This is a genomic window from Salinispirillum marinum, from assembly GCF_042650105.1.
In the GTDB taxonomy this organism is placed as follows: Bacteria; Pseudomonadota; Gammaproteobacteria; order Pseudomonadales; family Natronospirillaceae; genus Salinispirillum; species Salinispirillum marinum.
The window spans coordinates 576,502-634,172 of record NZ_JBHSAL010000002.1 but is presented as its reverse complement, the minus strand read 5'-3'; the positions used below and the strand labels follow the sequence as shown (position 1 = coordinate 634,172).

Genomic DNA, 57,671 nt, shown 5'->3' with positions numbered 1-57,671 from the left:
GCCAAACCCTGGGTGTGCCAGTCGCCACCACCAAATACCTGATACTGCACCAGAACAGAGGGTAATCAGTGCATAGCGCACCATGTAAGCGGCGCTGAGTTCTTCACTGACATGGAGATTACTTTCCTTGGAATCCTTTACCTGATACGCCCCGGCAACCGGTGAATACAATCCCGTGTTCTTTAGTGGCCAGTTTACCTCGGTGACGTAAAAGTCATGTTTTCCTGCTTGGTCAGCAAGAGCTTTGGCTAACAGCCCCTTTTCCAAGCTGCTGAAACCGTTTTGTGCTGTTTCAGGTGCGCCACGCCGGTCAACATACAAATGGCCTGACAACGCATCGAATTGCTGACCCGCTCGCGCAAGCAACGGTGGGTAGTATTGAAATTCGAAATCATTAACCGCCGGGCCAATAAAGGTGAGGTGAGGGTAGCGTGCTTTCCAGCGGCCATCGGTTGGCCAGAGGCGGGTTATTTCTTCAAGGTTCCAAAACCCCCACTTAACCCGATTGACCGCATGACCCACTTCAACGCAGTCTAAATAATCATGCAGGCGCTCAAGTGCTTGATCAACGAAGTCGAACCAACGCTCGGGATGAATGACCGCATCACGGGATTGAATTAAGGCCAAAGACACCTTGTGGCCGTCTGCTTTCAGGGCGCGAATGGCACCATGACAGGCGGTAATGTGTGATGTACCCAGATGGTAATAGCAGCGCATGAGAATATTACTGGCGGGTAATTCGACAAGTGCTTTCTGTTGCCGCGCAAAACTATCATCTACTTCCACACTGATGCCCAATCTTTGGCGCATATCGATCGGCTTTTGATACATACTGGCTTTACGTTCCCGGTAGTACTTGTAGATACCGGGTGCTGCCTGCAGCGTTGCGACAATGGTTGTCCAAAGGTCTGATAATTTGCGCTCTCTGGCGCGTTCTTTTTTGCGGTGCATGACCGATGGTTGGGCAGAAAACTCATCCCACAACCATACATCCCTTGGGACGGGCTGCCCGGTTGATGTGTGTTTACGGTTATCCACATTCGGCGACCAAATATTCTTTAGCGTACGTATGGGGTGACGATATTTACGGGAGCGCTGATGCAAGCGAAACCGGGCGCGATAGTGTTCGTCCCAGCGTAAAAACTCAGCGGGAACGGCCCCATCATTAAAGTATATGTGATGAAATATACGCAAAAAATGCGTCGGAATTTTCATTCGCTCAAGATCACGTGCGCGTTGTCTTAGGGTAGGGTTTGAGCAGAGCTGTCCGCGATTTAAATCAATAAAAACAGGAGAAGTCCACGAGGCATCACCGGTTCGGGTCAACAGGATGTTTTGTGGGCCTAAGTCACCGTGAAGAAAGCCGCTATCGTGCATTTTTCTTACCGCTTGCGCGGTTACACGAATTAAGTTTACAAATGCACCCGCATAAGGATGGTCGCGCAACAAGTACGTCATTTCGGAATAAAGATCAGTAGCATTGGGGTAAAATCGGCTGATCAATGCGCTTTCCACCAATTGTGAGCCTTGCCACTGCTCGATGAATCCTACCGGCTCTGTTACCGCTGCATGCTGAGCGAACAGGTGTTTGGCGAATTGGTGAGCGCGTTGTGCTTTGCTACCTTGTTGGCGATAGAACGTACTGCGCAAACGATCAGGCTTTTTGAAAACCTTGACGCACAGTTCACCAGGACCTGTTGGATCAGCAATCCGGTACACCCGGTTCCGTTGTTTGTAGAGCAGGTGCTGATCATCTAGTTTTGCCAGGGTACGGGTGAGCGTTGCTAGCCATTCCTTGCCATGCAGGTTATCGAACGCAGACAAAACTTCTCCGGAATAAGATGAGATGCCGAGCTCAGCGAGGGTGAGGAATTGCTGACGTGTCTTCATAAAACAGTGTTGACGGATTCCGGGAACCTAATAAACAAGGCGGCTATAGTAGCCTAGTGCGGCGCTAGGGCCAATGGGTGGGCGGTGGCGGTAGGCAGCGTCAGTGTGTTTCGTTATTATACGCAGACCACTCATCGTACTGCGGGTCATCGCGTTTGATAAAGTCTCCTGATCAGTCCAAGGCTTCGCGTTCAACCGCGCCGGAAGCCTTAACCCACAGAATGCGACGCCTTTTAACTGTCTGCCACCTACTTTTTATTGACTTGGGTCTAATTCGGTTGTTTTTCAATCGCCCTGCTGAGGTGGTGCCTGGTGTATGGCGTTCAAATCAACCTACGCCATGGAGAATCAATTCACTGGCACAGCGTGGTTTTAAAACGGTGTTAAATTTGCGTGGGGAAGGCAAGAGCAGTGCGTTCCGATTGGAAGTCGAGGCTTGTCAGCGAACTCAAGTCACTTTGCATAATTTAAAAATGAGTTCACGACGACCACCCACCAAAGATCAGTTGCAGGCTTTGCGACAACTCTTTCACGAGGCGCCTCGGCCATTGCTGCTGCATTGCAAGTCTGGGGCGGATCGTGCCGGTTTGGTCTCGGCGCTTTTTCTGCTCTGGTCTGGTCGACCCTTGGATGAAGCGAAACAAGCGCTTTCGTGGCGGTATTTGCATATTCGCCATGCCGCTACCGGTATGATGGATTGGTTTTTGTTGGCCTATGAAAATGCGTATCGACAAACCAGCGTTGGGTTTGATGAGTGGTTGGATAATCATTATGACCGTGAGCAAGTTACTCGATCATTTAATCCTAAAGGTCCATTGGTTTGGTTAGTTGACGTCGTGTTGCGGCGGGAGTGATATGTCAGTTCTAAGCCCAGTAGAGCTTGCTCATGTAACGCCTTTGTTGCACAGCAAGACACGCATGGTGTTCGAGCATCCGCTAGATCCTAATTTGTTGATAAAGGTCCATAAATCCAGAAAGAACTTGGCAGAGGCGCGAGGTGTAAGGGTATGGATGGCCAATGTGGAGGATCACTTCCAGTACAGCACGGGCATCCTTCGAGATTTAACACAGTTCGTAGAGTCTCGCTACCGCGATTATGGTCGGGTTACCGAGTATATCGCGCCTATTTACGGTGTTATTGATACTGATTTGGGGCTTGGCTTGTTGGTGGCTGCGGCGCGCGATAGCGCCGGTCTGATTGCACCTACCGTACGCACGTTACTAGACGATGGCCGAATGACAGCAGATCGAGCAAAGGCCCTTAAGTTGATGTTGGATGCAATCGTAGAAACTGAATTGGTGATAGGCGACTTGAATCTGGAGAATATCGTCCTTGAAAAAGCCGATTCGCCCGATGAGCGTTTTTTGATCATTGACGGGTTGGGTGAGCGTACGTTCTTTCCGGTGCAACGCTGGTTCAAGTTCTTGAGTGCTCGACAAAAACGTATTTTTGCCGAAAAAGTTAACCGTTGGTCGGCAGAAGCGGTCAAGGCAAGATCATGATGGATTACCGACAATGGCGTTCAACGTGGGCCGGTCGTATGCACCTTCGCCGGATACGCATTGTGGTTTGGCTGGATGCTATGATTTATGATCATGGTTTACTCCGGTTCTTTTGGAACCGGCCAACACAATTCACACCAGATGCTTGGCGTTCAAACCAACCAACGCCGCAGCAACTTGTCAAACTAGCGCGGGAAGGTTTGAGGACGGTGATCAGCTTACGCGGCTTAACCACTGGTGGCGCGTCTATTCTTGAAGTGGCAGCCTGTAAACAAGCGAATCTGGAACTTATTGCGTTTAAAATGTCTTCTCGTGGCGCGCCTGATTCTGATGTGGTGCTGGAGTTGCTCTCGTTATTTGAGCGTGTTGAAACACCCGTGTTGTTTCACTGTAAATCGGGTGCCGATCGTTCAGGCTTCGCGGCTGCGTTGTATTTATTGTTTACTGGACAAGGCACAATAGACGACGCCAAAAGCCATCTGTCATGGCGGTATTTACATTTCCGTGGTGCTAAAACAGGAATGTTGTTTGCGTTTCTGGAAGCTTATGAGCGATACAATGAAAAAACACCTATCCGTCTGAAAGATTGGGTGCGTGACCATTATGACCCGCGAGCTTTACGTGCGTCATTTCAACCTAGAGGGTTTTCTGCTTGGTTTGTCGACAAGGTATTACGCCGTGAATGATTACAGTTTGGAAACGCATCACGATACCCCCAGACGCGAATTATTAAAGCGCCTTTGGCAGGATTACCTACGGCATCATGTAGGCTTGATTTCAATAGCCGCCGTATTGGTGGTTATCGAGGGTAGCGCACTTGGGTTACTGAGTTACCTTGTAAAGCCCATGTTTGATTTGGTTTTTGTCGAGGGCAGTCAGTCGGATGTGGTGTGGATCGCCATGGCGATTTTTATTGTCTTTACGGCCCGGGCCGTCGGTGGTTTTGGGCAGCGTGTGATCACCGTTACGGTCGGTTTGCGGGTTGTCACTGGGCTCCAAAAAGCCATGCTCAGTCACCTTATCAGGCAAGACAGTGCGTTTTATGGCAAGTACTCTCCGGGCGCGTTGATTGACCGTGTACGTGGTGATACTGAAGCACTAAAAGGCTTCGCCAGTACTGCGTTACTCAATTTGGGTCGAGACAGCATTTCACTCATTGCCTTGCTGACCGTTGCCTTTATGGTGGACTGGAAGTGGGCGTTATTTGCGTTGTTTGGCTTGCCGTTGTTGGCGTTTCCTATTTCGTTGTTGCGGCGACTGATCCTTCGCACAACGCGCCGTTCCCGGCAAATTTCCTCGATTCTTTCCATGCGTCTCGATGAAATTTTCCATGGCGTCAATGCCATTAAGCAGAATAATCTCGAAGCTTACGAAGATCAGCGTTTCCAGAAAGAAGTTGGGCAGTTCTTTCGGTTTCAACGCCGTTCCGAAATCGGTAAAGCCGGTATGCCAGCGATGATCGACCTAGTGGCTGGATTCGGTTTTGTGGCCGTGGTGATTTATGGTGGACAAGAAATTATCGCAGGTGAAAAGTCGGTAGGCGATTTCATGAGCTTTTTTACGGCCATGGCCCTGATCTTTGATCCGTTACGCCGATTAAGCAATATCAGTGGTGCTTTTCAAGCCGCGAGTGCGAGCTTAGAGCGCATTTATGCCGTGCTTGATCTTGCCCCGACGATAAAGAATGTAACGGCGATACAACCCATTCCCAAAGATATCCAGCATTGTGATGTGGTGTTTGACAACATTAATTTTAGTTATGGTGAACTGTCCGTGCTACGCGGACTGACGTTGCGTGCGCCGGCGGGAAAAATGACCGCCATTGTCGGTGCTTCCGGTGCTGGCAAGTCCACGTTGTTTAACTTACTCACCCGTTTGATAGAACCCGATTCAGGGCAGGTGCTCTTGGGTGACGTTTCCACAGATCAACTCAATTTGATAGAGCTACGATCACTGTTTGCCGTCGTCAGTCAGGATTCCGCGTTGTTTGACGAAACGATTAAGCAAAATATTTTATTGGGTAAATTGGAAGCGGGTGAAGCGGAAGTAAATCAAGCGGCAACCGAAGCGAGGGTAATGGATTTTACCAACACGTTGCCGGGTGGTTTGGAAACATTGGCAGGGCCTCGTGGTTCTAATTTGTCGGGCGGGCAGCGCCAGCGCGTTGCCATTGCCCGGGCGTTGTTGCGGGATGCTCCTATACTGTTGCTGGACGAAGCGACGTCGGCACTGGATACACGTACCGAGAAGTTGATTCAGGAAACACTCGATGCATTGGCTCGGCGAAAGACAACCTTGGTGATTGCGCACCGCTTGTCCACAGTAATGAACGCCGATGTGATTTACGTGCTGGATCAAGGCGTGGTGGTGGAATCTGGGACACATCGGGAATTACTAGAGCAACGTGGACATTACTACCAACTGCACTCGACCTTTAGCTGATATAACGGGCATGGAACGGCAATGATCATTCAACGCTATATCCTCAAGCAGATCGCCCTGCCGTTCGTGTTGATCTGCATTCTCTTGGCTATCTTGCTGCTGGCGGAAGCGTTTGGTGAGGTTTTAACGAGGGCATTAAGCGGTACGCTGCCGAGTCAGGCAGTCGCTTTGTTGATGCTGTATCAACTACCGCCTGTCTTGCAAGAGCTTATTCCAGGCGGATTTTTTCTGGCGCTAGTCATTGCTCTGGGTCAAATGACGGGAGCCAATGAACGCGTGGTATTGCAAGCGACCGGTTATTCCGATGCCAAAATCTTACGCCTGATACTGAGTGTCGGCGTTTTAGCTACTGTTGTGTTGTACGTATTCACGCTATTTCTTGCCCCAGCCGCTAATCGGGCGACTGCAGACCTTAATCAACAGCTTGCATCACGACCCGCGGCAGAGCTGGTGCAGCCCGGTCAATTCACGCCCATCGATCGTAATGGCAGTATTCTTTACGCGCAAAGCAGCGATGCACGCTCCGGCCTACTGCTGGATGTATTTATGGCTTATCAAGACGATGGGCAGGAACGTATGGTAACCGCCCGTTCTGCCCAAGTCGTGTCTGACGGTGAAGGTCGCTTTATGCGTTTTACTGAAGGTCATTTGTATTCGGACATGATGGGTGACGAGCTAGAGCGGGTCTCTTTTGCTGTTCTGGATTTGTTGTTGGAACGCCAACAAGTATCCGGTGGTTACAATCGGTATGCGTTGGAAAATCATGCGCTCTATGAGAGCACTGTCTTGCGCAATCAGGTGATGTTGCAGTGGCGTGTTTTGTACCCACTGAGTTTATTGGTGTTCTGTATTTGGGCCGTGAATCTGACCCGCTATACGCCCCGCAGCGGCAAAAATGCTGCGGTTTTGCCCGCTGTCATTTTCTATCTCCTCTATCAGTACTTGTGTCGAACGGTCAATAGCAGTGTTGGCGGCGGCAATTTGCCCATTTGGGCGAATTTCTGGTGGATACACCTGGTTGCGGTGGGGCTAGGCTTGGCCCTTCGACTGGAGGTCAGGCAGTGGCTAAGCACGCGGCGGTTGGCCAGCACTAAGGCGATGTCCTAATGATTCTGAATCGATACGTAATGGGGCGCAGTTTAAAAAGCATCTTAATGGTGCTACTGGTTTTCGGTAGCTTAATGTTTTTATTGAGCTATGCCGATGAGTTGGCCCGCCGAGGCGATGAAAACTTCAATGCCTATCATGTGTTGGTCTATACCTTGATGGCTATCCCAAGTGAACTTTATCAGTTCGCTCCCTTTGTGGTCATGATTGGAACCTTGGTCAGCATAGGTGGCTTGGCCGCCAGCAGTGAGCTTACGGCGATTCGCGCCACGGGTGTATCGATGGCGCGGTTGCTGAGTACCATTTTGATGCCCGCTTTTTTTGCAACCATTGCATTTTTCATCGGCGGAGAGGTGTTTGCACCTGGCCTTGAACAGCGTGCCAATTTCTATCGGGCGGATATCCGCCAACAAAATGTACAACTGCAATTGGGTTCTTGGTATCAGAGTGAGCAGCAGTTGATTCATGTCGGTGATTTTGTCAGCGTGGATGAAGCCCGAAATCTGGTTTTGGTGGAGCTCAACGAACAACAACATATACGGCGTATTATTCGTGCAGCCTCAGGTACCCTGTTAAATGACCGGTGGGAGTTGGAGGGCGTGGAGGTGATCGATTGGGCGGACGAGGGCGGACAGATGATGCGTCAGTCTTTTTCTGAGCGCGTGCAAGAGCCGCCGCTATCGACCGACATCATCGTCAACCTGTCACAATCGTTGCGTGTCATATCGCTTCCCGCGCTGTGGTCGCGGGTTAACTTTCAGAATACGCAGGCGGTGGTTGATCCTGTGGTAGCGCTGCGTTTATGGGAGCGCTTAAGTGCGCCTTTGCTGACCATGACACTGAGTTTCATTGGTATTGCTTTTGTCTTTGGTTCAACGCGTTCAATCGCCATGGGTACCCGTATTTTCATGGGTATCGCCTTGGGTCTGGTGTTACAAATTACCCAACAATTCTTTGGTCCCATTGGTTTGTTCATTGGCATGACACCCGCTGTCGCTGCGACACTGCCGGTGTTTTTGGCTTTTGGGCTCGGCGTGTACTTGTTTCGTCGTAATACCTAAAGTGGGTGTTAAGACGTCCTAGAGCACGCTATTATGCTTACGAAGAGAGTGTTTACTCCGCAACAACAGAGAGAAGGATTATGACCGAACTAACTTGTTTTCAAGCCTATGACATTCGCGGCAAGCTCGGTGTTGAGTTAAACGACGAGATTGTCTACCGAATCGGTCGCGCTTATGCCGAATTTCTGAAGCCCAAGAAAGTGTGTGTGGGTGGCGACGTGCGATTGACGTCGGAAACTCTGAAGCTGGAGCTTGCGCGTGGCTTGATGGACTCGGGTGTGGATGTGATTGATCTCGGTCTGATTGGTACGGAAGAAGTCTACTACGCGACGAAGGCATTGGGTCTTGATGGTGGGATTATGGTAACGGCTAGCCACAATCCGATTGATTACAATGGTTTGAAAATGGTGCGTGAAGGCTCGCGGCCGCTAAGCAACGACTCTGGGCTCCTGGATATCAAGAAGCTTGCCGAAGCGAACCAATTCACGGCCTCGAATGTAAAAGGAACACTGTCTAAGCTCGACCACTCCGGCCCTTATGTTGATCATTTGTTAAGCTATTTGGATCTGGGTGATGTCAAACCTATGAAGCTGGTGGTTAACGCAGGCAATGGCGCAGCCTGCCATACAGTAGATCGTATTGAAGCGGCGTTTAAGAGCCGTGGAGTGCCCATTGAATTGGTAAAGTTGCACAACACCCCTGACGGCACCTTTCCCAATGGTATTCCTAATCCCATTTTGAAGGAGCAACAGCCCGTCACCGGTGATGCAGTGCACGCACATAATGCCGATATGGGGATTGCATGGGACGGTGATTTTGACCGCTGTTTCCTTTGGGATGCCGATGGCCGCTTTATTGAGGGCTATTACGTGGTCGGCCTTTTGGCTGAAGCTTTCTTGGTAAAGAATCCGGGAGCCACCATCATCCATGATCCTCGATTGGTGTGGAATACCAAAGACATTTGCGAGAAAAATGGCGGTAAGGCGGTGCAGTCCAAAACGGGCCATGCCTTCATAAAAGAGATGATGCGCAAAGAAGATGCCGTGTATGGCGGTGAAATGAGTGCGCACCATTATTTCCGTGACTTCGCATATTGTGATAGCGGCATGATCCCCTGGTTGCTGGTAGTAGATTTGTTGTGTAAAAAGGGCCAGTCACTCTCTGAACTGGTGAGTGAGCGGATGTCGACCTGTCCGTCGCCTGGCGAAATCAACAGTAAAGTCGACAACGCGGATGCAGCGATTGCGCGGGTATATGAAGCTTTTAAAGCAGAGGCCATTGGCGAAGAGTCGGTCGATGGCGTGTCACTGGAGTTTCCAAATTGGCGCTTTAATCTGCGTAAATCGAATACTGAGCCGGTGGTACGGTTGAATTTGGAAACACGTGCGGATGAGAAGCTCATGCACGAAAAAACCAATGAAATTCTGGCCATTTTGCGCGGTTAGTCTTGGTGTCAAAGCCTATGCCAGAAGTGGTGGTGTCAGATATGCATCATCGCATTACAGGGGTGAGCGCGACCATTCGCGCTTTGCTCCCGTTCATGCAAGAACGCTATGAGCTGGTTCTGCTGTCAAATTTTCCCGCCGAAGGCATTCGTCGAATAACACTTGTTGAACTGTGGAAGTTACTTCGGCAGGCACCTTCGGAACGACCTTTTTATATTTGGCATGCTAGGCGCAATAACGAATTATTCTGGGCATTGTTCACGCGTGATGTTTTGCGATTGCCGGTGCGCGTAGTTTTTACCAGCGCGGCCATTCGTCGTCACTCTTGGTATCCGCGCCAACTCATAAAGGCGGTAGACGCCGTCATTGCTACCAGTCATGCCGCGGCAGCGCTTGTGCCCCATGTGCGCGCTGTTGTTCCTCACGGAGTGGATGTCACTCGCTTTTCCAGCGCAAAACCCCTTGTGAATTCACCGTGGCGAGATTTTCGATGCGTGGTCGGCATCGTGGGTCGTGTTCGACCTGAAAAAGGCACGGATTTATTCGTGCAGGCACTGTGCGAGCTATTGCCAGCGCACAAGGATGTATGTGCACTGGTGGTTGGAAAAACGACCTCTAAATTCCAGCGATTTGCCGATGAGCTGAAAGCCAAGTTGGCGGCAAAGGGCGTGATGGATCAGGTCTTTTTCTTGGATGAAGTCGCCTATACCGATATGCCGAGTATCTATCAAGCTATGGATATCGTCTGCGCCCCGGCGCGTTACGAAGGTTTCGGCTTAGTGCCCATTGAAGCTATGTGTTCTGGAACGGCGGTGGTTGGCGCACGTACAGGCGCTTATCCGGATATGATTCAACAGGGTGAGAACGGGTTTCTATTCGATGTTGGTGATCAGGCCATGTTGACTCACTATCTGGCGCAGTTATTGGATGATGATCAATTGCTTGCACGGCAAAAATCGAAAGGACAGGCCATGGTCGATGCCCAATTCAGTATTGCCCGTGAATGGGAGGGTATAGCCAATGTTTATGAGACGCTGTGGGCTGAAAATCCGCATGAATAAGTCAGGTCTTGGCGGCTGGGCATTTAGTATGTTCCTAGGTGTTTTGTTTTATTTTCTGGCTGTTCCCATGAGTGCTGCGCAAATTCCGTTTCAACAAACATTCAGTGCGGAAATCCCCGTCATGACACGCCTTTCTGTTGGTATCGAACGCATGCAGGGTAGGAATATGGGTGACCTAGAGCAAGAGGGCACATTATGGACACTGCCGCGTGTTCAAGTGAACGTGCCGCTCGGCTCTCGTGGCGAATTTATTGCCAGTCAGGATGTCGTCCGTTCATTGACTGAGAGGGAAAAAGCTTATACTTCAGGTGGTGATCCTTACTTTTTTACCAAATTACGCCTGTTCGATCAGCAACGTTACATTCCGGCCACGGCATTTATGTATGGCGTTTTGGAGCCAGCGGCAAATCCGCCACTGGGCGCTGATACACTGGGCTTTTATGCATACTTGGTGTTAACCCAACAGCAAGAGCCATGGCGAGTCGACTTAAATTTTGGTACGGGCATCTTTGAAGACCATGCGCGGTCACGCCAAACCGATGTCGTGATTATGAATGCCGCTTTATGGTATCGACCCAACGGTCGCTGGCAGTTGGGGGGAGAATATCACTACCAAGAGCGTGTAGAAGGTAGATGGTTCGATTTTACTCAGGGTGTAAACTCGCCATTGCGACGGAGAAATTTGGCGGCTATGGCGCTATATGGTGATAAATGGAAAGGTTTCTTTCGAGTCAGTCGTGGCTTGGTGGCACAAAGTGAAGACTGGTCGGTGGCTACTGGTGTCCAATTTCAATGGCCGGAGAAATAAATGAAAATGTATCAACTGCCCCTTAAGAAGTGGATTCTTTCCGGATTGCTGTGTTTACTCACAAGTATGGCCCTCGCTAAAGAGTCGGCGGATGCCCAAGTCTTCATTGGGGTTGTAGACTATGCGCAGGACAGTCAGGCATCGCAGTATGGCGTGCAGTACTTAACCGCTGAACGTTGGACACCTTTCGATTTTCGGCCGGTTATTGGGCTAATGCGTACGCGCTATGCATCGCATTATGTGTTTGCTGGACTGACGAGGGAGTCGAAATTCAGCACCAAGGATACAGGTTTTCTGCTCTCGGTTGATTTCGCGCCAGGCTTGTACCTGCATGGTGGTAACGAGGATGTGAATCTGGGCTTTTGGTTGCAGTTTCGTTCCGGCGTGAATCTGGTGTATGAGTTCGCCGATCACACGCGCATTGGCTTAGGGTACCACCATTTGTCGAACGCAAGTTTGGCCGAGGAGAACCCCGGCACCGAGACTTTGACTATTACATACAGCGTGCGGTTGTGATAGCGGTAACAACAAGTGCTATGCCTACAGCGCTCCACGGCAGGCCGGGAGTTACCGAGAAAAATGATTGTGCATTTTTCTCGCCCTACGGGCGCCTTGAGACAGTGTCAATTGTCTTCACAATTGATCGCGCTTTAAGGCATACCACCTGTTGTCACCTCAGGTGATTGAGAGGATGATTTACTCAGTCATATCCCCGTACGGGTGCTTGCCCGCCAGTGATATGCTGCGAGCAAACTCGCTTAACTTCATGTCTTCTTGCCCCAGGGTAACGTCGTTTTCATCCATAACCGACTCACCGAATTTATAGATGATGGGCACGCCATTCTGAGTGGCATGCTCATCATTTGAACGTGCGGTCTCGGCCACCTGCTCATTGCGTTTCTGCCACGCGGCAATGCTCGCCGCGCCATGGCGTTTGCCCAGCATTTTCAGCGTTTCGTCAGGCGACAAAATGAACGCTGAAGCGTTGTTCCCACCAAAACCTTTGGAGTTGATCACGGAACCACGCATGGCAGTCAGGCTGCCAGTGTTGAGGTGGTCCATGAGAATATTCAAATGGCTGTTGTGCACGTCGTCGGCAATGTGGTCGATGGTTTTAATACCAGGAATAATGCCATGCGCCCAAACACCCAAGCTGGCGATGATTTGGTCACCAGCGGCCGGGCCAAGCGCGTGTCCAACATAGGATTTAACCGCCGAAACGGCCCAGTCAGAAACGCCATGCAATTTCGCCACTTCGTTCAATATATGCGATTCGGTCACCCGGTTTTGCGGCGTGCCCGTACCATGTGCCTGCACAAAGGTGTGTGCCAAACCACCTTTACCCAACAGACTTTCCGCCAGTGCCGCCGCCTTGGCAATGGTAATGTAGTTGCCCACACCGGGTGCCGAAATGGACTTCTTGTTGGCGTCCGCATTAATGAACACGTCTGGCACGGCGCCGTAAATGGTTGCACCCAAGGTTAGGGCGAGTTCGTCGTCCATCAGAATAATGAATTGTGCGGCTTCCGCCATAGTAAAGCCCGCATTGGTAGAAAAGGGACGGCACGCACGTCGGTTATCCGGCCTCTCTCCATCAGGTAACCCATCGATCTTGCGCAAATTATCATCGTTTGCCAGCGCGCCCATTACATCAAAGCCACCCATGATGGCCGGATTGACAGGTGCTTCCGTATTGCCCACGATCACGGCGCGCGCTTTACCCGATTGAATATCCATCATGCCTTGACGCAGGTTGTATAAAAAGGTCGCGCAGGCACCGACATTACTGCCTGTAGAACCGACGGAATTGATCATATAGCTGTTGATAAAGTCTGCGGCCATTTCGCCGAGGCTCAGCGCCATCATCTTTGAGCTGGTGCGTCCACCCATGAGTTCGGCTTGGTACAGGCCTCCGTAACCTTTGTCGTCGACCTGGCCTAGAGCACTGCCTGCGTACACGGACACTTCATCCGGCGCAACATGCTTCAATACTTCAGACCAATCCATGCCTAGTGAGTTTAAGGCATCCGAGGCGCCGTAGACGGCATGCGTTAGCGCGCGCGGATGGTGCATGGAGCGATACAGTGCGCTGGCGTCGAAACCGGACGGCACTTGACCTGCGCTCGAAACAGGGTAGGGCTTATACTCCGGGAACAGGGTGGGGGTAGAGCCGGTGACTTTGATGGTAACTTCGCGGCCTGTTACGGCCGTTACTTCCCAATTGTCCGGCAGTTTGCGCGGTAGCTGGTTGCGTCGAGCGGTGAATTCCATGTCGCCATGTAAAGCATGAATGTCTGCTTTATGTTGGAACAATACGGCATCGACGTCGAAAAGACGTGGTTCGATACGACGCACCAAGGTGCCTGCACGAAGGGTTTTAATCAGGTCAGGCGTCAGTCCGCCGGAGGTATCCACATTCATCATGGTGGCTAGGTTCTGCCACGTTGGGGCCATCACATCTGCCGGTAGGGCGCTCTCGATCATGCGTTTGTAGCCGTGGTGAAAGGCACTGCGACCAGCGGCGTTCACACCACCAAATCCTACGATGACGGGTAGACGTGTCATGACGGCTCCTCTTTGAAAATTGGTTAGTGCGGCGCAGTCTAGTGGAGAAGGTGTTGCTTGATGTATGATGAAAGCGCCATTAGATATGAATAAACAGACATGAAGATTGGCTTTATCGTGTTGCCTAAAACCCTTGCTACCGGGATTACGCTGCCCAGCGAAATGCTGTCAGCGGCCGCGCAATTGGCGCGCCTACAAGGGGTTGTTGGTCCGAAACTCACCTTGTCGGTGTTTAGCGCTGGCGGTTTGCCCGAAACCTGCAGTGGCGGAGTCACACTGCACGCCCAGGGTGACTGGGACGGATTATTGGCGTGCGATATGGTTTTCGTGCCGCCTATGTGGGGTAATCCTTTGCCCATGTTGCTGCGCTATCCTAGTCTTGTCGCCATATTGCAGCGCTATGCCGGTGAGCACAAACCCATCGTTGCCACAGGAACAGGAGTATGTTTCTTGGCTGAAGGCGGGTTGTTGGATCATAAAGTGGCCACCACGCATTGGTATTTCTTTCAACAATTTACACAGCGGTATCCGCAGGTGTTGCTCAAGCCGAAACAGAGTGTCACCTACGCTGAACAACTCTACTGTGCAGGCAGTGTGAATTCCCTAACAGATTTGGTGCTTTATTTTGTGCGTGAATGGTACAGCGATGCCATCATGAGTGAAATTGAACAGCATTTCTCACATGAAGTGAGCCGTACACTCAATCAACCGTTTTATCGCTTGGGTGGACTGCAGCACGACGATGAGGACATCGTCGCGGCGCAAGCCTGGTTGGGCGAGCACTTGGATAAACCGTTTCACTTGCAGGCGTTAGCTGAAGCTGTTGGCTTAACGGAGCGTACGTTGGCGCGACGCTTTGCTCGGGCAACTGGCGAGTCACCGAAGCAGTACTGGCTGCAGTTGCGTTTGCAACGGGCCGAAGAATTGTTGCGCGAATCTAACCTGTCGGTGCAAGAAATTGCCGACTTGTTGGGCTTTGGGGATGCTTCCTATTTCATCAAACGCTTTCGGACCAAGGTGGGTGTTACGCCGGCCGATTATCGTCAGGTGGTGCGGGCGAAGCAGTTCAGCGTTTGATAATAGAGGGTGGCGTTTGACATGCGTCATTGCATGTCAAACTTGCGCGCAGTAGTGTCGTCTCCTATTGCTTCGATCCAGATTTGAGGAATCCTATGACCGTTTTGCAATTTCTCACGGCAGCCATGCCGGTGCTCAGCGTGTTCTTGTTATTGGTTGTATTGCGCATGCCAGCCACGCGAGCAATGCCGCTCAGTCTATTGGCTACCGCCGCACTAGCCTATGGCGTTTGGCAGGTGCCGATGCTGCAGTTGTCGGCAGCGATTTTAGAAGGCTGGGTAATTGCGGCATCCATTTTATGGATCGTATTCGGCGCTATTCTGCTATTGAATGTGTTACGAGAAACAAAGGCCATTGAGGTGATTCGCACGGGTTTTTCCCATGTGTCGTCCGATCGGCGGGTGCAGGTGATTATCATTGCTTGGCTTTTCGGGAGCTTTCTCGAAGGCGCGTCCGGTTTCGGTACGCCCGCAGCGATTGCTGCGCCACTGTTAGTAGCCCTGGGCTTTCCGCCTCTTGCGGCCGTAGTATTGGCCTTGATAGCAGATTCCAGCGCGGTCTCTTTCGGCGCCGTTGGAACGCCCGTGATTGTAGGCATGGGGCAGGGCTTAGTGGGCAGTAGCGGTGAGCAATTGCAAGCCATTGCAATCACGGCTATTGGTATTGATATTGTCGTGGCTTCGTTTTTACCCTTCTTAATGGTGTTGTTGTTAACGCGGTTCTTTGGTGCCGAAAAATCGTGGCTACCGGGTCTTGCAATTGCCCCCTTTGCCATTCTGGCTGGGCTATCGTTTACGGTTCCGGCTTATGCAGTAGCTTGGTTTTTGGGTCCTGAATTTCCATCCATTATTGGGGCATTGGTTGGCTTGGTCATCATGAGTGTGTGCGCTAAAAAAGGAATTTTGGTGCCTAAGACACCTTGGTACTTTTCCGCCGAAGACCGAGTCAGCATGAATGCCATGGTCGCTAAGCACCAGTTGGATCAGTCCTTGAGCACTACTCAGCAAATGTCGTTATTGCGTGCCTGGTTTCCCTATCTGCTCGTCGCCGGTTTGTTGGTGTTGACGCGGTTAGATGTCTTGCCGTTCAAAGCGCTCTTGAACTCGGTGATTTTCGCTTGGCAAAATATACTCGGTTCCACCATATCAACATCCCTAGCGCCATTATATTTGCCGGGGACGGTGTTTGTGGTAACCGCTGTGATAGCTATTTTTGTGCAACGCAGTGGATATATGCAGCTTGGCCGCGCCACGGCACAGAGCTTGCGTACCTTGGTGCCTACGGTTATTGCGTTGGCCGCAGCCGTGCCGATGGTACGCATTTTTTTACAATCAGCGGTAAATGCGTCAGGGCTTATGGCCATGCCGCTTGAACTGGCAGCGCTGGCAGCGACGCATTTGGCCGATCAGTGGTTGTTCGTTGCTCCTATGATTGGTGCATTGGGCTCTTTTATTGCCGGTTCCGCGACCTTCTCCAATATGATGTTTGCCTCCTTTCAAGCCTCGGTGGCTGGGCAGGTGGGGCTGCCGGAAACAACGGTGTTGGCGTTGCAGTTATTGGGGGCTAATGCCGGTAATATGATTTGTGTGGTGAATGTTGTGGCGGCTGCCAGTGTCGTGAATTTGTCTGGCCGGGAAGGCGAGATTATTCGGTATACTTTGTTTCCGATGCTCTATTATGCGTTGGCCGCGAGTACCGTGGCTTGGGTTTTGTTGCAGTAAACATCGAAGAAACCAATCATTCAAAGCCTCCCTGGCGCTGTTGATCAACTCCGCGCTCGTGTATCCTTGTCACCCATTAAAACACCCTGTTGAAGACAAGTTATTAAGGAGGTGTACATCATGTCAGTGACCATTTGGCACAACCCGCGTTGCAGTAAGTCGCGGGAAACTCTTAAGCTGCTGGAGGAGCAGGGCATTAAGCCGGTCATACGGTTATATCTGGACGATGTCCCCACACCTATCGAATTACGTTCCGTGTTGGGCAAGTTAAATCTTACCGCTCAGGAATTGATTCGCCGCAAAGAAGATGAATATAAAGCACTGGGTCTTAACAATGCGGGTGCTGACGAGGATATGTTGATTGCCGCCATGGTCGAGCATCCGCGCCTGATTGAGCGCCCTGTGGTTATTACAGCGAAAGGCGCTGCCTTAGGGCGTCCACCAGAAGCAGTATTGGAGATTCTCTGAGTTGGCTGATCCCTATATTCTTGTCTTGTTCTATAGTCGTGGCGGAAAGACGGCGGAATTAGCACAATTCATCGCAGAAGGCGTGGAGTCGGTGGCAGGTATTGACGCCCGCTTGCGCACGGTGCCGTCGCTACACCAAAACGATGTACCCAGCGACTATGTAGCCGCCAGTACGAATGACTTACGCGACTGTGCCGGGCTTGCGTTAGGCAGTCCAACGCGCTTCGGAACCATGGCCGCGCCAATGAAACATTGGTGGGAACAAACGACACCCGAATGGTTGAATGGTGACTTGGTCAATAAGCCTGCTTGTGTTTTTACCTCTACGACCACATTGCACGGTGGTCAGGAGGCTACGCTGCTCTCCATGATGGTGCCGTTGTTACATCATGGCTTCATTTTGTTGGGCACACCCTATACACAAGCAGAACTGCACACCACCCGTTCAGGGGGTACGCCCTACGGTGTTTCACATTGGGATCAAGACCAGCAAGCAATATCGCGTGATGAAATCGTACTGGCGCGGGCGCAAGGTAAACGGTTAGCCTTGACCGCTCAGCGGTTACTGTGATCCTTGGACTGTCGCGAAGACCGATGACGTCAGCATTGCTTGAAAAACCGTAATTTTGAACTACCTTGTAAGAGTGTATCTATGGCTATGAATAATCCACGTCAAACGTGGGAGCGGGTGACTTGGTTTGGATATGTCGCCGTGATGGTGCTTTATGGTTTGCAGACGGCGCTCACCGCCCCCAGTAATGCGGGTACTGTTTTTGAAGTGATTGGTGCGGGCATGGTGTTATGGTTGCTCAAAACTTTGCCACTCTGGCTATTTTTCATACCCATGTTGCGAGCGCGTGTACGAGCGCTAAGCTGGTTTGGCTTTTTGATTTTATTGTACTTGCCCTTTGTCGTTATGAGCGCTTTTCGTGAACCCCAGTGGTTGGGTGTTTTATTAACGAGCGCCATCATTGTGCTGTTTTTTGGCAACGCTTATTGGGTACGTGCAATCAAACGCGCCTCTTAATGAGCTTTGCAGGTGGGTCCACTATGAATCTAACACTGATCCGACTGCTCCGGTGTATCTTTTTGTGTCTCTGCACCGGATTTGGTGCAACCTATGTTCATGCAGAAACATCAATGCAAGCGCAGCGTTTTGTCACCATTGGTACGGGTGGCGTTACCGGCGTTTACTATCCCGTTGGAGGGGCCATTTGTCGGCTGCTCAATGCGGGTCGAGCAGAGCATCAAACGCGATGTGTGATTGACAGCACCGGTGGTTCTGTATTTAACGTCAACGCCTTGCGGCAGAACTATATCGACTTTGGTTTGGTTCAAAGTGATGTGCACTATCATGCTTGGCGCGGTGAACGCGAGTTTGCCAGCGATCCGCATCGTAATTTGCGGTCAGTGATGGCGTTGCATGTTGAGGCGTTCACGGTGCTCGCGCGTGCCGATGCCAATATTGTCGATTTCATCGATTTAACGGGAAAGCGCGTTAATATTGGCAACCCTGATTCGGGTCAACGTGCCACCTTGGTCAATTGGCTAACAGCGCAAGGAAAAACCACAGAGGTTTTTGCTCGGACCTCTCACCTTACGGCGACCGAAATGACCACTGCCATGTGTGATGATCAAGTGGATGCGATTATCTACGTTGTTGGACATCCCAGCGGCGCCATTCATGAAGCAACCGGTGTCTGTGAAAGTCGTTTGGTGCAAATAAGAGGGCAGGCATTAGACGAGTTAGTGAGACAATTTCCCTATTATGCACCCACACAAATTGGCGGTGGCATCTATCCAAATAACCCGCAGACCACCCAAACCTTTGGCGTTACGGCGACCTTGATGACCATGGAAGATACCTCTGATGAATTAGTGTATTTACTGGTTAAGTCCGTGTTTGAGCGTCTGGAATTCTTCCGTTCAATGCATCCGGCATTGGCAGAGCTGCGTCCAGAAAACATGGTATCGGTTGGTATGTCGGCTCCTTTACATGAAGGGGCACTGCGCTACTACCGTGAGCAAGGGTTATTGCCCTAGATTGTATGCAGTAATTGCATATCGCATGTGAAATCAGCATTGGTTTTGGGCGCGCTATGCCATTATTTTGCATGGGGTTTCGTCGTGAGACGAGATGTCAAAGCAAGCAACGGAGAAGATGCCCTGTTGCAGTGCTCTGTAAACTGACGTGCACTAAATTAGTTCGGTCATCCAAGAAAAAACATTTGTCTTGATGACATTTTCAGCTAGTCTAGAGGCACATCCTTCAAAACGAAACGATGTAACACGCGCTCTCTACACGAAACTGGCAGCTTGGCCGACAAATTATAAAAATTGGCCCGGTACTTGCCTTGTTAGAGACGCTACGCAGGAAATTCCTTGTTGCGTAACACAACTATAATAAGTCATGGGAGATGTGACATGAAGAAAATAGCAACGTTGATTGGTGGTGCAGCCGCCGTCGCTACCCTCGCAATGGGCGCTCATGCCCAAACTTTGGATCAGGTTAAAGCTCGTGGTGCGCTGAACTGTGGCGTAAGTACCGGCTTGCCTGGTTTTTCGAGCACAGATGCCGCTGGTAACTGGCAAGGTCTGGACGTCGATACCTGCCGTGCTGTAGCTGCGGCTGTGTTGGGTGACGCGAACGACGTTAACTTTGTTCCTCTGACCGCTGTAGAGCGTTTTACTGCTTTGCAATCCGGTGAGATTGACATGTTGAGCCGTAACACCACATGGACTCTGACGCGTGATGCGTCACTGGGTCTGAACTTCGCGGGTGTGAACTATTACGACGGTCAAGCGTTCTTGGTTAGCACCGATCTGGGTGTTACCAGTGCTCTGGAACTGGACGGTGCTGCGGTATGTATTCAATCAGGTACAACGACTGAGCTGAACCTGGCGGATTACTTCCGTTTCAACAACATGAGCTTCGAGCCTGTGTTGTACGATACCTCTGAACAGACTGTATCTGGTTTTGAAGCAGGCCGTTGCGACGTTCTGACTTCTGACAGCTCTCAGTTGGCTGCATTGCGTATCCAGTTGAGTAATCCTGATGGTGCGGTCGTTCTGCCACAGACGATTTCTAAAGAGCCTTTAGGCCCTGTAGTGCGTCAAGGTGATGACCAATGGTTCAACATTGTTAAGTGGGCTCACATCGCAACTCTGAACGCTGAAGAGTTTGGTTTGACTCAGTCTAACGTTGATTCAATGCTGGGTACTGATAATCCTAACATTGCTCGTTTCTTGGACTCTGCTGAATTGGGTGGTTTCTTGGGCTTGGGCTCTGATTGGGCTTATCAAATTGTTAAGCAAGTTGGTAACTACGGCGAAATGTTTGACCGCAACGTAGGTGCTGGCTCTCCTCTTGGCTTGCCTCGCGGTGTAAACGCTCTGTGGACCCAAGGTGGTTTGCAGTATGGTCCTCCAATCCGCTAATTTCTGCGGCTAAAAGACCAAAAGCCGGGAGTTAACTCCCGGCTTTTACTGTTTGCACGCATCATTTTCCTACGAGATGCAGTGTCCAGTGTGCAAAGGGAGCCTAACAGCCTACCATGAACGATAATAACGCTTCACGCAGCAAAGCGTGGTTCTACAACCCCACCTACCGCAATATCTTCTACCAAGCGGTAGTCTTGGGTGGATTATTCTGGTTCCTGTATACCGTTACAGGAAACGTCATAGCTAACCTGGAAGCACGTGGAATTTCGACGGGCTTAGGGTTCTTAAACCAAACATCTGGGTTTGCGATCGCCCAAAGTTTGATTGAATACGATTCTAACGATACCTACGGCAGAACGTTTTTTGTCGGCTTACTGAATACCGTTTTAGTATCGGTTATGGGTATTGTGTCAGCGACCTTATTGGGTTTGTTCATTGGTGTCAGTCGGTTGTCTCCGAACTGGTTGCTGCGAAAAATCTGTATGGTCTACATTGAAACCTTCCGTAATATCCCATTGTTATTGCAAATCTTTTTCTGGTACTTCGCTGTATTGCGTTCACTACCCGGTGCAAGAGATGCAATGAATTTTGGCACGGAAAGCTTCTTTTTAAGTATTCGTGGCTTCTATGGGCCTAAGCCGATTCCAGAACCCGGTTTTGGCATCTATGTGGCGCTTATCGTGCTGTCTATCGTTGCGGTCATTGTATTAGCGCGTTGGGCGAAGGCGCGTTTCATCGCCACCGGCCAGCAGTTTCCGGTGTTTTGGACATCGATCGCCATAATATTCGGTACCTTGATTATCGGCTTTTTTATAACTGGTCGTCCGATTTCGTTTGATCTGCCAGTCTTGCGAGGCTTCAACTATGCCGGTGGTCTGCGGATCATTCCAGAGCTGCTCGCGCTGTGGTTTGCCTTGACGATTTATACCAGTACGTACATCGCAGAGATTGTCCGTTCAGGTATTGAAGCCGTTGCTCATGGCCAAACAGAGGCTTGTCGTGCTCTAGGGTTGAACGAAAAACAACGTTTAAACCTGGTGGTTTTACCGCAGGCCATGCGTGTAATGATTCCGCCAATGACTTCGCAATATCTTAACTTGGCCAAAAACTCCTCTTTAGCGGTGGCCATCGGCTATCCAGATCTCGTCGCGGTATTTATGGGCACGACCCTAAACCAGACAGGGCAGGCTGTTGAGATTGTTGCCATGACGATGTTGGTTTACTTGACGATCAGTTTGACCGTATCAGCGTTTATGAACTGGTTTAACAAACGTGTAGCCTTGGTGGAGAGATAAGATGACCCAGTTTGTACCCTCACCAGCTCGCCCAGCACCGCTTTCTGAAGGTGGCCTGGTTGCTTGGCTGCGCAAAAATCTGTTTTCGAGCATTCCTAATTCGATTGTGTCGTTGATTGCTATTTGGTTTGCTTTCAAAGCCGTAACCTCAATATTTGGTTGGGCAATTTGGAACGCTGACTGGGTTGGCACGTCACGGGATGATTGCACCAGTGGCGGTGCCTGTTGGGTATTCGTGGCAACGCGATTGCAAACCTTCTTGTATGGGTTTTACCCCGCAGACGAATTGTGGCGCCCCAATACCGTATTTCTGACCTTAGTGGCTTTGGTTGTTTGGATGAACATTCCTAAAGCACCGTTCAAGAAATGGGTAGTGATTGGCACGTTAACCGTTTATCCGGTCGTGTCTTTCATTCTCCTGTACGGCAATTCATTTGGCTTGCCACAAGTACAAACCTCGAGCTGGGGTGGCCTGACATTGACCTTGGTTATTGCCGTAGTCGGTGTCGTACTCGCTCTACCTATAGGGATCGTCCTAGCCTTGGGTCGACGCAGTGATATGCCAATCGTACGGTTCGTCAGTACGATATTCATCGAATTTTGGCGTGGCGTACCGCTGATTACCGTACTTTTCATGGCATCGGTCATGTTGCCATTGTTCTTCTCCGGTGGCACATCTATTGACCGCTTACTGCGAGCACTGATCGGCATCACCTTGTTCCAGGCAGCCTACATTGCGGAAGTGGTTCGGGGCGGCCTGCAGGCGATACCGAAAGGTCAGTATGAAGCGGCTGATGCTTTGGGGTTGTCGTATTGGCAAAAAACGAACCTTATTGTGTTACCGCAAGCGTTGAAGATCACCATACCAAGTTTGGTTGGCACGCTGATTTCCTTGTTTAAGGATACGACCCTGGTATTGATCATTGGCCTGCAAGATGTTCTGGCCATGGTGCGTCAAGGTTTAGCTGACCCCGCGTGGTTGGGTTTCCCGGCCGAGGGTTATGCCTTTGCTGGCTTGATGTTCTGGATATTTTGCTTTGGTATGTCGCGTTACAGTTTGTATCTGGAACGTCGTTTAAATACCGGCCATAAGAATTAGTGGAGACACCTAACATGACTACAAATACAGAAAGTAAAAATGATCAGGAAGTCGTAATTACCCTGCGTAACATGAATAAATGGTATGGCCAGTTTCATGTGCTCAAAAACATAAACCTTGAAGTTAAGCGTGGTGAACGGATCGTAATCTGTGGGCCGTCAGGTTCTGGGAAATCGACCATGATTCGTTGCATTAACCGTCTTGAAGAGCACCAAGAGGGTGACATCGTCGTTGATGGTGTGACCCTGACCGATGACTTGAAGAACATCGGGGTGATTCGTCGGGAAGTTGGTATGGTGTTCCAGCACTTCAATTTATTCCCGCACTTAACGGTATTGGAAAATTGCACGCTAGCCCCTATGTGGGTGCGTAAAATGCCGAAGAAAGAAGCCGAAGAAATTGCTATGAAGTTCCTAGGTCGGGTTAAAATCCCGGATCAAGCGAACAAGTATCCGGGCCAGCTTTCAGGCGGACAACAGCAACGTGTAGCCATTGCACGCAGCTTGTGCATGAATCCACGCGTAATGTTGTTTGATGAGCCGACCTCCGCACTCGATCCAGAGATGATCAAAGAAGTGTTGGATGTTATGGTCGAATTGGCCGATGAAGGCATGACCATGTTGTGTGTTACGCACGAAATGGGCTTTGCCAAGAAAGTTGCCGACCGGGTCATCTTTATGGATGCCGGTGAGGTGGTTGAAGAGAACGAACCACACGAGTTCTTCAACAACCCGCAACAGGACCGTACGAAGTTGTTCTTGAGCCAGATATTAGGCCACTGATATCCGTTGTGCGTTTTTGTAAAAGGCTGGGTTTGGTTCAGCCTTTTGCAGACTTCTAAGCAGCATGGATACAGGTGGATGACTTTAGACAAAGTATTCGACCATGAAAAAGCCGCTCATTGAGCGGCTTTTCTTATTCTGTTTGGTTGATCATTCAATCCATCGATGATGCAATGCCAAACGCCCGGTTTTTATTGTGCTTGTAATTGGCGGTATTGCTAACAGTAACCTAGCTTAGGCTTGCCAGAAAGGCTTGCGCACTTCTTTGGCTACGTCATATTTGGTCATGCCGATGTCGCGCAACAAATATTCTGGCATGTTCATCAAGGCACGACGCTGTTGATAGCGTTTCCACATAATCTTGGCTTGCGCCACGACGCGGTTGTCTTGGCTGTACTCAGGGATTTGAATAAACGTTTGTGCTTGTGCAGTCATGGTATTTCTCCTTACCGGGTAGTAATGGTTGGTTTTCAATGGTTGTATTCTGACGGCAATCCCTTATGCTCTCAAACGATGGTTTTTTTTCGTGACTTAAGTGGTGCTAATGTGAAGGTGAAGTTCCCGCCGTTGCATACGCTCAGATGCTTCTGGGTCGTTTGTCAAACAGGCAGTTTTAAAGCGGCAGCTGAGGCGCTCTATATTACGCAAGCCGCCGTGAGTCAGCAAATACGACAACTGGAAGAATGGCTGGGTTTTCAATTATTTGACCGCAGCCATCGACACATCGAACTGAATGCCACAGGTAAGCAATTATTGCCTTATGTTCAAAAGGGTTTTGACAGCCTAGCGGAAGGTCTACAAAGGTTAAGTGGCGATCCGGCACCCAATGTATTGCGCTTGTCCGTATTGCCATCCTTTGCAAGTGCCTGGTTGTTGCCGAGAGTGCCGCAGTTTCAGGAACAGCACCCGGACATTTTTTTGCAAATTGATATGGATCGTAATCAGCCTTTTACCAATGATGGTAAAAATGACATGGGGATACGTTATGGTCTGGATGACTTTGTCGGCTTGCACACGCACTGGTTAAGCTATGACACTATTTTTCCAGTTTGCCACCCATTGTTGTATCAAGGTGAAGAAGATGTGTGGCATTGGTTGAAACGACAATACTTGTTGGCGGACCAAGACCCCATGGACTACCACTGGAACCAATTCTTGATTTCACATGATCAAGAGCCAACAGATTATCGGCGTCGCCTGCATGTGTCGGATACTTGGGCATTGACGGAAATGGCACTAGCGGGGCAGGGTGTGGCGTTGGTACGGCGCAGCATTTGCAGTGATGCGTTGGAAAAAGGCCAGTTGATCATGCCGATCAAATCAACGTTCCAGTCACGCTACGGGTATCTTTTGGTGGCGCCTGAACATCACTTTAAGTGGCCAAAGGTTATTGCGTTCAGTGAGTGGATTACGCAGTCAATACAGAGGATGCCATGGTATCGTCTTTAGGTGTGCAAAAAACTACTGCGCTCGCCCTAGCAGCGTTAAAATTCTCCTCAAACCGCTTATTTACGCAATGTAAACTGCGCGGCATCGTCGAATTTTGCCTTGCTAGTGCTTCGCTCTTAACGTTTTTTCCAACACCTAACCAGCGCTTCCATTGTCACCTTTTCGCCTTTGAGGTTTTTAGTCGCTCCCTTTAGGGCATTTTTATGGCATTGGAACTTGGGCGCAGGGCGTTTACCTAAAGGCGCGACTCCCGGCCTGCCGTGGAGCGCCGTAGGTAAACCCCGAGAGCCCAAGGTTAGATCAGTAAGGATACAGACTGGCGCTTTGAAACCCTTTCCGCTATAAAGAGCGGCCAAATATCAACACGGGAAAACGATGAGCGAGTTTGACGATATTCGTCCTTTTAATGATGCCGAAGTGCCGGCGGTGTTACGCCGTGTCGTGGCGGATCAGGAACTCCGGCGAGCGGTGATTTCAATGCTGATGCCGCGCTTCAAAGCGCGCTGGAGCTGGCTCTTGTCGCCATTAATTGGTGTCGCCCTACGAATTCAATTCTTCGGAGTAAATACCGTTGACGGTTTTCAGCGTCGGTTAGAAGGGTATTTGGGGCGTATTATTAAACGTTCTACTACCGATTATTCCGTTTCGGGTCTTGATAAGTTGGACCCCAACAAGCCCTATCTGTTTGTCAGTAATCACCGTGATATTGTCATGGACCCGGCGTTCGTTAATTGGGCGCTCTATCAAAATGGGTTTAAGACCATTCGGATAGCCATCGGCGATAATTTGCTCAGCAAGCCTTTTGTGTCTGATCTGATGCGGTTGAACAAAAGCTTTATCGTGCAACGTGCCATTACGGGGCGGCGCGAAAAGTTAATGGCGGCCAAGAAATTATCAGCCTATATCCATCATTCTGTCGTGCAAGAGAAGGCCAATATTTGGATTGCGCAGCGTGAAGGCCGTGCAAAAGATGGTGTCGACAAAACCAATTCCGCTGTCATCGGTATGTTCAGTTTGAGTAAACCCAAAGACCGCAGCTATGCCGACTACGTTAAAGAGCTGAACATCGTGCCGGTGGCAATATCCTACGAGTACGATCCCTGTGATGTCATGAAAGCGCGTGAACGCTACTATCAATTAGAAAAAGGCGGATACCAGAAGGCTCGTAATGAGGATGTGCGCAGCATCGCAAAGGGTATTTCTGGCTGGAAAGGTAGGGTGCATTTAGCGTTTGGCGATGTGCTGTCGGGCGACTACCAGAACGATGCCGAAGTGGCCGTGGCTATAGATCAACAAATACACCGCAAATACCGCTTGTTCGAAACCAATGAGACCGCTCATCGATGGTTGCATGAATGTCCCGACGATCCGGCACCGCACTGGGTGCCGGAATTGATGCGCGAACGTGTCGCACACTTGCCGGATGTCGTTCGACCCTACTTGTTGGCGCAATACGCTAATGCCGTTGAGTCGCAACAAAACGCGGAATGATTGGGCACTGCCCAATCATCGGTTAAGCGACGCGATGGGTTTCTTCCGCAGCATTCTCATCGTGATCAATTGATGGTTGGGTAGCTCGAACCGACTTTTGTTTTTTGGGTGTGATGTTTTCAATTTTGCGTTGTTTCTCGTATAAGAAACGCAGCACGGACGACCGATAGTGGTTGTACTGCGCGTCATCTGCCAGCGCTAAACGATCACGTTCCTTCGGTAGGTCTACATTAAGAATTTCACCGATGGTGGCCGCGGGGCCGTTGGTCATCATAACAATACGATCGGACAGCAAAACGGCTTCGTCCACATCGTGGGTAATCATGATCACGGTATTACCTAAATCCGCTTGAATTTCCATCAATGAATCTTGCAAGTGAGCGCGCGTTAACGCATCGAGGGCGCCGAAAGGTTCGTCCATCAACAGTACTTGTGGCTCCATGGCGAGCGCGCGGGCAATGCCTACGCGCTGCTTCATGCCGCCCGAAATTTCAGCAGGTCGTTTGTGCATAGCGTGGGTCATTTGAACCAATTCGAGATTGTGTTCAATCCATTGGCGCATTTCCGCCCGTGTTCGGCTGCCACCAAATACTCGCTTGACCGCTAATTCTATATTTTGGTAAGCGGTCATCCACGGCAAGAGTGAATGGTTTTGAAACACCACCGCCCGCTCTGGACCGGGTTCATTAACCTCTTTGCCGTTCAGGAGCACGCCGCCTTGGGTGGCTTGATGCAAGCCAGCCACAATGTTGAGCACGGTAGACTTGCCACAACCAGAGTGGCCGATGAGGGAGACAAATTCGCCCTTACCGACTTTTAAGTTCACATCTTTCAAGGCACAGAAGGGACCTTTTGGGGTCGGGAATTCAATGCCCACATGGGTGAGTTCAAGGTGCGTATTGTTCATGAAATTATCCTCAATGTGTTGTTATCAACGAAGGAGACCAGCCCTCTGGCCGAAACTTCGCACAACGGGGTGCGCTCCTACATGAAGCAATCATCGGATGTCTGCCGATTTATCCCAGTTCAAGCGGGTTTGTAGAAACAGCATGGTGCGATCCAAGACATAGCCAATAAAACCGATCATCAATACGGCCACACAAATACGGCCTAATGAGTTTGATGATCCGTTTTGAAATTCATCCCAAACGAACTTACCCAAGCCAGGGTTCTGCGCCAGCATTTCTGCGGCAATTAAAACCATCCACGCAATACCAAGAGATAAACGCAAACCGGTAAACATGGAAGGGATGGCAGAGGGAATGACAATTTTTCGTACATGCGTGAACCAGCCCAAACGGAGCACGCGGCTGACATTTTGCAAGTCGCGGTCGATGCTCGATACCCCTACGGCGGTATTGATCAGTGTTGGCCAAAGTGAACACAACGTCACCGTCACCATTGAAATGATGAAGGACCGGGCGAACATGGGGTCGGCTGAGACATAAAGCGCACTGACCACGAGGGTCACCAGTGGTAACCAGGCGAGCGGTGAGACAGGCTTAAATAATTGAATCAACGGATTAAAGGTTCGATAAAGCGTTTTGTTTAAGCCGATGACAATACCAAAAGGAATGGCGATTATCGTCGCCAAGCCAAAGCCGCTGAGAACGGTCCATAGGCTGGTGATGGTCTGATCGAAGAACGTTGGTCGACCACTGAAGGTACGCCAGCGCACTTCAGCATCCGGGTTTTGCGCCAACATTGCCGCATTGCGTTCGTCCTGGCGCTGATAGAAGTCGGCTTCGCGTTGCCGTTCTGCTTGGTGTTCAGCGACAAGGTTAGACCATTGTTCCGCAACTTGGAACGGTCCAGGGAAGGTGCCTAACGAGGTGTTAATGTGTTGCGCACCGATGTGCCAGAACACCATAAAGGCCAACAGTCCAAGGGCTGGGAAAGTAATGCCCTTGAATACATCCGTCCATTGTGTGGGTGACCAATTCAGTGGGTTAAATTGTTTAAACCAGGTCAGGGTGGCGTTCATGATGTCTTCCTCTCTACGTGAAGCGGGTGGTTAGGGGGGAAAGACTTGCCCACCCGCTGACGTGGTTACTGTTTGCCAATCTCGAATTGCTGCAAGTAGGCGTTGGGTTGTTGTCCATCGAACACGATGCCGTCGATGAAGGTGGTGTGGTCAACCGCGCGATAGCCAGTTTCAGTCGCAAAATCAGGGAAGTCATTGCTGGACAATTTACCTTCGGCAATCAATTCACGTGCGGCTTGCTGATAGACTTCCGGTAGGAACACTTTTTCTGCCATTTCCATATACCACGCATCCGGCATAGTGTCGGGTATTTGGCCCCAACGGCGCATTTGGGTGAGGTACCAAACCGCATCAGAATAATAGGGGTAGGTGGCGTGATAGCGGAAGAAAACGTTGAAATCGGGCGCTTCACGTACATCGCCTTTTTCGAATTCAAAGACACCCGTCATGCTGTTGGCGATCACCTCATAATCCGCCCCTACATAGTACGGTTGGGAGATGATTTGCGCCGCCTCAGGGCGATTGGCGTTGTTGTTGGCGTCCAACCAGTGGCCGGCACGAATCAGTGCTTTCACCACGCGAACATGGGTGTTGGGATACTGTTCAGCCCATTCGTTACTCACCCCAAAGACTTTCTCAGCCACGTTGTTGCGAATGTCATAGTCCGTAATTACCGGCACACCAATGCCGCGAAACACCGCTTGCTGATTCCAGGGTTCGCCCACACAGTAGCCGTCTATCGTGCCCGACTCCAGAGTTGCTGGCATCTGTGGTGGCGGGGTTACCGATATCAGTACGTCAGCTTCCAGCTGCCCGGAAATATCGCCACTTTCTGGCGCATAATATCCAGGATGGATGCCCGCTGAGGCTAACCAGTAGCGCAACTCATAATTGTGTGTCGAAACAGGAAACACCATACCAAGATTGAACGGTTGACCCTGGTTGCGTCTTTCTTGTATGACCGGAATCAGGGCTTCCGCAGAATTGGGGTGCACCGGCTTGCCGTCTACCACGTTTAGATTGGGCTTCATCGCCTCCCATACCTCGTTGGACATGGTGCAGGCGTTGCCGTTTAAATCCATGGTAAAAGCAGTGACAATATGCGCTTCGGTCCCGAAACCGACGGTAGAGCCTAAGGGTTGCCCGGCGAGCATGTGTGCGCCGTCCAAGTCTCCGGTAATGACGCGCTCAAGTAATACACGCCAGTTCGCTTGAGCTTCAAGTTCTACAAAAAGACCTTCATCTTCGAAATATCCACGCTCGTAGGCAATAGCCAACGGCACCATATCGGTGAGTTTGATGAAGCCAAATTTTAAGTCTTCTTTCTCTGGCCAGCCGGTTTGCGCATGGGTTGTGACGGCGGCTAGGGTAAGGGCGAAGCCTAGGGTCAGACGATGCGTAATGCTCATACGTTTCTCCGTATTCTGAACTGGATAAAGTTCATGCATAAAAAAAGCGCCAAATCATCACCCCGCTAAGAGTGACCATTTGGCGCCATTGCCTTGATCTCGTACGTAAACCTACATTGGCTTACTTTTTCGTTTTCACGTATCACTTAGCAGAGACTGTGCCAAAAGCGGGTAATTAAATTAAAGTCTTTAAAAAACAAGGTGTTATCGTATCTTTGACAGAATATTAGTGCATGGTTGCCAGGCTTGACGCTGGTACGTGTGCACCAGAGCTGGGCGCGGCTGCATCATTGTTGCCCGCGCCAGAATTGGTCTGGCCCTAAAATAAGGTCCCCCATAGCCCATTCATCGTGGTGTTGCTGTTCATCTTTATGGTTTGCCTCCGGGTAAGGCAGATTGAGCGATGCCGCCGCTTCACGATACAGGTCGGTTCGATAGACCTTTTCAATCAAGTCAGATGGATTGGCAACCGTCGGCATACCCAACGCCACCAGTTGGTCCAGCATCCAGCTCGCATGGGAATGCCAAGGAAAAGTCGCGCCATAGCGGAAAAAGTGCTTATGCGTCGAGGGTAGTTCAGGGCTCAATGCCATACTCATCTGTTGAACAGCCAGCGAGAGCGTTTCGTGATCGATATTCAAATAATCCGGACGAGCCAGTAACGCCCCTAATTCAGAACGATTTTCCGGAACATCCAACCACTGACAAGCACGAATCAGGGCACGCAAAAGCTGTAAATGTTCATGGTGGTGCGCGGCAGCCCAGGACTGCAGAACACCAAACACCTTCTCCGGGGCATTCTGCCAAATGTCATACCCTGTTAGGACAATTTGCCCACTGTTTTGGCGCTGTGCCAGGCCATTGTAGGGTTCGCCGACACAGAAGCCATCAATATCACCTTGTGCCAAGGCCGACACCATCATGGGTGGCGGTACGACCACAATGTTGACGTCATTGTCGGGGTCAATACCACCGACCGCTAACCAGTGCCTGAGCATAAAGTGGTGCATGGAGTGTGGATGCACAACAGCCAGCGTTAGTGGCCTGCCGTTTTGCGGTTGCTTATCGAGACATACCTTTAACGCAATGGCGCTATTCTTGGGATGCTGGCAAAGCAGAGGCTGTCCGGAACCTGCGAGTGATTCTGCCAGCGGTAGGCTAAGGGTTATGGCGTTGCCATTGAGACCTAAACTCAGAGCTGTGAGCATGGGTTTTTGCACTGAACCAAAACCCGCTGTACTGGCTAAGGGCATGGGCGCCAGTAAATGAGCGCCATCCAGAATACCAAAGGTCACTTTATCTCGCAGGGTTGCCCATGATGATTCCCGGATCAGCTCCACCGTCAGTCCTTCCTCAACAAAAAAACCTAACTCTTGCGCAACGATCAGCGGTGCGGCATCGAGTAAGGGCATGAAACCAAGCTTCAAATGGAACGATGACGATGTAGAGTTACGTACAGGCATACGATGGCTTCCTAAAGAATCTCGAACACAGAAATGACATTGCGGGCCACATCGGCCAGACGTGCACTGCGATCCATCGCCATTTTACGTAACGCTTGATACGCCTGATTTTCATCGACTTGCCGATGCTTCATGATTAATCCTTTGGCTTTCTCTATCAATTTTCGGTCGGCTAATTCGTTGCGGGCGAGGTCCAGCTCTTGGCGCAGGGCTTGGAATTCGCGGAAACGGGCAACGGCGACAGCTAGGGTAGATTTGATGCGTTCGGGGCGCATGCCGTTGGCAACATAAGCGCTGACACCTGAGCGAATGGCTTGTTCGATGAAATCCGCGTCGTCTTGTTCGGAATACATCACCACTGGGCGTGGGTTATGCGCCGATAAGCGGGACATGTGCTCTAGTACGTCACGGTCAGGCGCATCGACATCAATGATGATCATGTCCGGCTGCCAACTGGCAACGGCCTCACTGAGATTGGTGTGGCAATCTATGCGCTTCACCGCGTGGTGCCCGGCATCAGCCAGCGCTTGTTCTAGTATGGCGGCGCGCCCTGGTTCGTTATCAACCAGCAAAACACGCAACGGCGAATCGGCCATGAAGGGTCTCTCAACAGGCAAGGTACTGGCGTGCCTTGTGCAACATTGGTGCCTGTATGCGCGTTAGCAGTGCAAAATTACCCGAGGTGTTCCCGAGAAAGCGCTGCATTGCCCAAAACAGTGGGGCTTTGGACAAAAATACGGGTAAAGGTGGCTCTAGTGAATGTGCCGTCCAGGTGCATGCCGGTGCGCCAAAATGGCGCAATTTTCTGGTGCTTGCGCCTCATTTTTGCGCTTTATGTCTCGTTATCAAAGCCTTTGACTTCACCGCGTGGACGATCCAAGCCCTGTAACTGAATGCGTATGGCATAGCCGGAAATAATGATTTCAACCAAACTGATGATCAGTGAAACGAGTAAAGCCACCAAACTTCCACCGAAAAGATAAAGAGGCCAGGTGCCGAGTTCCAGCAAATTCAATAGCATGCTTAACGTACAGGCGATGAAAGCGACCGCGCCCCACGCCTGCATGGCACGAATCAGGCGCACGCGCGTGCGCAGATGTTCAATCTGTAAGCGCATGAAGCGACTGGGCGTTTGTTGATGTTGCTGGTACAGGTTGCGAATTAATTGCGAAATCACAATGAAGCGATTGGTATAGGCCAGCATCAATAACGAAATTGCCGGGAAAAGTAGGGCGGGTGTGGTTAAACTGAATTCCATAGTGGTTAGACTCTATGCTTCCATAATTAATGTCGATAGCACGCATAATGACGAGGTAACGCATGCTTAGCAAACTCTTCGAATGGTTCAACATCGAGACAAAAGAACACACAGGGCAACCGCGCGTTGAACTGGCCGCTGCGGTGTTGATGGTAGAGATCATCATGGCGGACCATGAACTCGCACCGGAAGAAGAAACGATGTTGCGGCAACGCTTTGCAGAGACACTTAAACTAGATCGCGAAGCGGTTGAGACATTGTTGACCGAAGCAAAAAAAGAGCATGATGAAACGCTGGATATGTACCAATACACACGGGTCATTAATGAAGCTTTCAGTGCTGAGGAAAAATTTGCCTTGATGGTCGATTTATGGCGGCTGGGCTATGCAGATGGGCACTTGGATCGTGATGAGGACTACATGCTGCGCAAGGTGGCCGATTTACTGTATATACCGCACAGTGATTTCATCATGGCAAAACAGCGTGCCCGTGGCACGGAGTAATTGCATATTCTTGTTGACCAAATGATCAGGTTTTGGGAATCTGTCGCGGTGAATCATTTTGAAGAGCCAATATGGCTCGGAAAGGCAATGTATCAAGAGGTAATATGACGCAACCCATAGCCATTGAAACCGAACAAGCTTCTGCTCTTAAGCTCGCCAAAGTTGCCATGCAGAAAGCCTATGTTCCGTATTCGGGCTTTTCAGTCGGCGCGGTATTGGTAACCCAGTCCGGGCAATTTTACAGTGGCTGTAATGTTGAAAATGCGGCTTACCCCGAAGGTACCTGTGCGGAAGCGGGAGCCATTGCCGCTATGGTTAATGGCGGTGAGCAGGCGATTGCGGCTCTGTATGTCATGGGAGAGGGCGATGTCTTGGTCACGCCTTGTGGTGGTTGTCGGCAGAAAATTCGTGAATTTGCGCCGCCTTCGACACCGGTGCACATCTGCAGCCCGGACGGTATTCGCCAAACCCTCACGATCGCTGAACTGTTGCCCGCCTCCTTTGGCCCGGAAAATTTGAAATAAGACCACGTTCATCATCCATAATAAGACAGTTACTTTATAAAAGAATAAGGGAAATAGCATGAAAGCCTATCATCAAGCGGCAAATTACCTTGCAGAGCGGCTCAACGGCCGAAGACCCCGTATTGCGATCACGCTGGGCAGTGGATTGGGAGCATTAGCGGACGACATAAAAGATCCACTTAATATTCCCTATGCCGATATTCCGGGGTTTCCTCAGTCTACGGTGCACGGCCACAAAGGACAGTTGGTGTTTGGTGAGTTGGGCGGTCAGTTCGTAGCCTGCATGCAGGGTCGGTTCCATGTATATGAAGGACATAAACCCGAGTCGTTGCAAATTCCTATTCGTGCCCTGCGATTACTGGGTGTTGAACTCCTTGTATTGACCAATGCTGCTGGCAGCATTCATGAAGCCATGGGACCTGGTAGCCTGATGTTGATTGAAGACCACATCAATTTTTCGGGTGTAAATCCTTTGTTGGGCGGCAACGACGATGACATAGGACCGCGCTTCCCTGATATGACGGAAGCTTACAACAAACATCAAGGTGTCGTGATGCAAACGGCTGCCGGTGAATTAGGCATTGAATTGTTTCGCGGTACTTATCTTTGGGCACTTGGACCCAGCTTTGAAACTCCGGCTGAAATTCGGTTGTATCGCCAATGGGGTGCGGACGCTGTCGGCATGAGCACCGTGCCGGAAACCATAGTGGCACGGCATTGTGGTATGGACGTGGTGGCTGTTTCATCCATCACTAACCTCTGTGCAGGTATGACTGGGCAAGCCTTAACCCACGAAGAGACTTTGCGTGAAGGCGCGAAGGCGGCTGAGAAACTCAGTCGGCTCATTAAACGTTGGCTGGAGGCGCAATAGCATCATGTCCTTAACATCTGAACAACGTACGGCGGCAGCGCGCTTGGCCCTTAGTTTGTTGGATCTAACCAGTTTAAATGACGATGATACAGAAAGCAGTATTGCCCAATTATGCGCGCAAACGGTGCATCAAGGGGTGTATGGCGCTGAATTGTCGGTGGCCGCTATTTGCATTTATCCGCGTTTTATTCCTTTTGCCAAAGCGGAATTGAAACGCTTGGGTCATGAACACATTAAAATCGCCACGGTCAGTAACTTTCCACATGGACGTTCGGATGTTGCGGCTGCGGTCGCTGAAACCAACGCCTGTGTGGCGTATGGGGCTGATGAAGTGGATGTGGTGTTTCCCTACGCGGCCCTGCGCGCTGGTGATGTACAGGTCGGACATGACCTCATTGCTGCGTGCAAAGCCGCTTGTGGCCCTGACATCACATTGAAAGTGATCTTGGAAACGGGTGAGTTAGGCTCGCCAGAGTTGATCCGGCAAGCCAGTGACATCGCTATTCAGGCCGGAGCTGACTTTATAAAAACCTCTACGGGTAAGGTGCCCGTTAACGCGACCCCCGAGGCGGCAGCCATCATGTTGGACGCCATAGCGGCGGCCCCACGCCCGGTTGGGTTTAAGCCTGCCGGTGGTGTGCGGGTGCTGGATGATGCCTTGGTTTACTTACAACTGGTGGAAGAGAAAGTCGGCATCGAGCGCTTAACGCCCAGCAACTTCCGTTTCGGCACCAGCTCGCTATTGAAAGCGTTATTGAGCGAATTGCATATCTCGACCGCTTCGGTCACGTCAGGAGCCTATTAAATGTTGCCTCAAGAAATCATCCGCGCCAAGCGCGATGGTAAAGTCCTATCAAAAGGGCAGATCGATTTTTTTGTCCAAGGTATTACCGCTGGCACCGTAACCGAGGGCCAAATTGCGGCCTTTGCTATGGCGGTTTTTTTCAATGGGATGACCATGGATGAACGTGTGGCTTTAACGCAGGCCATGCAAAACTCCGGCTCGGTGTTGCAATGGGACGACCTGCATCTCAATGGTCCGGTCGTCGATAAGCATTCAACCGGCGGTGTCGGTGATATGGTGAGCTTGATGTTAGGGCCTATGGTGGCGGCCTGTGGGGGCTATGTACCGATGATTTCGGGCCGTGGACTGGGCCATACCGGTGGCACCTTAGACAAGTTCGAATCCATACCAGGTTATAACTGTGCACCGAGTTTGAGCTTGTTGCGACGCGTTGTGAAGGATGTTGGCGTGGCCATTATTGGCCAAACGGGAGAATTGGCACCGGCCGACAAACGTTTTTATGCCACGCGCGATGTTACTGCTACGGTGGAGTCCGTGCCCTTAATCACAGCATCTATTCTGGCGAAGAAGCTGGCCGCTGGCCTGCAGGCATTGTCGATGGACGTGAAATGCGGCAACGGTGCATTCATGTCTGATCTGGCACAAGCCACCGAACTGGCTGAAAGCATTGTGCACGTGGCGAATGAGGCTGGGGTGCGAACGTCAGCCTTGATTACGGATATGAATCAGGTTTTGGGTTCCACGGCGGGTAACGCCGTTGAAATGCAGGAAGCGGTACACTATCTCACCGGTACCGTTCGTAATCCGCGCTTACATGAGGTGACGATGGGGTTATGCGCTCAGATGCTGCTGCTGAGCGGCCTTGCGAATGATGAAAATGAAGCGCGGCAAGCCTTGCAAGGCGCACTCGACAGCGGTGCGGCAGCGGAAAAATTTGCTCAGATGGTGGCTGCGTTGGGTGGCCCGACTGATTTCCTGGACAAGCCGCAGACCTATTTGCCACAAGCCAACATCATCGTGCCCGTCTATGCCTCGACCTCTGGCGTGGTTGAGCGTATGAACACCCGTGACGTGGGCTTGGTGGTGGTCAGTCTCGGTGGTGGTCGGACGCGTGCCGAAGATGCCATCGACCATTCGGTTGGACTGTCTGAACTCGTCCGACTTGGCGATACGGTGGATACACAAACCCCACTGGCGATGATACATGCGCGAACAGAAGCCGACGCCGAGGCGGCGAAGCGGCAACTGCTGGAAAGCATTCAAATCGGTGCTACAGTGTCAGAGCCACAGCCGGTGGTATACCGGTGTATCGAGCCCAATTAATGCTGTGAGAGGAGGTAGTGGTTATGGGGCGTGCAATCATATTGATGATGGATTCCTTCGGCGTTGGTGCCGCTGCCGATGCGGAGAAATTCGGTGATGTCGGGGCCAATACACTGGGCAGTATTGCGCGGGCCTGTGCGGCCGGAGAAGCGGAAAAAGGACGAACGGGTCCGTTGACCCTACCGAATTTAGAACGCAAAGGGTTGGGCCTATTGGCCGAGGGGAGCACCGGGCAGCGCCCGGCGGGTTTGGATTATAGCGGCCCGATATCCGCACGCTATGGCTATGCGCGCGAATTGAGTAGCGGTAAGGACACTCCGAGTGGGCATTGGGAAATGGCCGGTGTGCCCGTTTTGTTCGAATGGGACTATTTCACCGCGAAAGAAAACAGTTTTCCGGCGGATTTTTTAGACGAGTTGCAAGCGCGTACTGGCGTGTCGGGATTTCTCGGTAATTGCCATGCCTCAGGTACCGAAATTTTGGTGACCCTTGGTGACGAGCACATTCGTACCGGTAAACCCATTGTCTACACCTCCGCAGACAGCGTGTTTCAGATTGCCGCACATGAAGAACATTTTGGTTTAACGCGCCTGTTGGATCTTTGTCAGGCCGCGCGAGAATTGCTGGATGAGCGGCAGATGAATGTCGGTCGCGTTATTGCGCGTCCCTTTTTGGGTGAAACCCCGGATACGTTTAAACGCACCGGCAATCGCCGTGACCTTGCCGTGCCACCGCCTGGGAAAACCGTGCTAAAGCAATTGCAGGAAGTCGGTGGTGAGGTGATCTCCATTGGTAAAATTGCCGATATCTACGCCCATGACGGCATCACCCAGGCCATCAAGGCTACCGGTAATGAAGCTTTGTTTGAGGCGACCATGGAGGCTGTAAAATCAGCACCGGATCGCTCGATCATTTTTCCAAATTTCGTCGATTTCGACAGTTATTATGGTCACCGCCGCGATGTTTCGGGATACGCGGCTGCACTGGAAGTCTTTGATGCCATGCTGCCGCGCCTTGAAGCGATCTTGCAGCCCGGCGATCGCGTGTTTATCACTGCCGACCACGGCTGCGACCCGACATGGCCGGGTACAGATCATACGCGTGAGCATGTCCCCGTTATTTGCTTTGGGCCAGACCTGGAAGGCGGAAACATTGGCGAGCGAGGCACCTTTGCCGACATCGGCCAGAGTATTGCAGCTCACCTTGATTTGCCGCCGTTGTCTTACGGGAAGTCGTTCCTATAGCCAATGCCTTGGTGTTGTAAGGTTGACCTAGGGGCTGTTTGGGGACGCCAGCCGCTTCTTTAACGGGGTGGTCAAGTGCTGGAAGGGTGTTGGGTGGCATAGGGGCTAGTGCCGGGGCGTTCGACGCCAAGGATGGCGTCGTCGAGCCTACAGGGACTTGCACGACCGCAGGGAGCCCGAAGGGTCAGGCACCACGTGCCTGATGCGTATTTACGGCGTCCCCAAACAGCCCCTAGGCTAGCCAACACTCTATTAGCCAGCGCTATCCACAAAGGCCTCTCGCGTCAAGTTGCGCGGCCCTTGCGCCGTCACCAAAATGTTGTCTTCGATGCGGATGCCACCAAAGGGCATAAGTTGTTCTATTAGGGTGAGGTCACAGCCGTGCTGATGGTGCGTGTCGGTCATATGTTTTAACAGCATGGGAATGAAATACAACCCCGGTTCGATGGTGAGTACCATATCGGTTTCTAGGGTTCGGGTGAGGCGCAGAAAAGGCGCTTCCTCAGTGGGTTTTTGCACTGTGCCCATAATATCAATTTGATGCCCGGTGAGGTCGTGTACCTGAAGTCCGAGTAAATGGCCTAACCCATGGGGATAGAATACCTGAGGGATGCGCTTCGCCATTTGTTCATCAACAGACAGCGTACAGAGTTTGTGCTGGCGCAGAATGTCCGCCACACCCTGCAACGCTCGTGTATGCAATTCCGGAAACGCGGTGCCCACCGTGGCGCCTGCCACCAAGTTGCGCTGTAAAACATCCATGTCAGCTAACAATGCTCCAAACAAGCCATCGCTGGTGGTATAAGTGCGGGTAATGTCACTTGCATAACCATTGGCTTGGGCCCCGGCATCAATCAATAGCGTGCGTGCACTGTCTGGACGACGCGGAGATTTGTGCTCGTAATGCAGCACGGCAGCGGACGCGTTCACGCCGACAATGCCCGGATACGGTTCATCGATTTCCCGTTGTCCACTGGCCGTTAAGAAAGCGCGGTAGATCTCGAGTTCTGAAAGACCTTCATAAAACGCCTGTTTGGCCGCCCGGTGGCCCGCGACACCCCGCTCGGACGCCTCAATAAGCCACTGTACTTCATACGGGGTTTTGTACGCCCGCTGATAAGCGAGGGTACTTTTCATACCGCTGGGGTTCACAGCTATTTGGGGCGCAAGCTGATTTAATTCCGTAGGTACCGGACCAAGCCAAGCAATATTACCTGACAAGGATGGGAGCCAGTCTTTTAAGGTCATTGCACCCGTGATTCGCCAATGCTCGGTCCATTCACCTTGCGGTTCCTGTGGTGATACATGCCAGAAATCCTCTTGCGCAGGCCATATTAACCGCGGCTTGTCGTGCAAACTGATGACAACAAAGGTATTGGGTACCAAGCGGTAGGGCAGCCATTGCTGGGCAAAGGGGTAGGGGTGAAATGGGTGTGCGTGGTCGTCGTCGGCATAGTAGGTCAGTTGACCGGCGTTAATGATCACTTGGTCATAACCATTAGCTGACAGGGCAGTTTGGTAACGGACACGCAGCGTATCCAGGTGATTAGCATACTGTTGCATAACTGAAATTCCCCTTCTTAAAGTTACCAAGGCATTTGCGTAAAGGAGTGCAATAAGGCCCAGAAGGCCAGCAAGGTCAACAAAATGCCCATGGTAATGTCCATTGGCTTTTGTACCCGGCGCATAAAGGTCGAGACGACCCCGCGGGTTAAAAACCAGACCACTAAGGTATACCACAATCCATCAATCGCCATGGCCAAGCCGGCGAGCGGCCAAGGGTTATCGACCTGTCCTACAAAGGGGCTGAATATGGCGGTGAAGAAAATCCAAGTTTTGGGATTGAACAAGCCGATGGCCAAAGCATGGTACCAGCCTGTGGCTTTGGGGCCGACACTCTTAGTTTCGGTCTGTTGGTGGCCCGGTCGCCATGCCCACAACATGCTTAACCCGAGATACAGAAGCCACAGTTGACCAACCAACCCGATCAGCCAGAACCAAGGACCGCCCAAGAGCCGCGCACTGGCAAACACGACCAAGGTGAGCATGGCATAAAAACCGATCACTAACGCATGTGCCCACGCGCCGATCAAGCCTTGCGTTCTACCGCTGGTGTTGGCGATCCGAGCGATCACGACCAAACTTGGCCCAGGTGCAGCCGCACCCAAAAAACATACAAGGGCTAGGGAAGCCCATTCAATTACACCCATGCTGATTCCTTAGGATTCGATTAGAAATTCACAATCAATCGCACAGCATCCAGATGCGGTTCCGCTTGGTCTATAGCTTGCTCCAACGCGCGCTGATCCTGCCGTAACGCGTCAAGCGCTGCACCATGGTCTTGCCCGGAGCGCTGTTGCAGTGCCTCTAACCGAGCAATTTCACCGGCGAAGTGGGTAACCAATGCAACGTTGGCCTCATCCTTCAGCCGGTTCAATGGCTCCAGCGCGTGCTGTCGAACGTGCCCGAGCAATTGTGCGATCAAGGTCTGCTGCGATTTGATGATGTCGAGCATGGTGCCCTTATTAAGGCGCTGCTGTAAATCGCGCAGATCTTTTTCGGCAAAATAATCGGTGGTGTTCTGGCCTTCCTGGTTGACAGCCACCAAGTAAGCGGCACTGGACAGAAAGCGCCGCGCTTCGGTGGCTTTGGCGTGTTGCAACAATGGAACAAAGTGTGCCGATAAATAAAGTGTGCCTTTGGGCAGGTCGGGTTGGCTGATCAAGGTAACACCCGCACTGCCTAAATGGTTGGCATCAAGCGTTTCAAGGACAAAGTCCACCATCGGGTGTTCCCAAGTAATGAACTGAATGTCATCCCTGGAAACCGCCACCGAGCGCCGAAAGGTGACACGCGTGCCTTCGTCGCCCATGAATGGCAGGCTGTCCGTCAGCATATTCGCACTGGGTTGGAGACTGAAAATGCCTTGACCCTCATCTTCTATGTCGATGCCAAAACTCTCCAAGGCTTCCAGCATAAAGGCTTCCGGCGATGCGACACTCTCAAATTCAACAATCTGTTCGATGAGGTCCTGTGCTTCGGCGCGATTGAACGAGTGCCATTCAAGGAGGCGATTTTTCCCCGCACGAAGGCGCTCAGACAGTTCCAGAGCCAAGCCAATGACAGCCGTCAGTTCATCCTCAAACTCTTCCGGGGTCAGCTCTATCAAGTAGTCCAGCGAAGGTTCTGGCTCGGCGGGTAGGCGTTCGCTCAACACGGCTTGACCGACAGCGCAGGTGCGTTCAAAGGCCTGTAAACCTTCGTCATACCATTGAAACCAGCGCGCGCTGACATGGTTGATGAAATAAGGCACATGAATATCAATGGTGTGTGTTTGCCCGATGCGATCCAACCGTCCAATACGCTGTTCCAACAAATCCGGGTGGTGCGGCAGGTCAAAACAAACCAAATGGTGGGCAAACTGGAAGTTTCGGCCTTCACTGCCAATTTCCGAGCAGATTAAAATCTGTGCGCCGTCTTCTTGATCAGCAAAATAGGCTCCGGCCCGGTCCCGTTCGATAAGGGTCATGTCTTCGTGGAACTGGGCTGTACGAAGGCCTTCGCGCAGTCGCAAGTGGCCCTCTAAGCCGGATGCTGTTTTCATGTGGTGGCAGATCACCAACAGTTTTTCGCCGGTTTTTTGTGCCAGATCGACCAGCCACTCGACGCGTGGGTCATCTTCTGTCCACGCCAAAACACCCCGTTCCGGGTAAGGGTTTTCCGGGTTGTAATCGTCGGGTAAGGACAGCGGATAAGCGTGCAGCTTACGCTCTGGAAAGCCCGCAATGCGCTCGCGGGTATTGCGGTATTGAATACGGCCGGTTCCCTGGACATCAATCAGGTGATCTACCAAACGCTGTATCTCGGCCTCTGAGCCGCTTTCTTGTGCCGCCGCTAACAGTGTTTGGCTGTAAGTATCTTGGCAGTACGCGTGCAAGTGGTCACTGGCTAAATCGTTATCTAACCACGCGGCCAAGGCGTCACTGAGTGTTTCCAGTTGTGCATGTTTGGCGGTGTATTCGGCGAGGTCATGAAATTGTTGTGGGTCGAGCAGGCGCAAGCGCGCAAAGTGGCTTTCTACTCCCAGCTGTTCAGGTGTTGCGGTTAACAGCAAGAGACCGGGCGTGCTGGCACTCAGGGTTTCAATGGCCTGATATTCCAAGCTGGGTGTGTCTTCCGACCAACCCAAATGGTGTGCTTCATCAACAATTAAAAGATCCCAATCGCATTTAGCTGCCATGGTCAGGGCGTTGCCATCTTGCCACAAGGACACGGGAACCAGTACGCGCTGTGCTTGATCGAAGGGGTTGTTGTCCGGGTCTTCCTCCAACAATGCCTTGATACGCGAGGTGTCGAAAATGCTGAACGGCATATTGAATTTGCGCAACAACTCAACCAACCACTGGTGCAACAGATGATCCGGTACGGTGATGAGTGTCCGGCGGACTCGGCCGTCGATCTCTAACTTATGCAAAATCAGCCCAGCTTCGATGGTCTTGCCCAAGCCAACTTCGTCGCTTAACAGGACGCGCGGAATATCTCCCTGGGTGGTCACCTGCGCCAAATAGTATTGGTGCGGTGTTAACTGAATCCTACCACCAAGCAAACCACGGATAGACTGTGCTTGGTAGGCGCTGAATTGCAGACGTGCTTTGTAGCGTAAACTGTACCAATGAAGCGGGTCTACCTGACCGGCCAGTAATCGTTTATCGGCACTGTCGAGACGCAGTTCAGCCGCCAGCAGCATTTCTGGCACCACATGTTCAGCACCTTCGGCATCTTGCAGCAAGTACATGATGCGGTCTTGATGCAATTCGGTACTCAAAATGACGCCACTGAGACCATCCGCCGTGGTGACGCGTTCACCGACCTCTAGCCAATAACGTTGTAAGGGCGCTTGAGCCTCGGCGTAGGTACGCGTTTCATCAACGGCCGGAAATTGAATTTGGATGCGGCGACTGTGCACCGAGTCTATAATGCCTAAGCCGAGTTCGGGTTCGGTTTGTGAGAACCATCGTTGTCCGGAAGCAAATTTCATCGTAGTTGTATATCCTATCGCTCGTCGATTACAGTGTAGCAGGCGCAGCACCGGCAGGGGGCCGGATTGTAGAGATGCAGAACTCATTCGGCAAACGCAATACCGCACCACCGACCGATTTTGAACATCGGCAGATGGATCGTAGCATGCAGCACTTCCTGCGTGATGTAGTGCCTATTGTGTACCGTGGGCCGGGTGAAGTGCGTTATCGCCTCGACGGTAGAGTGATTGAAGTGTTCGAGGTCCAGGCACATCCGGTGTATCCCACACGGGGCATAAGGCTGCCCATAGCTTTGTTGCAAGGCGCGGAGTCAGGCGGTCCCTGGCAGTTATTTTTTCGCGGTGAGCAAGGTCATTGGCGTCCGTTTCCCGCCGATGTTCCTTTGTTACGTTTAGAAACCGTTTTACGCGAATTGGAGCATGACAAGTTGGGTGTTTTCTGGTGATAATGTAACAGCGATCAAAAAAACAACAACAATAGAAAGACCACACTATGCTGACTTCCGGAAACGACCGACGCTTAGGGGATGTATTATTGGATCATGGATTGATCACGCAAGCCCAACTTAAAAAAGCGTTGTCCTTACAAAAAGCTTATGGGCAAAAGCAAAAATTAGGCGATATTCTGGTCAAACAGGGCTGGCTTTCACAACGTGATTTGATGTGTATCGCTTCCAGAAATTACCACATACCGCTGGCTCATGCGTTGTTGAACCAGCGCGAATCTTTCCGTAAAACGCTGCAAGAAGACGATGTGCCTGATAAAAATGAGCTTGCCGAGCCGCCCAAGACAGTACCTGTAGCGGACATTGAATCCGTCCCTGTTCCTGCGCCTCAACCATTGACGCATACCCCAGAGCCTTCCATAAGTGAACCGCCACCCAAGCGTTTTCAATATACGTTAACGTCGTTACGTAACCTAAGTTGGGAAACACTTAACGCCGACCCGGAACATGAATTTGCGGAATTACTGGGGCTATGTTTGCAAAAAACTCTGCCGGAAGAGGGGATGTTCAATAAGAGATTGACGGCGTTAACGCCCTGGAGTCACAAACGCGACATCGTACTGCTGGGTGCCTGGTATGACATAGCCGCGCGCCGCTATCCGAAAGCGCAGGCCGCCTTACAGGCGTGGCAAGAAGATCAGGATGCCGTGCAATTGTGGTTGGACGCGGGATTATTGAGCGAAGATTACCCGGATGTTGTCCGGCGTGTGAAGCAATGTCTGGAGCGTCCCAAACCGCCGCTACATTGGTATTTTGTGTTGGGGTTTGCGTTAGATGAATTGGGTGCTGTAGGCCCGGCACAAACGGTTTTTCGGCACTATACCCGACATGCAGATCCACTGACCAAAACCGGGCGCTACGCCTTGAAGCGGTTAAAAGAGGTGGGTGCAATAGGCAGTTAGGTGCCTGAGCGCCGAATCATCGGGCGCAGTAACGCCTCTTGCCCTTCAATTTTGAGCATCAACACCAAGGCCAATTGACGACCTAAGATGCCGGAAGGTAGGCCCTGGCGTTCAAACCATAGCAGGTACTCTTCGGGTAAATCGATCAGGTAGCGGCCTTTGAACTTTCCGAAAGGCATGACCGCGTTGGCCGTTGCGTGTAAAAGTTCCGGTGATAGATCGGTCATAAATTCATTTAGCCCTGTTCCATAAGAATGTTCTATACTACTTGGAAGTGGTTCATCGGAACACTTGGGTGTTGCAACCGGGTCGTCCAACAATGAGTAGTATGTCGTGATCAAAGTTATTCCGATCAGTCAGTTACGTGTAGGCATGTTCGTTTCGGAACAAAACTCAGACTGGGTGCCCGATACCAATCGGACCAAGTCAGGACTGATATTAAAACAGGAAACCATCGAAAAAATCCGCCGCCGAGGCATCTTATACGTCACCATTGATGCTGCCAAGGGGTTGGATGTAGAGCCGCCAAGCGTGAATACTAAAGAGTCATCGGTAGATGAACGCGTGAAGTCGCGGATCATCGCCCAGCAAGAACAATCGGGTGTTGCCTCTCCCTCCGCGTCATTGGAAGACGAACGTCGTAAAGCCACAGAAATACATTCGGAAGCCTTGAACCTGATCAATGACGTGATGGAAAAGGTAAAGGCAGGCACCGAAATTAATGTCAAAGAAGTGGAGAACGTCGCGGAAGACATTGTGCAATCGGTCTACCGCAATGAGAACGCGCTGGCCTGTATGTCCCGGATACGAGATAAAGATGCGTATTTGATGGAGCACTCCCTGAACGTTGGCATCTTGATGAGCATACTGGGCAAGTCCATGGGCTACAGTCATGAAGATATTCGCAAACTGGCGGTGGGCGGCATGTTGCACGATGTGGGGAAGATTCAGGTACCCGACAGCGTGTTACATAAACCCGGCAAATTGGAAGCCTTGGAATGGGACGAAATGAAGCGCCATGTAACTTACGGTGAAGCCTATCTGCGTACCTTAGCGATCGATCCCGATGTGATCATGGTCTGCGCCCAGCATCATGAGCGCCTTGATGGCACAGGGTATCCGCTAGGCTTGAATGAAAAAGACATCAGTTTGTTTGGCCGTATTGCGGCGGTTTGTGATGTATATGATGCGATCACGGCAGACCGGGTGTATCACCAAGGCATGACCCCTTCCGTAGCAATGAAAAAATTGGTGGAGTGGAGTGATTATCATCTTGATCGTAAATTGGTCTACCAGTTCATTCGTGCGATGAGCATTTACCCGGTCGGCACGCTGGTTGAACTCAACTCCGAACAGTTGGCTATTGTGGTTGAACCGAACCGCATTCAACAAGCGCAGCCCGTTGTGCGGTCGATATACAGCACCAAACATCAACGATTTACCGAAGTTAGCGACATTAATTTAGCCAACGAGAACGACATAGAGATATTGCGTGCCATTGACCCGGCACGCTTAGGGTTTCCACTGAAAATTATGGACTTTATGTAAGCGGAGCTTGTGCTATCGCTTGGGTCAAACGCTGCAGGGCTTCCTGAAACAAATCGGTACCACAGGCAAAATTCAAGCGCATAAACCCCGGGCTGCCAAAATCTTTTCCATCGCTCAACCCTAAACCGTGCGCTTCAAAGTGTTCGGCCGGATCAACGGCCCATTGACGACAGTCCAGCCAGGCCAAATGTGTTGCGGGTGCAGGATGGTAGCGAATACTGGTGCCTTCCAGATGCTGTGCCAACTGATCTCGCTGGTCTTTCAGGTGCGCTAATAAAGCACCATGCCACGCTCGACCATGGCGAAAAGCCGCCTCGGTGGCGACTAAGCCCAACTCATTGACTTCGCCGGTTTCATAAGCCAAAACCTGGTGCAATGTTTTCCGTATCTGAGTATTCGGCACAATGGCAAAGGCACAGGCCAAACCAGCCACGTTGAACGTTTTGCTGGCCGCCATCAAGGTAATGCTCTGTTCGTTCAAGCCCGGTTGTGCACCCACCGGCGAATGCGGCATGGGGTCCAATACCAGGTCTGCATGAATTTCATCGGAACACACCGGAATACCTTGTGCGGCACAGATGTCTGCCAATCTAAGCATCTCTTTCGCGGTCCATATGTCACCCTCCGGATTAGAAGGGTTGCACAGGTGCAACAAGCTGGGTTTTTCCTGCTGCAGGATGTGATGCAATTGTTCTTGGTCAGTGCGCCAGCGGTTGCCCGACAATGCAGAGCCTACATGCACCACGGCGTGTTGATACTTTTCCGTCACGCGGCGCAGCGGAGGGTAGTTAGGCGACTGCACCACGGTTGCACGATCAGGACGCCCCCACATTTTCTGGGCGGCATGAAAGCCCTGAATCACACCCGGTAGCCAAACAATCCATTCCGGTTGAATAGTCCACTGATGACGATAGGCGACCCAATCGCATATGGCTTCCAAAACGCCGTCCCAAGGTTTCGCATAACCAAAGTGCCCCATGCTCACGCGCCTTTGCAACGCATCGGTGATTTCGACCGGTGAGCTTATGTCCATGTCGGCAACCCACATGGGGAGAATGTCGCGGCCTTCATAGCGTGCCCATTTCATGCTGTGGGCTTCCCGTCGGGGGGCGCTTCGTGCGAACATCTCCGCCCAATTCGATTCTTGCGTGCTGTGCATCAGGTTTGGTCTCTTGAGATTTGGCAAACCCGCAGCATGCCGTTCGATACTGAACAAATCAACCCTGCGCCCGGTTACTGGCCGATCCATAAAGTCACGCCGGGTGTGCAGAAAAGGTATGCGGATAAAATGCTCGGTTACGAAGACAGATTTGATGGTGTGGCACGGTTGTACGGGCAAGCGGCCTTGGCTGCGTTCCGGCAGGCGCATGTGGCGGTGATCGGTGTTGGGGGCGTCGGCTCCTGGACGGTGGAAGCCTTGGCACGGAGCGGGGTGGGAACGCTCACCCTGTTTGATTTGGACGACGTATGTGTGTCCAACACCAATCGGCAAGCGCACACCTTGAGCAGTACGTTGGGCCAGTTTAAGGTGGATGTTTTAGCCGACCGCTGCCGTGATATTAATCCGGACATCGTGGTGCACGCCAAACAGTGTTTCATCTCGGCAGACAATGTGGCAGATCAAGGCTTGGCAGACATGACGTTTGTGGTGGATGCCATCGACAGTGTGCGGGTGAAAGTCGAGTTGATTCAGTATTGCCGCCGTCAGCGCATCCCGTTTGTGATGACTGGGGGTGCGGGTGGGCAACTCGATCCCACACGGATTCGCCAAGCGGATCTGGCGAAGGCGGTTCAGGATCCTCTCGCGGCTCGCGTGCGCAGCGAACTGCGCAAACGTTACGGCTATGCCAAAGGCGGCAAGTCAATGAGTGTCCCATGCGTGTATTCCGACGAGCCCTTGGTGTATCCCCAGCCCGATGGCAGCGTCTGTGCCACCAAGCACTTGGGAGGCGGAACGCGAATGAATTGCGCCGGTGGTTTTGGCGCAGCGATGACGGTGACGGCCACTTTCGGTATGGTTGCCGCCAGTGCGGCGTTAAACCGTATTGCTCGTGCGGCCATTATCGCGGGTAAAGCTGGGGCGGAGTCGACGGTTTAGCTTCGTGCTGCCGAGGGCGCTTTGGCCAACGCGCCAACAACCTTTGCCATTCGGTGCTTAATTTGCTTGCGTCATCATCGGTGATGGCGTCAGTAGCACCGTACAGCAAGGCTTGTGTGGCCATGAACGCCTTGGCCAAGTCATCGGCCTGTTCCGGAACACCCCAATGGCGCGCTACCTGTGCACAGTCTGGCCAGCCGGAATCAGCGAATACGCCGTTGAGCGTACGCAGCAAAGGCGACCAATTGTGCGCCAATGCGTGTTGTTGAGCACTCTGTAACGACACCGACTCAGACCCCGCCGACTTCTGTTCGCCACCGCGCGTGGTGTTTAACTGTGCCTTCTTGGTTGGCTTCACGGTGTGCGGTCCAGCTTCGGTTTCCGAAGATGTCGAGCGGTTTAAGCCTCGCCACACGGCAAAGCCGATGAGCGCTGAACACAGCAAAAATAGCCAATAGCGCCAGTTTATGTCTGTTGTTCCAGTCTCGGTTTCTGTCTCTGACGGCGCCACATTGGGTTCGGCTGGCGCAACTTGCGGCGTCACAGCAGCGCCTGGCAGAGCGGGAGCAGGCGCGCCACTGATGGTCAGGGTACGTGCCGGTAAGCTAGCCCAACGCAATTCGTCGCGGGTGACATCCCACCAAGGCACGCGAATAGCAGGCAAGGTAACGGTGCCATTTTGCGTAAATAAGTGGGCTTGGCGTTCGGTGCGCGTACTTTGCCGGGTCATGGCGGAGGTTATTGTTTCGTCGAGTATGGGCGCTTCCGGGTAGATCCGGACACTTGAACGCGAAGCGCTACCCTGAGGCTCGGATTGTTGCATTTTGGGCAATTGATGGGCCGCTGGACCGACCGCCAACAGTGAAGTGGTCCGCACCTGCTGATCGCCTACCGAGGCTGATGTTGAAGGGTCACTCCACTGCTCGGTTAGGGTCACATCGGTGGCGGGCAGCCAGATGGCCCCGGCGGGAAATTCCGCCGGTATATCCCGTGCCGTGATGTCGATGGGCGCGCTCCGCAAACCGGAAATGACTTGTGCCGCCGCCCAAGAGCTTTGGCGAATTTGACCGTTGAATTCTATTTCGGGGAGTACGAGGTTCCCGGGTTGCGTGGGGGTGTATAGATAGGTAAAGGCGGTGTAGCGATAATCATTGCCATCATCCAAACGGCGCATGCCATTTTGTCGTTCGCCCACCGGTTCCCATTCAGCGCCCTCCGGTCGAATGTCGGCAAAGGTGCCATTAACGTTCACGGTATAAAATAAGGTTAGCGTAACCTTGGTCGTTTCCCCCACGTACAAATCATCGTCTTCTATGGCGACATCGATGCGCACTTGTTGCGCTAAACCTCGACGCTGCGCATTGGTCATGGGGATGACTTGAATGGGAATGGGGCGGGTATTTTCATTGCCCAAAGCCAGTGCCGGTATCACTAATTGTCCGGTGCGGCGAGGTGCCAGCTCCAGTTCCCATTCAATAAAGGTATTCCGTGTATTGTTAAACAGCGTCGATGAACTCATTTGCGCTTGGCGCAAAATTCGAAAGTCCGCCCGCAGCGGTTGACTATCCAACTCCAGTACGTCGGCACGGGTGCGCACGCGCAATACCAGGGTTTCGCCTTCCAGTACCGTTGTTTTGTTGACGCTGGCGAGGGCTTGGGCCTGCGCAAGTCCGCTGCTGGTTAGCCAGGCCAGCGTCACGCACAACAGCCATAGCATTAGGCTAGGCAGAGGTCGATATCCATTCACCACAACGGACCTCCTGAGTCGTACTGATTCGGGTCAATTTCGTATTCGAAACGGAACCGACGCTGCAGATAAGGTTGTTGCGGGGTTGGCAGTTGACGCCTAATTTGTTCGTCCAATGCACTGGGCAATTCGCCAGACGACGGTACATTTTGCTCGGCTCCCGGGCTGGGTGATTCGGGTGTCTGCGCGGGTGAGCTGGGTCTGTCCGCCGGGTCAGCACTGCTGCGTGGTGGAATGGAATCGGTATTCTCGCCGGTTTGGCCGTTCGTCCCGCGGTCACCGTCAGCACCGTCGGACGAATCATTGCCCGTGTTGGATTCGTCCTGCTCGGACGCATCGGAATCGGATTCAGGCGGCTCATTTTGCTGCGGTTCATCTTGCGGCGGCTCGTCTTGCGGCGGTTCTTGCTGTAAAAATTGCTCAAGCAGCGCGCGGTTATGCTCGGCTTCGGCGAAATCTGATTGTACCGAGAGTGCGGCTTCAAACGCGGCGAGCGCAGCCTCAAATTCTCCTTGGTTGACCAAGGCATGCCCACGGTTATAGTGCCCTAAGGCGGTGTCGTCCGCGTTGAGTATCGCTTGTGCCTCCGGGTACGCTTGGCCCTGTAACGCGGCGTAGGCTTTCCACTGTGGGTCTTGGAAGCGTTCATAGGCGGCTTGTGGGTCTGTTTTTAAGCGTGCCAGCCCCTGCGCGTCGGCATTACGAAACCAATCTCGCCAACCTTGTGCTTCGGCCTGCGGTGCTGTGATGAACGCGACCGCAAAGCACAAGGTAAACAAGGCTCCGCGCCGCCACCAAAGGGCTAGCCCCGGCAAAGCCAGCAACACCAGCCAAGGCCCCCAGTCGTGCCATTGGCGACGTTCTCCAGCCGATGCGCTGGACGGATTGAAAACCGCAGGCAGCACGCTTTGTAAATCGTAATCATCAATGGATACTGCCGCCCAGCGGGCATTCGGTTGCGAGTTCACCCATTGTGATATAGCTGTCGTATCGACGCTGGGAATTAACAATTCGCCGTTATCCAATTGCAGTCGGTTGCCGTTCGGCAGGTTAATGGGCGCGCCAACTCGGGTCCCGACCACAATCATCCCCAGTTGTTGTTCGCTGCTCAAGCTCGGAAGCCGTTGCGCCTGTTGGGGCGTTAAGTCATCGGTGAACCATAGAATATCCCCCGGCTCATCACCCAAGAGTTGCAGGGCCAAATTCATGGCCGCAACGGGTTGGCTACCAAAGGCTGGCATGATGAACGGATCCGTTTGTTGCAAAAAGCCTAAAATGGCGCGCTGATCGGTGGTGATCGGGGATACAACATGGGCGGTGCCCGAATATACGATTAAGCCTACCGGGCGGCTGGGATGCAACTGAAGCCAGTCCTGAACTTTCTGCTGGGCGCGCACATGGCGACTGGGGGCGATATCGGTACTGCCCATGCTGATGGACTGATCCAATACGACGATCACCGGACGCTCGAGACTGAAAGTGGGTAACACACGCTCCGTTGCCGGGCCAGCGAGGGCGAGGATTAAGGTGAAAAGTCCTGCCCACGGCGCATAGGTTTGCAGGCGCGGCCATGGAACGGGTGATTGCCGCGTAAGGGCTTGCAGCAGTGGAGCATCGACCCATTCCTGCCAGCCGGTCAGTGATCGTTTGTGCTCGCGCAGTAACAGAAAGGCCAGCGGTAGCCATAAGATCAACCACTCAGGACGTAACAGCGTCATGTTTTCTTCTCCGTCGCGGCCGAAGGGGTTGCAGTGGTGGGTCTCGGTATTCCGTGTGACAGGAGCTGGCTGATGGCCATCAACACTAGGCCAAATGCGGCTGGCCAATAGAACAATTCAATACGTGGCGACAGGTATTGACTCGCCCCTAACGCGGGTTCCAAACGGTCTATCGTTCGGTATATGTCCTGTAGCTGCTGGGTGGACTCGGCGCGAAAATACTGACCACCCGTGGCTTCGGCCAGTGCAATAAGCGTTGGTTCGTCGATATCTGCCGTGGCGGCGCGCGGCAGATCGTTGAACAAACCGGTGCCGGACAGTGTTGCCCCAAAACCAATGGTGTACAGCCTAATCTGGTTGTCCGCAGCCCATTGTGCCGCGTCGGCGGGTTGGATGTTGCCCTCATTTTGAGCGCCGTCAGACAACAGAATGACGGTCCGATCACCTTCAGTCGGGTTATCAATCAAGTGCGCCAGACCGATACCTAAACCATCCCCCATGGCGGTGCGTGCGCCTGCCATGCCAATGTGCATGTCCAGTACTACGGTTTGCACCATACGCAAATCCGGTGACACCGGCAGTACCAGATAAGCTTCGGAGCCGAAGACCGTCAGGCCGATTTGATCGCCCGTGCGGCGGTCAATGAACTCGCGTAAGACTGTTTTCAGCACATCCAGTCGATTGGCGCGCCGGTCATTAAGGGTCATATCGGCAATGCTCATGCTTTGCGATAAATCGATGATCAACATCATCTGCCGTCCGCTTAAGGGTTGCGCAACGCTAGGGCCTGGGAGGGTCGGGCGCATCACCGCCAACACGAACGCCGTCCAAGCCACTAACCCCAATAGTCTGCGTACACCATAAGAAGATCGGCTAGTCTGTTGCGCCGCTCGTCGCCAAAGCAAGGCGTGTGGCACATAAAGCGCCGCGGGCGGTTGACTGGGCACCCAGCGTTGTACGGCCCAAATCACGGGCAGTAAAACAATCAGCCAAGGCCAGGCGAATGTAAGGTCAGGCAGGTATGGCATAAAGTACGCATCAATTGGGGTAATGGTGTCGCCAAAGACATGTTATCAGGACGAGGTTGGTACGCCGCATCCATCACCGTCGTTAAGTCATCCGGTAAGGGTGTTGCACGGTGTTGATTCAGCGCTTGCACAAACTCTCGGGTTGATAACGTCGTGGGCAGGTTCATTCCCTCGCGGCCCAACACGCGAATCCATTGGTTCAGTGCATGACCGGGCTGGAGCGGCGTGGGCAGGGCGGCCAAGAAGCGCTTTCTGGCACGCCAGACTTTGGGCCAACGCCACCACGGCCAGCGTGTACCCAGCCGCCATAAGCCGATGGCCAACAGTAAAAATATTAAGGAGATCAGCACCCACCAGCCCATGGCCAAAGGCCACCATGATGGGGCAGTGGGTGCAAGGGGTGGCGCGAGTTGCGCCAACAATTCAGCGTCGGTCATGCGACTGATCCTGCATCAACCATTGCCAGTGGTCGGGGTCTTGTTGCGTGTCCAGCGTCACCCAGCGATGGCGTTGTGGGTCCAACTGGTCACGCAATTGTTGGAACCACGCCTGTCGACTGGCACCGTATCTTGCTTGCGCTTGCGCGCTGCCGGTTAACCAATGCACCCGGCCACCACTCATCGCTGGAAAAACGCCTTGGCTCGGTAGGGATGTCTCCAACGCGTCCGTGATTTGCAAAAATGTCGTCGGAATACCTTGCATGGCCTGAATCCATTCCCGCCATGGATAGTGTGGCAGGAAATCCGCAATGACCACAGTTGCCTGCTGGCGTTTAATGTAGCGCGGCAGCTCGCCCATACACTGGCGAAAATGTCCGACCGATAATGGATGTTCACTGGTCAGTGTACTGCTACTGGCCCATTCATCCAGTTGCCGCAAAAGACCGGAGGCCATGCGTGTCGGTGCGTGCCAGCGATGCTGTTGCGCCGTTAACAGCAAGCTACCGACCGAATCATGCTGGGCATGGCGGGCCCAAGCTATGCGCGCTGCGGCATCCAGGGCACGCACGGATTTAAATGCGGTTCGACTGCCAAAAAACATACTCGGGGTTAGGGCAATCAACAACATCCACGGCAATTCATGTTCCACATCATACACCTTGGAATACGTACCCTGAGCGCGCGCGGAGGCTCGCCAATGAATGTGGCGAATGTCATCCCCAGGTTGATAGGGACGAATTTCACGCATGTGCATGCCCTGACCCAGCAGGCGGCTTTCGTGCGCACCCAACTGCTGTGCCAGACCGCGCCAAGACTGCGCTGCGGCACCGCGCAGCGATGCAAGGTCAGCCAGTGAAACGGAAACGCCCTGCAACATCGTCAGCTAACCGCAACACAGTGCAAAAGCCGGTCAATCACATCGTCCGTGGATAGCCCCTTGGCCAACGCACGATAATTTAATGTTAACCGGTGTGGGTAGACCCAAGGCAGCGCACGCCGCACCAAATCAGGTGAAACAAAGTCCTGGCCGTTTAGCCACGCCAACGCCCGGCTGACGTGTTCCAGCGCGATGGTAGCACGAGGGCTAACACCGGTTTGCAGCCATTCCGCCAGTTCAGCATCGTAGGCCGCGGGTCGGCGTGTAGCATCGGCCAGATGAACCAAGTAGTCTTCTATGGCAGGTGCCACATGCACCGCATTGACCGCTTCTCTGGCTAAAAGCACATCCGCGGGCGCAAGAGGTACCCAGTCGGTCGGCGGGCGAATGGCATCACCGCCACGCGTCAGGCGCAAAATTTGCCGTTCGGTTTCGACATCGGGAAAATCGAGCTTCACCAACATTAAAAAGCGGTCTAATTGGGCTTCCGGCAGCGGATAGGTGCCTTCCTGCTCTAAGGGGTTTTGCGTCGCAATAACCATAAATAACTCGGGTAGAGCCCGTGTGGTTCGACCGATCGAGACCTGTCGCTCGGACATCGCTTCCAACAATGCGGATTGCACCTTGGCCGGAGAACGGTTGATTTCGTCCGCCAAAACCAGATTGGCGAATACAGGGCCGCTTTGAAACTCGAATTGTTGCACGTCAGGGCGGTAAATTTCCGAACCGGTCACATCGCTGGGAATCAGGTCCGGGGTAAACTGAATGCGTTGAAACTCCGCTTGAATACCCTTTGCCAGGGCTTTTACCGCGCGAGTTTTTGCTAAGCCGGGCGTTCCCTCGATTAGGAGATGGCCGTCCGTGAGTAAACTGATCAGGAGCGCGTCGACGAGGTCGGTCTGCCCTAGTACTTGACTGGAAAGGTAGTGTTGAAGCTCTTGGAAACGTTGTTTGCTGCTCATGATGATAGGGTACTAAAAAGTCGTGGGGCATTCTTTGCCGGAATTTTGTGTACTGTCAATGTTCGATCAACCGATCGGTAGAGTGTTTACCCCAATTTTTCATCCAATTGTTCAGTTGATTTCCCTGCAACGTCTTGGAAAACAGATGGAAGGCAGCGCTTCTTTGGCGATTACGTCAATAACAACAAAATTTGCGACAAATAGGGTTCAGGCATTGGCGAATATTCATCAGTAGGCTAAATTATAGAGGTCTTATTTTTATAACAACCAAGGACCACTGCCCGATGGCTACCAGCAGATCGACTGCACAAAAAAACCTGATCAAAGAATTAACTGAACGCTTACAACCCCATGTGCCGGATAATAAAAAAGCGCCATTAGCGCATTTTATTCACTGCATATATGATCATGCGTCATTGATGGATTTGCAGTTCTATGAAATGACCGATCTGGCTGGTCTAACGGTCAGTTTATGGCGACATATCGACAAATGGGATGGCAGTTCCGCCAAGGTGCAAGTATTTAATCCCAATGTCGAAGAGCATGAATGGCAGAGCTCACATACGTCCGTCGTGATATTAACGCGTGATATTCCGTTTACGGTGGATTCCGTTCGGATGGCGTTAAATCGCTTAGGGGTGAATATTCATAATTTGTTCCACGCAAATTATTGTTCCACGCGGACCAAAGCCGGCGAGTTACAAGCCTTATCGGAAGACGCGTCGGCCCATAATGAATTGATGATGTATTTTGAAATAGATCATCGCTCGGACGCCAAACAGCGCCGGGAAATCGAACGGGAATTGCAAAACGTTATTGCCGACGTGCAAATGGTGGTGGACGACTTTGAGGCCATCACCAGCGCTGCCAAGGCGGCACAAGATGAATTCAAGAACTTGGCCAAGGCGGGGTTCACGAAAGCCGATATCGATGAAGCCAATGTATTTGTGGATTGGTGGATCAATGACCACTTTACCTTCTTAGGTTATGACGAATTTGAGGTCGAGAAGGGTGCGATCAAGCCCATTGCTGATTCCTCTCGCGGCCTGTTCCGCAAGCCACGTATGGCAAAGGCAGAACCCATAGAAGAAATGGGTGCGCAATTGACGGCGGCGGTGAAGGATCCACGGATCATCAGTTTTGCCAAGTCCGGTTCTCGGGCCTCTGTGCATCGCCCGGCATATAGCGACTATGTGGTGATTCACCGTTTTGATGAAAAGGGTAATGTTATCGGTGGACGGCGCTTCTTGGGGTTATATACCTCATCGGTGTACAACGATTCGCCGCGTTCAATTCCCATTATCCGGAAGAAGATTGATACGGTTCTAGCCGCTTCAAATTTTGTCCAGCGCAGCCATAACTACAAAGAGTTAGCGCAGATTCTGCACACTTTCCCGCGTGATGAGTTGATTCAATCTTCGGTGGATGAGCTGCTGGCAACGACCCGCACGGTATTGTCCATTCAGGAGCGTAAGCAGATTCGCGTGTTTGTACGTGAGGATGTGTACGGCAAATTCGTCACCGCGTTGGTCTATTTACCACGGGAAATCTTCAATACCGAAATCCGCATGCAGATTCATGATGTGCTGGCGGAACACATGAATGTCGAAGGGTCCGATTTCACTAACTATTTGAGTGAATCGGTACTGGCACGCATTCGTTATGTCTTCAAATTGGCCGAACCGCTCAAACACAGCATTAATGTTGCGGAAGTTGAACAGCAGGTCATCGCCTTAGCCCGTAACTGGACCGATGAACTGCAAGCATCATTGATCGAAACGGTGGGTGAAGAGCGCGGTGTAGAGCTGCATGCCGCCTATCGGAATGCCTTTCCATCGTCCTATCGTGAAACCTACTCGGCACGGGTTGCCGTGGCCGATGTGCAACGCATGGAGTCCCTATTCAACGACCCTGAAAATCAGCTCACGCTGAGTTTTTATCTGAGTCAGGAACCGTCTGGCAGTAGCTTGAAGCTCAAGATTTTCCATGAAAAAACCGAGCTGATGTTGTCGGACTTGGTGCCGGTGTTGGAAAACTTAGGCTTGCGCGTGGTAGAAGAGATTCCTTACGAGATACATCGCACCGATGGCCGTGTGGTTTACGTGTACGACTTCTCTCTGCTCTATGAAGCGAATCCTGAGTTAGACCCCGCCAGCTTGCGCGATGTGTTCAACGATGCATTCATCAACATCTGGTACGGCCGCGCCGAGAACGATCTCTACAACCAAATGATCTTGGGTTCTAAGCTCACCTGGCGCGAAGTAGCGATGCTGCGGGCCTATGCGCGCTACATGAAGCAAATTCGTTTTGGCTTCAGCCAGGAGTACATTGCCAATACGTTGATCCAACACACTCGCATGACGGAAACCCTGACCTTCCTGTTTTCGGCGCGCTTTAATCCGGTGCGTAAGAAACGCGTAGAGCTGCAAGAAAAGTACGTCGCTAAGATGGAAGAAGGCCTCGAACTGGTACAAAACCTGAACGAAGACCGTATTCTGCGCAAATATATGGAATTAATCTTGGCGACCTTGCGCACCAACTTCTACCAAGAAGAAGGGCCGAAACTGCGTAAGTCGTACCTCAGCTTTAAGTTGGACCCCAGCAAAATCAACGATATGCCATTACCCCGGCCGAAGTTTGAGATTTTCGTCTATTCGCCACGGGTAGAGGGTGTTCACTTGCGTGGCGGTAAGGTGGCGCGGGGCGGTTTGCGCTGGT

53 protein-coding genes (2 of these 53 only partly in view) are annotated in these 57,671 nt (G+C 51.9%); 33 read left to right on the top strand and 20 right to left on the bottom strand.

The annotated features are described in order from the left end of the window. Positions 1-1,824 carry the 5' portion of a lipopolysaccharide kinase InaA family protein gene (locus ACFOSD_RS10075; protein ID WP_380696090.1) on the bottom strand. 315 nt of this gene lie to the left of the window's left edge, so only the first 1,824 of its 2,139 coding nucleotides appear in the window; the start codon lies at positions 1,822-1,824; its stop codon lies off the left edge, out of view. A gap of 287 nt (positions 1,825-2,111) precedes the next feature. Here ACFOSD_RS10075 and ACFOSD_RS10070 point away from each other — a divergent pair, with 287 nt between their 5' ends. The 10 genes from ACFOSD_RS10070 (at position 2,112) to ACFOSD_RS10025 (ending at position 11,833) form a co-directional block, all read left to right on the top strand. Continuing rightward, positions 2,112-2,744 carry a fused DSP-PTPase phosphatase/NAD kinase-like protein gene (locus tag ACFOSD_RS10070; protein ID WP_380696088.1) on the top strand — a complete coding sequence of 211 codons (633 nt, stop codon included), beginning with the start codon at positions 2,112-2,114 and terminating at the stop codon, positions 2,742-2,744. 1 nt (position 2,745) lies between these two features. Beyond that, positions 2,746-3,393, top strand: coding sequence for a YrbL family protein (locus ACFOSD_RS10065; RefSeq protein ID WP_380696086.1), 648 nt, complete (start codon positions 2,746-2,748; stop codon positions 3,391-3,393). Positions 3,394-3,455: 62 nt separating this feature from the next. Next, on the top strand, positions 3,456-4,079 hold the full coding sequence (locus tag ACFOSD_RS10060) for a fused DSP-PTPase phosphatase/NAD kinase-like protein (RefSeq protein ID WP_380696084.1): 624 nt from the start codon (positions 3,456-3,458) through the stop codon (positions 4,077-4,079). Continuing rightward, the gene (locus ACFOSD_RS10055) at positions 4,072-5,835 is read left to right on the top strand and encodes an ABC transporter ATP-binding protein (RefSeq protein ID WP_380696081.1); all 1,764 of its coding nucleotides are present in this window, start codon (positions 4,072-4,074) and stop codon (positions 5,833-5,835) included. The genes ACFOSD_RS10060 and ACFOSD_RS10055 overlap by 8 nt, the downstream gene beginning before the upstream one ends. A gap of 21 nt (positions 5,836-5,856) precedes the next feature. Further along, a complete protein-coding gene (gene lptF, locus ACFOSD_RS10050; protein WP_380696079.1) occupies positions 5,857-6,942 on the top strand; it encodes an LPS export ABC transporter permease LptF in 1,086 nt (361 codons plus the stop codon). Beyond that, complete coding sequence (lptG, locus tag ACFOSD_RS10045; protein ID WP_380696077.1) at positions 6,942-8,003, top strand: LPS export ABC transporter permease LptG; 1,062 nt, start codon at positions 6,942-6,944, stop codon at positions 8,001-8,003. Before lptF ends, lptG begins: the two co-directional genes overlap by 1 nt. Before the next feature lie 80 nt (positions 8,004-8,083). Next, positions 8,084-9,448: a phosphomannomutase CpsG gene (locus ACFOSD_RS10040; RefSeq protein ID WP_380696075.1), complete on the top strand. Its 1,365-nt coding sequence runs from the start codon at positions 8,084-8,086 to the stop codon at positions 9,446-9,448. Between the two features lie 17 nt (positions 9,449-9,465). Further along, on the top strand, positions 9,466-10,509 hold the full coding sequence (locus ACFOSD_RS10035) for a glycosyltransferase family 4 protein (protein WP_380696073.1): 1,044 nt from the start codon (positions 9,466-9,468) through the stop codon (positions 10,507-10,509). 67 nt (positions 10,510-10,576) lie between these two features. After that, on the top strand, positions 10,577-11,317 hold the full coding sequence (locus ACFOSD_RS10030) for a hypothetical protein (RefSeq protein WP_380696071.1): 741 nt from the start codon (positions 10,577-10,579) through the stop codon (positions 11,315-11,317). Continuing rightward, positions 11,318-11,833: an acyloxyacyl hydrolase gene (locus ACFOSD_RS10025; RefSeq protein ID WP_380696069.1), complete on the top strand. Its 516-nt coding sequence runs from the start codon at positions 11,318-11,320 to the stop codon at positions 11,831-11,833. A gap of 180 nt (positions 11,834-12,013) precedes the next feature. Here ACFOSD_RS10025 and ACFOSD_RS10020 read toward each other — a convergent pair whose 3' ends face one another. Further along, positions 12,014-13,882, bottom strand: a complete 1,869-nt coding sequence (locus tag ACFOSD_RS10020) for a beta-ketoacyl synthase (protein WP_380696067.1) — start codon at positions 13,880-13,882, stop codon at positions 12,014-12,016. Between the two features lie 99 nt (positions 13,883-13,981). Between ACFOSD_RS10020 and ACFOSD_RS10015 the strand changes: the two genes are divergently transcribed. From ACFOSD_RS10015 to ACFOSD_RS09970, 10 genes are all read left to right on the top strand, one after another. After that, complete coding sequence (locus ACFOSD_RS10015) at positions 13,982-14,959, top strand: GlxA family transcriptional regulator (protein WP_380696065.1); 978 nt, start codon at positions 13,982-13,984, stop codon at positions 14,957-14,959. A 95-nt stretch (positions 14,960-15,054) separates the two neighbouring features. Further along, entirely contained in the window at positions 15,055-16,680 is a 1,626-nt protein-coding gene (locus ACFOSD_RS10010) for an L-lactate permease (protein WP_380696063.1), read from the top strand. Positions 16,681-16,800: 120 nt separating this feature from the next. After that, positions 16,801-17,148, top strand: a complete 348-nt coding sequence (gene arsC, locus ACFOSD_RS10005; RefSeq protein ID WP_380696061.1) for an arsenate reductase (glutaredoxin) — start codon at positions 16,801-16,803, stop codon at positions 17,146-17,148. Position 17,149: 1 nt separating this feature from the next. Beyond that, positions 17,150-17,719 (top strand): NAD(P)H:quinone oxidoreductase, encoded by a 570-nt coding sequence (gene wrbA, locus ACFOSD_RS10000; RefSeq protein ID WP_380696059.1) that lies wholly within the window; start codon positions 17,150-17,152, stop codon positions 17,717-17,719. A gap of 81 nt (positions 17,720-17,800) precedes the next feature. Beyond that, entirely contained in the window at positions 17,801-18,175 is a 375-nt protein-coding gene (locus ACFOSD_RS09995) for a DUF2069 domain-containing protein (protein ID WP_380696057.1), read from the top strand. 23 nt (positions 18,176-18,198) lie between these two features. Continuing rightward, positions 18,199-19,191 carry a TAXI family TRAP transporter solute-binding subunit gene (locus tag ACFOSD_RS09990; RefSeq protein WP_380696055.1) on the top strand — a complete coding sequence of 331 codons (993 nt, stop codon included), beginning with the start codon at positions 18,199-18,201 and terminating at the stop codon, positions 19,189-19,191. Between the two features lie 381 nt (positions 19,192-19,572). Next, positions 19,573-20,586: an amino acid ABC transporter substrate-binding protein gene (locus ACFOSD_RS09985; protein ID WP_380696053.1), complete on the top strand. Its 1,014-nt coding sequence runs from the start codon at positions 19,573-19,575 to the stop codon at positions 20,584-20,586. A 116-nt stretch (positions 20,587-20,702) separates the two neighbouring features. Beyond that, entirely contained in the window at positions 20,703-21,884 is a 1,182-nt protein-coding gene (locus tag ACFOSD_RS09980) for an amino acid ABC transporter permease (protein WP_380696051.1), read from the top strand. A 1-nt stretch (position 21,885) separates the two neighbouring features. Beyond that, positions 21,886-22,983 carry an amino acid ABC transporter permease gene (locus ACFOSD_RS09975; protein WP_380696049.1) on the top strand — a complete coding sequence of 366 codons (1,098 nt, stop codon included), beginning with the start codon at positions 21,886-21,888 and terminating at the stop codon, positions 22,981-22,983. A 14-nt stretch (positions 22,984-22,997) separates the two neighbouring features. After that, positions 22,998-23,765 carry an amino acid ABC transporter ATP-binding protein gene (locus ACFOSD_RS09970; RefSeq protein WP_380696047.1) on the top strand — a complete coding sequence of 256 codons (768 nt, stop codon included), beginning with the start codon at positions 22,998-23,000 and terminating at the stop codon, positions 23,763-23,765. A gap of 234 nt (positions 23,766-23,999) precedes the next feature. Here the strand turns inward: ACFOSD_RS09970 and ACFOSD_RS09965 are convergent, their stop codons facing one another. Then, entirely contained in the window at positions 24,000-24,200 is a 201-nt protein-coding gene (locus tag ACFOSD_RS09965) for a DUF1127 domain-containing protein (RefSeq protein WP_380696045.1), read from the bottom strand. A 24-nt stretch (positions 24,201-24,224) separates the two neighbouring features. Here ACFOSD_RS09965 and ACFOSD_RS09960 point away from each other — a divergent pair, with 24 nt between their 5' ends. Beyond that, entirely contained in the window at positions 24,225-25,214 is a 990-nt protein-coding gene (locus tag ACFOSD_RS09960; protein WP_380696043.1) for a LysR substrate-binding domain-containing protein, read from the top strand. 375 nt (positions 25,215-25,589) lie between these two features. Beyond that, positions 25,590-26,705 carry a 1-acyl-sn-glycerol-3-phosphate acyltransferase gene (locus tag ACFOSD_RS09955; protein WP_380696041.1) on the top strand — a complete coding sequence of 372 codons (1,116 nt, stop codon included), beginning with the start codon at positions 25,590-25,592 and terminating at the stop codon, positions 26,703-26,705. A 22-nt stretch (positions 26,706-26,727) separates the two neighbouring features. Here ACFOSD_RS09955 and ACFOSD_RS09950 read toward each other — a convergent pair whose 3' ends face one another. From ACFOSD_RS09950 to ACFOSD_RS09925, 6 genes are all read right to left on the bottom strand, one after another. After that, entirely contained in the window at positions 26,728-27,612 is an 885-nt protein-coding gene (locus ACFOSD_RS09950; RefSeq protein ID WP_380696039.1) for an ABC transporter ATP-binding protein, read from the bottom strand. Positions 27,613-27,702: 90 nt separating this feature from the next. Continuing rightward, the gene (locus tag ACFOSD_RS09945; RefSeq protein ID WP_380696037.1) at positions 27,703-28,689 is read right to left on the bottom strand and encodes an ABC transporter permease; all 987 of its coding nucleotides are present in this window, start codon (positions 28,687-28,689) and stop codon (positions 27,703-27,705) included. 65 nt (positions 28,690-28,754) lie between these two features. Further along, positions 28,755-30,098, bottom strand: coding sequence for a CmpA/NrtA family ABC transporter substrate-binding protein (locus ACFOSD_RS09940; protein WP_380696035.1), 1,344 nt, complete (start codon positions 30,096-30,098; stop codon positions 28,755-28,757). A gap of 287 nt (positions 30,099-30,385) precedes the next feature. Continuing rightward, positions 30,386-31,561 (bottom strand): CmpA/NrtA family ABC transporter substrate-binding protein, encoded by a 1,176-nt coding sequence (locus ACFOSD_RS09935; protein WP_380696033.1) that lies wholly within the window; start codon positions 31,559-31,561, stop codon positions 30,386-30,388. An 11-nt stretch (positions 31,562-31,572) separates the two neighbouring features. Continuing rightward, a complete protein-coding gene (locus ACFOSD_RS09930; protein ID WP_380696031.1) occupies positions 31,573-32,157 on the bottom strand; it encodes an ANTAR domain-containing response regulator in 585 nt (194 codons plus the stop codon). Between the two features lie 236 nt (positions 32,158-32,393). Next, positions 32,394-32,819 (bottom strand): DUF2721 domain-containing protein, encoded by a 426-nt coding sequence (locus ACFOSD_RS09925; RefSeq protein WP_380696029.1) that lies wholly within the window; start codon positions 32,817-32,819, stop codon positions 32,394-32,396. Between the two features lie 62 nt (positions 32,820-32,881). On the opposite strand from ACFOSD_RS09925, the gene ACFOSD_RS09920 reads away from it, so the two are divergent. The 6 genes from ACFOSD_RS09920 to ACFOSD_RS09895 all read left to right on the top strand — a co-directional run bounded on the left by ACFOSD_RS09920 (position 32,882) and on the right by ACFOSD_RS09895 (position 38,089). Continuing rightward, on the top strand, positions 32,882-33,322 hold the full coding sequence (locus ACFOSD_RS09920) for a tellurite resistance TerB family protein (RefSeq protein ID WP_380696027.1): 441 nt from the start codon (positions 32,882-32,884) through the stop codon (positions 33,320-33,322). A gap of 104 nt (positions 33,323-33,426) precedes the next feature. Continuing rightward, positions 33,427-33,846, top strand: a complete 420-nt coding sequence (cdd, locus tag ACFOSD_RS09915) for a cytidine deaminase (protein ID WP_380696025.1) — start codon at positions 33,427-33,429, stop codon at positions 33,844-33,846. Between the two features lie 58 nt (positions 33,847-33,904). After that, positions 33,905-34,717 (top strand): purine-nucleoside phosphorylase, encoded by an 813-nt coding sequence (locus ACFOSD_RS09910; protein ID WP_380696023.1) that lies wholly within the window; start codon positions 33,905-33,907, stop codon positions 34,715-34,717. Between the two features lie 4 nt (positions 34,718-34,721). Then, complete coding sequence (deoC, locus tag ACFOSD_RS09905) at positions 34,722-35,522, top strand: deoxyribose-phosphate aldolase (protein WP_380696021.1); 801 nt, start codon at positions 34,722-34,724, stop codon at positions 35,520-35,522. After that, a complete protein-coding gene (deoA, locus tag ACFOSD_RS09900) occupies positions 35,523-36,845 on the top strand; it encodes a thymidine phosphorylase (RefSeq protein ID WP_380696019.1) in 1,323 nt (440 codons plus the stop codon). It abuts the gene before it with no gap. A 23-nt stretch (positions 36,846-36,868) separates the two neighbouring features. Then, positions 36,869-38,089: a phosphopentomutase gene (locus ACFOSD_RS09895; protein WP_380696017.1), complete on the top strand. Its 1,221-nt coding sequence runs from the start codon at positions 36,869-36,871 to the stop codon at positions 38,087-38,089. A gap of 252 nt (positions 38,090-38,341) precedes the next feature. On the opposite strand, the gene pepQ is transcribed toward ACFOSD_RS09895, so the two are convergent. From pepQ to rapA, 3 genes are read right to left on the bottom strand one after another with little or no spacing between them, the layout of a single operon-like run. Further along, positions 38,342-39,652 carry a Xaa-Pro dipeptidase gene (gene pepQ, locus ACFOSD_RS09890; protein ID WP_380696015.1) on the bottom strand — a complete coding sequence of 437 codons (1,311 nt, stop codon included), beginning with the start codon at positions 39,650-39,652 and terminating at the stop codon, positions 38,342-38,344. Positions 39,653-39,675: 23 nt separating this feature from the next. Continuing rightward, the gene (locus tag ACFOSD_RS09885; RefSeq protein WP_380696013.1) at positions 39,676-40,299 is read right to left on the bottom strand and encodes a LysE family translocator; all 624 of its coding nucleotides are present in this window, start codon (positions 40,297-40,299) and stop codon (positions 39,676-39,678) included. Positions 40,300-40,319: 20 nt separating this feature from the next. Then, positions 40,320-43,127 (bottom strand): RNA polymerase-associated protein RapA, encoded by a 2,808-nt coding sequence (rapA, locus tag ACFOSD_RS09880; protein WP_380696011.1) that lies wholly within the window; start codon positions 43,125-43,127, stop codon positions 40,320-40,322. 74 nt (positions 43,128-43,201) lie between these two features. On the opposite strand from rapA, the gene ACFOSD_RS09875 reads away from it, so the two are divergent. After that, the gene (locus tag ACFOSD_RS09875; protein WP_380696009.1) at positions 43,202-43,573 is read left to right on the top strand and encodes a DUF3024 domain-containing protein; all 372 of its coding nucleotides are present in this window, start codon (positions 43,202-43,204) and stop codon (positions 43,571-43,573) included. 47 nt (positions 43,574-43,620) lie between these two features. After that, positions 43,621-44,535 (top strand): hypothetical protein, encoded by a 915-nt coding sequence (locus ACFOSD_RS09870; protein ID WP_380696007.1) that lies wholly within the window; start codon positions 43,621-43,623, stop codon positions 44,533-44,535. On the opposite strand, the gene ACFOSD_RS09865 is transcribed toward ACFOSD_RS09870, so the two are convergent. Then, positions 44,532-44,762, bottom strand: a complete 231-nt coding sequence (locus ACFOSD_RS09865) for a DUF3820 family protein (protein WP_380696005.1) — start codon at positions 44,760-44,762, stop codon at positions 44,532-44,534. The two genes, ACFOSD_RS09870 and ACFOSD_RS09865, sit on opposite strands and share 4 nt — an antisense overlap. Positions 44,763-44,868: 106 nt before the next feature. On the opposite strand from ACFOSD_RS09865, the gene ACFOSD_RS09860 reads away from it, so the two are divergent. Next, positions 44,869-46,083: an HD-GYP domain-containing protein gene (locus ACFOSD_RS09860; protein ID WP_380696003.1), complete on the top strand. Its 1,215-nt coding sequence runs from the start codon at positions 44,869-44,871 to the stop codon at positions 46,081-46,083. On the opposite strand, the gene ACFOSD_RS09855 is transcribed toward ACFOSD_RS09860, so the two are convergent. Beyond that, positions 46,076-47,209, bottom strand: coding sequence for a MalY/PatB family protein (locus ACFOSD_RS09855; protein ID WP_380697262.1), 1,134 nt, complete (start codon positions 47,207-47,209; stop codon positions 46,076-46,078). The two genes, ACFOSD_RS09860 and ACFOSD_RS09855, sit on opposite strands and share 8 nt — an antisense overlap. A gap of 69 nt (positions 47,210-47,278) precedes the next feature. On the opposite strand from ACFOSD_RS09855, the gene tcdA reads away from it, so the two are divergent. Next, complete coding sequence (gene tcdA, locus ACFOSD_RS09850) at positions 47,279-48,181, top strand: tRNA cyclic N6-threonylcarbamoyladenosine(37) synthase TcdA (RefSeq protein ID WP_380696001.1); 903 nt, start codon at positions 47,279-47,281, stop codon at positions 48,179-48,181. Here the strand turns inward: tcdA and ACFOSD_RS09845 are convergent. The 6 genes from ACFOSD_RS09845 to ACFOSD_RS09820 are packed head-to-tail and all read right to left on the bottom strand — an operon-like array spanning position 48,144 to position 54,953. Further along, on the bottom strand, positions 48,144-49,931 hold the full coding sequence (locus ACFOSD_RS09845; RefSeq protein WP_380695999.1) for a BatD family protein: 1,788 nt from the start codon (positions 49,929-49,931) through the stop codon (positions 48,144-48,146). The two genes, tcdA and ACFOSD_RS09845, sit on opposite strands and share 38 nt — an antisense overlap. Then, a complete protein-coding gene (locus ACFOSD_RS09840; protein ID WP_380695997.1) occupies positions 49,925-51,646 on the bottom strand; it encodes a VWA domain-containing protein in 1,722 nt (573 codons plus the stop codon). The genes ACFOSD_RS09845 and ACFOSD_RS09840 overlap by 7 nt, the downstream gene beginning before the upstream one ends. Further along, the gene (locus ACFOSD_RS09835) at positions 51,643-52,674 is read right to left on the bottom strand and encodes a VWA domain-containing protein (RefSeq protein WP_380695995.1); all 1,032 of its coding nucleotides are present in this window, start codon (positions 52,672-52,674) and stop codon (positions 51,643-51,645) included. Before ACFOSD_RS09835 ends, ACFOSD_RS09840 begins: the two co-directional genes overlap by 4 nt. Continuing rightward, positions 52,632-53,111 (bottom strand): DUF4381 domain-containing protein, encoded by a 480-nt coding sequence (locus tag ACFOSD_RS09830; protein WP_380695993.1) that lies wholly within the window; start codon positions 53,109-53,111, stop codon positions 52,632-52,634. The genes ACFOSD_RS09835 and ACFOSD_RS09830 overlap by 43 nt, the downstream gene beginning before the upstream one ends. Next, positions 53,098-53,991, bottom strand: coding sequence for a DUF58 domain-containing protein (locus ACFOSD_RS09825; protein WP_380695991.1), 894 nt, complete (start codon positions 53,989-53,991; stop codon positions 53,098-53,100). The genes ACFOSD_RS09830 and ACFOSD_RS09825 overlap by 14 nt, the downstream gene beginning before the upstream one ends. A 2-nt stretch (positions 53,992-53,993) precedes the next feature. Further along, on the bottom strand, positions 53,994-54,953 hold the full coding sequence (locus ACFOSD_RS09820; RefSeq protein ID WP_380695990.1) for an AAA family ATPase: 960 nt from the start codon (positions 54,951-54,953) through the stop codon (positions 53,994-53,996). A gap of 284 nt (positions 54,954-55,237) precedes the next feature. Between ACFOSD_RS09820 and ACFOSD_RS09815 the strand changes: the two genes are divergently transcribed. Continuing rightward, positions 55,238-57,671, top strand: the 5' portion of a protein-coding gene (locus ACFOSD_RS09815; RefSeq protein WP_380695988.1) for an NAD-glutamate dehydrogenase. 2,378 nt of this gene lie beyond the right edge of the window; 2,434 of the gene's 4,812 nt are visible here — the first part of the coding sequence; it begins with the start codon at positions 55,238-55,240; the stop codon falls past the right edge of the window.

Bases quoted from the DNA above. Each gene is read 5' to 3' on its own strand.
- ACFOSD_RS10070 (WP_380696088.1), top strand. From the start codon at position 2,112: ATGCGACGCCTTTTAACTGTCTGCCACCTACTTTTTATTGACTTGGGT.
- ACFOSD_RS10065 (WP_380696086.1), top strand. From the start codon at position 2,746: ATGTCAGTTCTAAGCCCAGTAGAGCTTGCTCATGTAACGCCTTTGTTG.
- lptF (WP_380696079.1), top strand. From the start codon at position 5,857: ATGATCATTCAACGCTATATCCTCAAGCAGATCGCCCTGCCGTTCGTG.
- lptG (WP_380696077.1), top strand. From the start codon at position 6,942: ATGATTCTGAATCGATACGTAATGGGGCGCAGTTTAAAAAGCATCTTA.
- ACFOSD_RS10040 (WP_380696075.1), top strand. From the start codon at position 8,084: ATGACCGAACTAACTTGTTTTCAAGCCTATGACATTCGCGGCAAGCTC.
- ACFOSD_RS10035 (WP_380696073.1), top strand. From the start codon at position 9,466: ATGCCAGAAGTGGTGGTGTCAGATATGCATCATCGCATTACAGGGGTG.
- ACFOSD_RS10030 (WP_380696071.1), top strand. From the start codon at position 10,577: ATGAGTGCTGCGCAAATTCCGTTTCAACAAACATTCAGTGCGGAAATC.
- ACFOSD_RS10025 (WP_380696069.1), top strand. From the start codon at position 11,318: ATGAAAATGTATCAACTGCCCCTTAAGAAGTGGATTCTTTCCGGATTG.
- ACFOSD_RS10020 (WP_380696067.1), bottom strand. From the start codon at position 13,882: ATGACACGTCTACCCGTCATCGTAGGATTTGGTGGTGTGAACGCCGCT.
- ACFOSD_RS10015 (WP_380696065.1), top strand. From the start codon at position 13,982: ATGAAGATTGGCTTTATCGTGTTGCCTAAAACCCTTGCTACCGGGATT.
- ACFOSD_RS10010 (WP_380696063.1), top strand. From the start codon at position 15,055: ATGACCGTTTTGCAATTTCTCACGGCAGCCATGCCGGTGCTCAGCGTG.
- arsC (WP_380696061.1), top strand. From the start codon at position 16,801: ATGTCAGTGACCATTTGGCACAACCCGCGTTGCAGTAAGTCGCGGGAA.
- ACFOSD_RS09995 (WP_380696057.1), top strand. From the start codon at position 17,801: ATGGCTATGAATAATCCACGTCAAACGTGGGAGCGGGTGACTTGGTTT.
- ACFOSD_RS09990 (WP_380696055.1), top strand. From the start codon at position 18,199: ATGAATCTAACACTGATCCGACTGCTCCGGTGTATCTTTTTGTGTCTC.
- ACFOSD_RS09985 (WP_380696053.1), top strand. From the start codon at position 19,573: ATGAAGAAAATAGCAACGTTGATTGGTGGTGCAGCCGCCGTCGCTACC.
- ACFOSD_RS09980 (WP_380696051.1), top strand. From the start codon at position 20,703: ATGAACGATAATAACGCTTCACGCAGCAAAGCGTGGTTCTACAACCCC.
- ACFOSD_RS09975 (WP_380696049.1), top strand. From the start codon at position 21,886: ATGACCCAGTTTGTACCCTCACCAGCTCGCCCAGCACCGCTTTCTGAA.
- ACFOSD_RS09970 (WP_380696047.1), top strand. From the start codon at position 22,998: ATGACTACAAATACAGAAAGTAAAAATGATCAGGAAGTCGTAATTACC.
- ACFOSD_RS09965 (WP_380696045.1), bottom strand. From the start codon at position 24,200: ATGACTGCACAAGCACAAACGTTTATTCAAATCCCTGAGTACAGCCAA.
- ACFOSD_RS09960 (WP_380696043.1), top strand. From the start codon at position 24,225: ATGGTTGGTTTTCAATGGTTGTATTCTGACGGCAATCCCTTATGCTCT.
- ACFOSD_RS09955 (WP_380696041.1), top strand. From the start codon at position 25,590: ATGAGCGAGTTTGACGATATTCGTCCTTTTAATGATGCCGAAGTGCCG.
- ACFOSD_RS09950 (WP_380696039.1), bottom strand. From the start codon at position 27,612: ATGAACAATACGCACCTTGAACTCACCCATGTGGGCATTGAATTCCCG.
- ACFOSD_RS09945 (WP_380696037.1), bottom strand. From the start codon at position 28,689: ATGAACGCCACCCTGACCTGGTTTAAACAATTTAACCCACTGAATTGG.
- ACFOSD_RS09940 (WP_380696035.1), bottom strand. From the start codon at position 30,098: ATGAGCATTACGCATCGTCTGACCCTAGGCTTCGCCCTTACCCTAGCC.
- ACFOSD_RS09935 (WP_380696033.1), bottom strand. From the start codon at position 31,561: ATGCCTGTACGTAACTCTACATCGTCATCGTTCCATTTGAAGCTTGGT.
- ACFOSD_RS09930 (WP_380696031.1), bottom strand. From the start codon at position 32,157: ATGGCCGATTCGCCGTTGCGTGTTTTGCTGGTTGATAACGAACCAGGG.
- ACFOSD_RS09925 (WP_380696029.1), bottom strand. From the start codon at position 32,819: ATGGAATTCAGTTTAACCACACCCGCCCTACTTTTCCCGGCAATTTCG.
- ACFOSD_RS09920 (WP_380696027.1), top strand. From the start codon at position 32,882: ATGCTTAGCAAACTCTTCGAATGGTTCAACATCGAGACAAAAGAACAC.
- cdd (WP_380696025.1), top strand. From the start codon at position 33,427: ATGACGCAACCCATAGCCATTGAAACCGAACAAGCTTCTGCTCTTAAG.
- ACFOSD_RS09910 (WP_380696023.1), top strand. From the start codon at position 33,905: ATGAAAGCCTATCATCAAGCGGCAAATTACCTTGCAGAGCGGCTCAAC.
- deoC (WP_380696021.1), top strand. From the start codon at position 34,722: ATGTCCTTAACATCTGAACAACGTACGGCGGCAGCGCGCTTGGCCCTT.
- deoA (WP_380696019.1), top strand. From the start codon at position 35,523: ATGTTGCCTCAAGAAATCATCCGCGCCAAGCGCGATGGTAAAGTCCTA.
- ACFOSD_RS09895 (WP_380696017.1), top strand. From the start codon at position 36,869: ATGGGGCGTGCAATCATATTGATGATGGATTCCTTCGGCGTTGGTGCC.
- pepQ (WP_380696015.1), bottom strand. From the start codon at position 39,652: ATGCAACAGTATGCTAATCACCTGGATACGCTGCGTGTCCGTTACCAA.
- ACFOSD_RS09885 (WP_380696013.1), bottom strand. From the start codon at position 40,299: ATGGGTGTAATTGAATGGGCTTCCCTAGCCCTTGTATGTTTTTTGGGT.
- rapA (WP_380696011.1), bottom strand. From the start codon at position 43,127: ATGAAATTTGCTTCCGGACAACGATGGTTCTCACAAACCGAACCCGAA.
- ACFOSD_RS09875 (WP_380696009.1), top strand. From the start codon at position 43,202: ATGCAGAACTCATTCGGCAAACGCAATACCGCACCACCGACCGATTTT.
- ACFOSD_RS09870 (WP_380696007.1), top strand. From the start codon at position 43,621: ATGCTGACTTCCGGAAACGACCGACGCTTAGGGGATGTATTATTGGAT.
- ACFOSD_RS09865 (WP_380696005.1), bottom strand. From the start codon at position 44,762: ATGACCGATCTATCACCGGAACTTTTACACGCAACGGCCAACGCGGTC.
- ACFOSD_RS09855 (WP_380697262.1), bottom strand. From the start codon at position 47,209: ATGTTCGCACGAAGCGCCCCCCGACGGGAAGCCCACAGCATGAAATGG.
- tcdA (WP_380696001.1), top strand. From the start codon at position 47,279: ATGCCGTTCGATACTGAACAAATCAACCCTGCGCCCGGTTACTGGCCG.
- ACFOSD_RS09840 (WP_380695997.1), bottom strand. From the start codon at position 51,646: ATGACGCTGTTACGTCCTGAGTGGTTGATCTTATGGCTACCGCTGGCC.
- ACFOSD_RS09835 (WP_380695995.1), bottom strand. From the start codon at position 52,674: ATGCCATACCTGCCTGACCTTACATTCGCCTGGCCTTGGCTGATTGTT.
- ACFOSD_RS09830 (WP_380695993.1), bottom strand. From the start codon at position 53,111: ATGACCGACGCTGAATTGTTGGCGCAACTCGCGCCACCCCTTGCACCC.
- ACFOSD_RS09825 (WP_380695991.1), bottom strand. From the start codon at position 53,991: ATGTTGCAGGGCGTTTCCGTTTCACTGGCTGACCTTGCATCGCTGCGC.
- ACFOSD_RS09820 (WP_380695990.1), bottom strand. From the start codon at position 54,953: ATGAGCAGCAAACAACGTTTCCAAGAGCTTCAACACTACCTTTCCAGT.